The sequence below is a fragment of the Bdellovibrio bacteriovorus genome, from assembly GCF_001592755.1.
GTDB lineage: Bacteria > Bdellovibrionota > Bdellovibrionia > Bdellovibrionales > Bdellovibrionaceae > Bdellovibrio > Bdellovibrio bacteriovorus_E.
Window position 1 is genome coordinate 1 of record NZ_LUKF01000006.1, and the last position, 57671, is coordinate 57671.

A 57671-nucleotide genomic window follows, 5' to 3' on the forward strand; every position below is an offset into this window, starting at 1 on the left:
ACAGTTGCGTGAAGAGAACCGTATTTGGCTGAAGCTAAAATAAAGACAAGGGCTCAAACTAAAAAACCGCCTGACGGGCGGTTTTAATTTGGAGCGGGAGACGGGGCTCAAACCCGCGACCTATGCCTTGGCAAGGCATCGCTCTATCAACTGAGCTACTCCCGCGCTCGAAGAGAAACCAAAATTACAGTTGCCAGGCTTAGTTGTCAACGGGTAAAAATCAAAAAAATGAAGGCTTTACTGTACAGTCGCATCAAAAAATGGATGATTTTTGCTCTTATCGGATGTGTTGCTTATTTTGTGGGCTATATTTGGGGCCACAAGAACCATAAGCCGCAAGAAAACTCACAACCGCCGGCTCTCACGGCTCCAAAATAGGCCTCATACTATTTTCCCGCCGCTTTCGGGATTCTTACTACTCTGAAGCCGATGTCACCGTAACCTTTGTTTGGGGGAGCGTATCCGCGCCATGTGGCAGAGATTAGATTCGTATCATCAAGGAAGCTTCCACCGCGAGTGGTGTGAACTGCGTTGGGTTCACCTTTCACTGGTTCGTTTCCGTTCGTGGGAGCGCTATCATATCCTCTTACGAAAACATCTTCGGTTAATTCCCAGACATTTCCCAGCATATGGAAAAGTCCGTATTGATTAGCGCAGTAGCCGGGCATTCTGTTGTTCAGATAAGGAACGGGACAGGAGTCAACGGCATGGGCATAGCTCTCGCTGCCGATGTTGCCTGCGAAGAAAGGAAAGTTTGAGTCCATCTCGTCACCCCAGTAATACGTCGTCTTTGTGCCACCGCGAGCTGCGTATTCAAATTCAGCTTCAGTCGGAAGACGATAAGTGGCTGTCGGATCAATTAAATTCAAAGTGCGCGTGAATTGTTTGGCCTGTTCATACGAAATCCAGACAGCGGGATTGCTGTCCCCTTCTTGCACGTACGTCAAAGGTGAGCCATTTGCCATCCACGGTTCTGACTGCATAATTGTTTTATACTGAAGTTGCGTCACCGTGAATTGGCCAATTTGAAATTTTTGAAAGTTGCGAGGCTTTGCAGGCGCGGCTTCGAAATCATCGTTATTTCCAATCATGACTCCGTCGGCCGCCGGTATTTCACAAAAAGTCATCGTGACATAACCGTCAAGAACGACAGTTTTTTGATTTTTACAGGCACTCTCTTTCGCGAATGCGGATTCAACGCTCGCTAAAGTAGTTAAAGTGAATGCGGCAAGAAGGAAGGATTTAAGGTTTTTCATTTTTAGTCTCCAGGATTGTTTGTTTTCAGAGAATTGATATTGCAGTGTCGATGCCAGCCTCTGCCCACCTGCTTTCAACAACTTATGTGGGTATTTCAAAAACGCTGCCGGGCCTCCGTCAGGTCTTTTCGCCGAGATCCTGGCTGCTGCCGAAGTTTCGGCAACCTCTTGCTTTATGAGCCTTGACAGATTCGCCTAACGACTCACCTTGTTACTATGAGTTTGAAGAAGATTCTCTTCTATTCTTTACTTCCCCTCTTCTTCCTTTTGGCTATGGTGGGAGTTCCTCCTCCTGCGCTCTTTGTGGAAAGAAAAAAAGGACCTACTGAACAGGCACAAGTCCTCGATGAAGAAGAGGTGGGTAAGAAGAACTAAGTCCGTTTCTAACAAATCGTTTATGTAGGTTAACGGAAAGAAACATGACTCCTGCAATGAATCCGCTAAAAGATTCTTAAAAGGAGTCTTTATGAAATTTAACATCATTCTGTCGGCCCTGGTATTTTTCGGCCTCAACGCTCAGGCTTCTACTTTTGAAAATGTTCGTGGGACTTATAAAATCCTTAATTGCAAAAATGAATCGGCGAATCCGTCTGTGGGAGATGCCAAGCTTTGCAACAACAAACAAGTCACCATTCATCCTGAAACTTACGGAACTTCTATTTACTTTTCTCAATGGGTGAATGGCGAAGAAGCAGTCCGCTCTTTTGGTCTTCCTAAAAACATGAGTCAACTGCCTCACGGAAAGTATTCTGAAAAAGGCGATTACTATGCTTCGTTCATCAATGATCAGTATGGGTATGGCGAAGTGATTATTATGCGCAAAGTTTCCGGTGACCTGTATCACCTTTCCATGCATCGTCGCTCTGATACTTTGAAAACTTTAGATATCTTTGAGATGGATCTGGAAAGAACGTCCCGAACATCAGAGCCTCTTCCCGCGATTCCGGAAATTGAAGATGGTGGTGACCCTTGTGGCCTACCCGAGTACGACCTTAAAGCGTCGCCAGCTAGCTGTGATGACCAAGACCGCCATGGCGGTAAGTATAAGAACATTAAATAAGATCAGGCGTGCATCCCCGCCCTTCAGCATAATATTGCGAAGAAGCTCGATGAAATAAGTCAGCGGATTGATGTACGAGAAAATTCTTAAGACCCAGGGCATGTTTTCAATGGGAAAAACAAGCCCTGATAGCAGTACTGACGGAAAAAGATAAAGAAATCCCCCCATCATCGACTGCTGCTGGTTCTTAGCGACAGTAGAAATAAATAAACCAATTCCCACCGTACAACACACAAATACAAACGAAGAAAGAAGCAGAATGAAAAGACTGCCTCTTAAAGGCATTCCAAAAAGAGCGACGGCCACACCGACAATCAGAGGAATATTGCTCATTCCTAAAAGAACAAAGGGCACGGTCTTCCCAAAAATCACTTCTTCTGGTTTTACCGGAGCGGAAATCAAAGTCTCGAATGTGCCTATTTCTTTTTCTTTGGTGATGGACATACTGGTCAGAAGAATCGTGATTAAACAAACCAACAAACTCATCACGCCAGGCACAAGGAACAACGCCGTTCTTAGAGCCGGATTATAAAGCACGCGCACATCAAACTGAAACGGCGCTAACTGAGGATACAAGGACTGCACGATGTTTAGAAAATATCTTTCGATACTTTGCGCGCGCGTGACGTTAGTGGCATTAACAAGAAGCTGGACCTTTCCTTCACTTCTTCCCAAGCTTTTATCTAAACCACCCATCGGTGCCACGAGGACAGCATCAGCTTCACCTTTATTAATTTGATCAAAAGGATCTAATGAAGAAGTTTTTGCCGGGATAAACCACCCCGAGGCTAAAGCTTTGCGGTAAATCTCTTGAAGACTTGTATCGTTAGGGGCCCCGAAAACGCTCAGTCGAATATTCTTTGCTTCCGTAGATAGAGCCACACCAAAGATCGTGAGTTGCACACACGGCGCCACAAACAAAAGCATGCGCATGCGTGGGTCACGCAAGGTTTGTAAAAATTCTTTCCTGATAAATCCTAAGAGCGTCTTCATGGTTCGACATCCTTTTTAAATTTTTTCGTCGCCAGAAGAATCATCAAACAAAAGAGCGCGCACAACGCCAGAAATGAAGGCAAGATATCGAAAAAGCTCGAACCTTGTAAAAAAAGCTGACGACTGATTTTAATGAACCAACGTGCCGGTAAAATCATCGTCAAGTAGTAAAAAAAAGAGGGCATGTGTTCGTTAGGAAAAATAAAACCTGATAGTAAAATCGTCGGCAGAAGACCCGACAGCATCGCAATCTGCATACTGAGTTGCTGCTTGCGGGTCACAACAGAGATCAAAAGACCTTGCGCCAAATACGTGCTTAGAAAAATCATGCAAGCAACCAAGTACACAAAAAAGTTTCCCTTAAACGGCACAGAGAACACCAATTGCGACATGATAAATACGAAAAACACGGCCACCATCCCCATCACCGAGTACGGCAGAAGTTTTCCCAGAATGATTTCTATGGGTCTTACAGGTGTCGCCAGCAATAACTCCATCGAGCCGTTTTCCCACTCACGCGCCACAGTTAAAGCCGTCAATAAAATAGAAAGAATGGCAATGATCGCCGCCGCCAACCCCGGTACGACAAACCAGCGGCTGTTCAACTCGGGGTTAAATAGAAACCGCGTTTTTACTTCAAGCGGTGCTTTGATTTTTCCAAACTCGTTTTCCAGTATGCGACGATGGATGCCTCCTAGATAACCAACGATCGAACCCGCCGAAGAGTTGTCCGAGCCATCAATTAACACCTGCACTGACGCGCTTGAAAAAGGCTTTAGATCCTGAGTCAATGTCGGTGGAATAACCAAAGCAGCATGCACCCGGCCCTCATCCAATGCCTGCACCGCTTCTGCAGGGCTGTGCACTGGGCTAGAAATAAAATATCCTGAACTGGTGAAGGTCTTTTCGATATTCCACGAGGTCTGCGTTTTATTCCCATCAAAAACAGCAAGGCCGATCCGGTCCATATTAAATTCGATCGCATATCCGAAAAACAAAACCATAACGACCGGCATTCCCAACGCCAGAGCCATCGTGAAAGGATCACGAACGATATGAAAAACTTCTTTTTTTGCTATCGCCAAGATGGAGCGAAATTTCATTTTCCCTCCACCTGATGAATGAAAACATCTTCAAGAGTGACTGAGTGAGGATCCTTATCGGGAAAACTATTATGTTTCAGACCTGACGGAGAATCTAAGGCGATCAATTCCCCGGAGCGCATTAAGACAATGCGCTCACATTGCTCGGCTTCGTCCATGTAATGAGTGGTGACGAAAACAGTTTTTCCGTCTTTGGCAAGCTCACGAATCAAAGCCCAGAAGCGCTGGCGATACGCGGGGCTAACGCCGGCGGTAGGCTCATCTAAGAAGACCAATTCAGGATCATGAAGCAGGGAAGCGACAAGACTCACCTGCTGCTTCACGCCGCCGGGAATATCACGCACTAAGACTGTTTCGGATTCTTTGAATTTAATAAAACCAAGAAGCTTTTCCTTCTGCGCTTTAAAATTCGCATCGGGAATTTTTCGAAGTGCCGCGGTGAACGCCAGATTTTCTGCCACACTCAAATCATCGTACAGTGTGAACTTCTGAGACATGTATCCGACTTTTTGCTTCACTTGAAATGAATCTTTTAAAACGTCGATACCACAGACGAAAGTTTTTCCGTGGGTGGGCAACAGCAAGCCACAAAGAACGCGAATGGTTGTGGTTTTGCCGGCGCCATTTGCGCCAAGAAATCCAAAGATCTCCCCTTTTGAAACTTGAAATGAAATGTCCTTCACGGCAAAGTAATCACCGAACTTAACAGAAAGTCCTTCGACTTCGACCGCGTTCATAACGCCTCCAAAGAGGAGTCGTACTGCAAAAACACCTCATCAAAACTTTTACAGTCCTTCTGTTTCAATATTTCCTGTGGAGGACCCTCTAACAACGTCTTTCCATCAAAAAGCAGATGCACCTGCTGGCACTTCAACGCTTCGTCCATGTACGACGTGGTGACCAGAATAAGAATATCTTCTTGCTCTTTCAAATCATAAAGAAGTTCCCAGAAATCCCGACGACTTAAGGGATCGACGCCATTGGTAGGTTCATCCAACAACAAAACCTTCGGAGACGACAACAACGCGCAAATCAATCCCAGCTTCTTATACATGCCTCCCGATAACTGCGAAGCCAGACGGTCGGTGACACCTTCCAAACGAGCCATGTGCAAGAGTTTCTGACGACGGTTTTTATAGTCCTCTTCAGGAAGCTGATACAGAGTTTTAAAAAATTCCAGATGTTCATGAATGCTGAGCTCGGGATACAGACTTTGTGTTTGCGGCATATAGGCAACGAGCTCGCGAATTTTTGAAAATGTCACTGGTGAGTCTTGATCAAGGAAAATAATTTCACCTTGATCCGGCTTTAAAAGACCCATGATATGGCGAAGGAAAGTGGTTTTACCTGCGCCCTCCGGGCCAATGATTCCGTGAATCTGATGAGGAGTAAACTGCATAGAAAGACCTTTGAGAGCTTGCGTCTGTCTTAACTTCTTCCAGACATTCAGAGCCTTCAAAGAAATGTCTTTCATGGCTCTTCTGCCGCCCACTCAAGGGTCATTCCCGGCTTTAAAATGCCTTCCGGATTATTAAAGTAGATTTTAACAGCATATACCAGCCGTGTTCTTTCATCACGAGTCTGAACATTTTTGGGCGTGAACTCAGCTTCGGGATTGATATAAGAAATAACACCTTCAAAACTCTTATCATCGAGCTCAGGAACTTGCGCACGAACTTTTTGTTCAAGCTTCAACTTTGAAATCTCGTCGTGAGGCAAATAGAAATAAGCATAAACTTCTTCAAGATTCCCCACGGTGAGCAGCTTGGCTCCTGGAGACACCATCTCTCCGGGTTCAAAGTAAGTCGTTAAAACTGTGCCTTTTAACGGTGACGCAATATCACACCAGCCCTGGCGCAATGAAACATCATCCATTTTATTTTTCACGTGATCGTAAGCTTCTCGCGAAATGCCGCCACTGCGAAACAAACTATTGGAGCGATCATAACTGCTTTTGATCAGGCGATAAGAAATACGGATGTCTTCGCAAGCCAGCTTTACAACCTGCTGTCCTTTGTCGACAATCTGACCTTCACGCACCTGAAACTCTTCAATCACAGAAGACACCCGAGCAGGAATATCCACTTTCGTCACTTCGACGGTGCCCGCATAAGCAAATTCAGTTTTAAATAAGAAAACTTTCGCCACATAGGCAAGAACGAGAATCAAAACGATGAGAACAACCGGGATGATTTTCTTTTTTGACATAACTAACGCTAACGTGAGTTTGCCACCAGAGTAAATATGTAAAAAAAGCCGATGCTGTCGAGACATCGGCTTTCTTTCATTTTCTATTTTAAGAAAATATTAACGACCTGGGAAGAACCAGCAGCGAGGGCGCACACCCGCGACATCGCGAGGAGCATAGCAAGAACCTTGCTTGTAATCAGAGTTGCTGACCGCTTCGCTTTCTTTAGCAACGCACAACATACCTTGGAAGTATGTATCCAAACGACATTGAGTGTCTGGATGTTGATCGTTCATACGGCTCACTTCGCGTTTATCGGGAGTGCCGAAGTTAGGCGCTGTTGTTTCTTTACGCAAAGATTGGAAAAGATTTGCAACAGATTGACCCGCTAAAGACGTTCTTAGGCAGATCAAACGCTCTTTCTCGTCAGAGAATTGCGCTTCACAACCGGCAACTGCGTACGGATCTAAATCAAGATCTTTCAAGATCGCTGCGTTGTCGTCTTCAGCAAAGAAACGGCGAAGACATTTCAAAGTGGCAAAATAGTCCGAGCCACCTTCATTTGTCGCCCATGACCCCATCCAACCAGAAATTTTTGGTGCCCCACCATTGTGATGACCGAACTCATGACAAGCTACTAATGCAAACCCCTCTACATTTGTTGCTTGGTGACGAGCCAATCCGCCATACATATTGAGGATCTGAGTCTTGCCTGATCTTTGCGCAGAAGCGTTCACTGTCGCATCTTTCCAAAGACGGTTGATCTTCAAAGTATCGCCCATTCTTTCGACGTCAGTTTTGTAGATTCTTTCCAAACGATCCAAGACGTCATTGAATTGCTGCTCTGTGATACCGCCAGCAGTGAATACTCCCACTGGAATTCTCATATCATTTTCTGGAACGAAACCGTGGCAAAGAGAAACTGTGTCCGTAGTTTTATGCGTGAAGCCGAGTGTTGCGATCAATGCAACAGCCGCCGTCACACGCGTAAGCGTTGATTTTGTCATGACTTTCCCCTCCTTGAGTCTAGACGTACTAAAAATCGTAACAACCTACTGAGGCCACATTCAATTAAATAACTTTAACGTTTCGCACCGCACCTAGGTCCATACAACGGGCTCACATTTTACAAAAGACTTAAAGTTCCGCAATTTTCCAGTCGAGAAGACTTTAGAAGTACTCATTAATTTTCTTACCGGGAGCATTGGAATGAATTCAGGAAAATTGGGATCATGGTTTAAAGGTTTGCGTGGCAAGCTCTTCTTGTCAGCAATGCTGCCCGTGCTAGCTTTCGCTGTACTCACAGGAATTTCGCTGACTTCGATGAGTCACCTCGGCGATATGCTTACTGATGCTTATACAGATGTTATTCCAAATATGGATGGCTTAGGCCGCATCGGGATGCAACGCGCCCGTATTGGTTATTTTATCTGGGCTTCTCTTGCGAACAATCATGATAAGAAATCTCGCGACAACTTTATCAAGAAGGCCAAAGAGGCTTTTGCTGACTTTAAAGAAGGTCAGGCTTACTACGAATCCACCCGCCTCGATGAAGAAGAACAGAAAAATTACGCCAAAGCTCGTGAGGTCAAAGAACAGTTTTACACTCTGACTGAAAATATGATTGCGGGATTAGAGAAAAATACTCCCGAAGACGATGCAAAAGTACATACCGCAATGAACGGCGGAGAGTGGCATATTTTGGCTCTTCACACACAAGCCGCTATTGCAACTAACATGGAATTGTACAACAAGCGCTCATTTGAAAATAATAAGCTGCAAAAAGAAAGAAGAGCTTTTGAAACTCAGCTTCTTCTTTTGATCGCGGGTTTCTGTGCGACAGCCATGTTCGGTCTTTTAATGTGGATTGCTTACCGCGTATCAAATACCGTCAGTGGTATTGCGGCGGGATTGGATGAATCGGGTTCACAAGTAGCTTCTGCCATCACTCAACTTTCCGCTGCCGGACAGACACTGTCTGAAGCTTCGACTGAAGCCGCCGCTTCCCTAGAAGAAACCGTGGCGTCACTTGAAGAAATGTCTTCGATGGTAAAGATGAATTCCGACAACGCAAAACAGGCCGCTGCACTTTCTCAGTCATCGAAAGACGCCGCCGAGCACGGCCAGCAAGAGATTCATCATTTGATTGAGTCTATGCGTGACATCTCGTCGTCTTCTAAAAAGATCGAAGAAATTATCAGCGTGATCGACGATATCGCTTTCCAAACGAACTTGTTGGCCTTGAATGCTTCGGTCGAAGCTGCTCGTGCCGGTGAGCACGGAAAAGGTTTTGCCGTGGTTGCTGAAGCCGTTCGTACGCTAGCGCAACGCTCCGCAGTGGCAGCTAAAGACATCAACGGCCTTATCAAAGAGAGCGTTGAAAAGGTCGAGAAAGGATCCACTATCGCCGACCGTTCTGGCGAAGTTCTTTCTAATATCGTGAACTCGGTAAAAAAGGTGGCTGATCTAAACAATGAAATTTCAGCAGCCAGCGGCGAACAAACAACCGGCATTCAACAGATCAGCCGTGCGATGAACCAACTGGATCAAAGCTCACAGTCTAACGCCGCGTCTTCCGAAGAAGTGGCCGCTTCCGCAGAGGAAATCAACGCCCAGGCTCTCAATATGAAGAAGATGGTCGAGAACTTAAATGCTGTTATTTTAGGCTCTTCAGACGGTCCTTCGGTGAAGCCTACTCACCACAAAACTGTGGCAAAAAAAGATGCCAAAGTCCTCTCTTTCCAAGAGAAAAAATCCTCTGATAAAGCCGTTCGCCCCGTGGGGAAAAAGTCACAGGCCGCGTCGAGCGTCATTCCATTTGATGATGACGGTCCCACTCGTAAAGTCGGCACTACAGACGGCTTTTAATCCATTGCTCCCTCATGGTGCTTAGGCTACGATGAGGGGGTATGAAAATCCCTTTTAATATTCCACCGAAAAGCTCTAATGAAGAGAAATATATTTCTCAGGCCATCGCCAATAAAAAACTAAGCGGCGAAGGTTCATTCAATAAAAAATGTGCTGAATGGTTTAACAAAAATCTTCCGACCTTGATGACGGTTATCACTCCTTCTTGCACATCGGCTCTTGAAATGGCGATGGTGCTTGCAGATATCGGACCGGGAGATGAAGTTATTCTTCCCTCTTTCACTTTCACATCGACAGCCAATGTCGTGGCCCTTTATGGTTCTGTCCCCGTCTTTGTCGATGTTGATCCGTTGACAATGAATATCGATCCTGCCGCGATTCAACAAGCCATCACTCCTCGCACGAAGGTGATTATGCCTGTGCACTACGCCGGTGTGGGATGTAAGATGGATGAGATCATGGCTCTGGCCAACCAGCACGGTATTTGGGTGGTGGAAGATGCCGCGCAAGGGATCTTTGCTTCCTACAAAGGAAAAGCCTTGGGAACTTGGGGTCACATGGCCGCTTTCAGTTTTCACGAAACTAAGAATATTGTGTGCGGTGAAGGTGGCGCTTTAACAATCAACGATCCACGTTTGGTGGCGCGCGCAGAAATCGTGCGCGACAAAGGAACCAATCGTCAGCAATTTCTCAACGGCCAAGTGGATAAGTACACTTGGCAGGATAAAGGCTCGTCTTATCTTCTTTCTGAACTTTCTGCAGCCTTTCTTCTTTCTCAGTTGGAAGAAGGCAAAGAAATTACGGCGAAACGTTTGGCCTTGTGGAACCAGTATCACCAAGGCTTGGCGGACCTTGAAAAAAACGGTCACTTGCAACGCATGACGGTTCCTAGTGACTGCCAGGCGAATGCTCATATCTATTATCTGCTTTTAAACTCAGTGGAAGTGCGCACCGCTTTGTGGAGTTACTTGAAAGAGGCCGGCATTCAGTCGACCACGCACTACGTGGCACTTCACTCGGCGCCTGCGGGTGTTAAATACGGTCGCGTTTCGGGATCGATGAAAGTCACTGATGATCTTTCCAATCGCCTGTTGCGCCTTCCGATGTGGGCCGATCTTTCCAGTAACGAAGCGGCCTTGGTTCTTGAAAAAATTCATTCCTTCTTTAAGGGGCAAGCATGAAGGGAATCATTCTAGCGGGCGGCGCGGGATCGCGTCTTTATCCAATGACCCGGGTTATGACCAAGCAGCTTCAGTCTGTTTACGATAAACCCATGATTTATTATCCGCTCAGCATTCTTATGCTCGGTGGTATTAAAGACATTCTTTTAATCACCACACCGGACGATCAACCTTTGTTTAAAAAACTATTGGGTGATGGTTCTCAGTTTGGCGTGAAGCTCAGCTACAAAATTCAGGAAAAGCCGAACGGACTCCCAGAAGCTTTTGTCCTGGGCGAAGATTTTATTGGCAATGATCACGTGTGCCTGATCTTGGGGGACAATCTTTTCTATGGAGATTTGGATTTCTTCCGTCGCGCCATTGAAGAACAAAAGGCGAAAAAATCAGATCTTCACGGACGGGTTTTTGCTTACTACGTAGCGGATCCTACCGCTTATGGCGTTGTTGAATTTGATAAGACCACTAAAAAAGTGAAGTCGATCGAAGAAAAACCAAAGCAACCGAAATCCAATTACGCTATTCCGGGTCTTTATCTTTTCGACAACACGGTTTCCAAACGCGCTAAAGAATTAAAACCTTCTCCGCGTGGGGAAACGGAAATTGTGGATTTGATTCTTTCTTACCACAACGAAGGAAAGCTTGGTGTGGAGATGATGTATCGTGGTCTTGCTTGGCTGGACACGGGCACTCCCCGCTCTCTTCTGGATGCGGCGGCCTTTATCGGTGCCATCGAAGAACGCCAAGGCATGAAAGTCGCCTGCCTTGAAGAAATCGCTTACCGCATGAAGTTTATTAATCTGGAGCAACTACAAAAAATCACTTCGGAACTTCCCAAGTGTTCTTATCGCTCGTATTTAGAAAAAATCATTTCTGAGGAACTATGAAACAAACGGTTTTATTGACCGGCTGTGCTGGCTTTATTGGATCTAACTTTGTAAGAACGGTGGCTTGCCGTGATGACATCAAAGCGCACTATGATTTTGTGATCGTGGATGCTCTGACTTATGCAGGCAATCTTGCGAATATCCAAAAAGAATTGGATACACATCCGCATTTGAAGTTTTATCACTTGGACATCCGCGACTCTCACAAGATGGACGAGCTTTTTAAGAAATATCAATTCAGTGGCGTGATCAACTTCGCGGCCGAGTCTCACGTCGATCGCTCTATTGAAAGTCCCAACATCTTTGTAGAAACAAATGTTTTGGGCACGTTGAATCTTTTAAAAGAAAGCCTGGCTCTTTTTGAAAAGAATCCGAACTTCCGCTATCTGCAAATCAGTACGGATGAGGTCTACGGCACCTTACAGATGTCAGACCCTGCTTTCACGGAAGACACTCCGATTTCTCCGAACAGCCCTTACAGCGCTTCTAAAGCCAGTGCGGATCTTTTGTGCCGCTCTTTCTTTGAAACTTACAAACTTCCGGTGATGATCACACGTTGCTCAAACAACTATGGTCCTTTGCAGGTAGAAGAAAAATTTATTCCCTTGATGATCAAACGGGCTTTAGCAAATCAACCGCTTCCTATCTACGGAACAGGCATGAATATCCGCGATTGGATTTACGTGGATGATCATAACGAAGGTGTTTGGAAAGTCTTCACTTCCGGTCGCGCCGGTGAGGTTTACAATCTGGGCGGCAACTCCGAAAGACAGAATCTGGATGTGGCAAAACTGATCTTAAAACACTTGGGAAAACCCGAATCTCTTTTAAGCTTCGTACAGGATCGCAAAGGCCATGATTTCCGCTATGCGATCAATTTCTCGAAAGCGCAAAAAGAATTAAACTGGAGCCCGACAGTGAAGTTTGAAGAGGAAGGCCTTCTTCGCACCATCAATCACTACAAAGCTTTATGGGCGAAGTAAAAGTTCTTCACTGTATTCATTCACTTTCATGGGGAGGCCTTGAAATCTACACTGTCGAGCTGATCCAAAAGCTCGCAGAAAAAGGCCTTTCCCAAAAAGTATTATGTTCCGCGCACTCGCGCGTGACGGAAGAACTAAAAAAATCCGGCGTCGAAGTTTTACCTTTTCCAGAAAAAAACTTTCGAAATTAAAAACGGCACGCTTGATTAGAAATATCATCAAAGAGCATGGCATCACTCACCTGCACTCTCACACGCGTCTGGATATGTGGGCCTGCGCTTTGGCGAAATGGAATCTTCCAAAGATCAAACACATCTACAATCTTTACATGAACGCGACTCCGAAAAGAGATTTTGTTCATAAATGGCTATTTTCTAAAGTGGATGCCTTGTGCAGTTCTTCAGAAAATATCCTGGACGATGTTAAAAAGAATTTTCCCATTGCCCCAGAAAAACTCCACTTGATCCGCTACGGGCGCAAGACTGAAAACTTTAAGCACGATGGATTAAAACGCCAAGAGCTGCGCGATAAATATGGTGCTCGCATTGAACAAATTGTTTTTGGAACTCTTTGCCGTATTGATCCAGGCAAAGGGGTTCGAGAACTGGTTCAAGCCCTGGAATACCTGAACGATCATGAATTAGAGAAAACTCAGCTCTGGATTGTCGGCGATCCCACTATCATCGGAAAAAATTCGGATGGCACCCCTATTTTTGAAGGCCCTTCTGAAGAATTAAGTCGCTGGATTGCCGAGCGCATGGAAAACCCACGTTACAAGGATCATATCGTTCGCATTCCTTTTCAAAAAGACTATGTGTCCTACATCGATGCGTTAGACGTATTTGCACTCGCCTCTTACAACGAGACTTATTCTTTAAGTGTATTAGATGCGATGATGATGGCTAAACCCGTGATTGGCACTAATGCCGGCGGAACACCTGAGCAAGTGGGCTTGCACCATGAGCGGGGTCTTTTAGCTGAGCCTAAAGATGCCGAGTCGCTTTCTCAAGCCTTCCGTCACTATTTACAGCGACCGGAAGACATTCAGATTCAAGGTCATAAGGCGCAGGAGTGGTCTTTAAGCAAACACAATTGGCCCGTGACTCAAGAGGCTTTTTTAAGCCTCTATAAATCGATTTAACCTTCGGGATTTAAAATCAGATCTGCCAGTTGAGCTTGGTGGGTCTGAACATAGCGCGGGAACTCAGAGTCGACAGCGACAAATTCAGATTCAATCTCTTGACCATAAAGACTTCCACCTTTGCGGATGATCTCTTCCACTTTTTTGGGGTCTTTGAACGTGTCTTTATTGTGTTCCTTATGGGCGTAAGCTTCGATTTTTTCGATCACTTTTTTGGCTCCGCCTAAATAGCTGAAATGCCAGCCTCCATTGGGAATCACAGTAATATCTTTCGTGCTTTGGCGCGTCTCGCGATACAAACGAGTCTTTTTGATTGTCTGAATGTCTTGGTAATTCAACATCACCGTTCCATACCAAGGCATGTAGCCGTTCACTAAAGGAATAGGTTCTGGATACTTTTTCACAAAGCAGTTCAGGTAATAGTAATAAAGCTTTTGTTGAAACACTTTGATTCCAGGTTGGTGCGCATACTGTTTCACCAACTCGGGGCGAGGGATTTCATCAACATCCGACACGATGATGACGTCATCGGGCTTTGCGTTCTTCAAACCTTTTAAGATCTGCTCTTTTTGATGATCGTCATAGTCCCAGGTTTTTGGAACGCGCCATTTAGAAAAGAAGGTCGGATATTGATCAACAACGACGTGTTCAATCTTGTGCAAGAAAGGCTTAAATCTTTCTTTATTCTGCTCAAAGAAAAGCGGCTTGTCTTTCTTTTGGAATGTGCGAGTTGCTTCGACTAAAACAAAACGATCCACAACGTCGTTTAAAGTATTCAAACGAATTTCTAAAAGATCCATTTCGTTAAAGAATGCAAAACAATCGTAAATCATGATCTCCCCAATACTTTCTTATACACTGCGACCGTGTCTTGCGCACACTTTTCCCAAGTGAAACGCGGAGCTTGTTTCAGCCCTTTTTGAGTCAAAGCTTCACGGTAAGCTTGATCCGTTAAAACTCTGCTTAATGCGGCCGCCATCTCCGTAGGACTTCCCGGGTCTACAAGACTTGCGGCATCTCCGCTGATTTCTTCAAGAACTCCGCCAGCGCTGGTCACGACCGGAGTTCCTAAAGACATAGCTTCTAAAACAGGAATTCCAAAACCCTCATACCAAGACGGAAAAAAGAAAACACTTGCTCGCTGATAAAGCTCGGAAAGTTTTTCTGTGGGAACATAGTTTAAGTGAATAATGTCATTTTTAAACGGAGAACTTTCTAATGCCCGTTGAATTTCTTCAGCCCCAAATCCCCATGCCCCGGCCAGCACCAGTTTTTCTTCGAAACCTTGAGCCTTTAAGGCCTCAAAGGCACGAATGACTCCCAAGACGTTTTTGCGTTTTTCTAAGGTCGCCAGAAATAAAATATACTTTTCAGGCAGGCCCAACGAAGGACCTTGTCCGGCCATGCGCGAACGATTGCAACCAAGATAAGTCAGGTGCAGACGGTCTTCCAACTGCGGGAAATATTTTAAAACCTGATTTTTTGTAAACTGCGAATTCACGATCACGGCGTCCACGGAGGAATTTAAAACATTCGTCATATCGCGAATGCCTTTTAGAAAAAACTCCGGGCGGTTGTATTTTTCTTCAAAGACAATCATATCGTGAATGGTCACGATACGCGGTAAAAAACCTTTTAAGTTCAGTTTAAAATCAGGGCCATGATAAAGGCTGTCAGAAGCCCACTTTAGCAGCAGAAAGCTTTCTGCATGGTGACTGGGAAGAATGCTTTCGATGTTTTTTTTATTTTTATAGCGCGAGATTTTAACGGCGGGGCGAACCTCTAAATCCTTTTCTTTTGAAAAGTGTTCAAGGAGCTGAAGCATATAAACTCCAACTCCGGTCACTTTCTGCGGATTCAAGGTGCTGACATCAAAATATATTCTCATGGAACGCCTATGAATCTTAAGCCTTGAACTATCAAGACTACAAGAACATAGGCGAAGAGATTAAAGGCAACAAGTTGCGTTACCGCAAACTTCCAAGAACCACTTTCACGGATCTGAACACCGACCGTGGACATACACTGCAAAGCGATAAGGAAGAAGACCATAAGACCGATGACGGAACTGACGGTAAAGATTTTTTCACCTTGTGCATTGGTCGCCGCACTCATCTGAGTCAGAAGAGCCTCTTGCTGAGAGTCTTCATCACCGTCGGTGATATTAAAAGTCACCGCCAATGAGGAAACAAAGACCTCACGGGCCGCAAAGGCAGAAATCAAGCCGACGCCGACGCGCCAGTCAACTCCCATAGGGGCCACAACAGGTTCGATCACTTTACCCAACTGCCCCACATAACTTTCTTCAAGTTTTTGATGAGCATCTTCTGTTTGGTAATTCGGGAAAGTAGACCCCACCCAAACAATCACCGCGAAAGTAAAGATGATAGGTCCGGCACGCTTCACGTAAGACAAAGTTCTTGTCCACGCATGACGAAGAAGAACACGGAATTTGGGACGACGGTAAATCGGAAGCTCCATCATGAACAAAGAAGGCTCCTGACGAGGAATGAACTTACTTACAATCCCCGCAGCCAAAGCCCCTAAGAACATGGATCCGATATAAAGAGCTGCCAGCGCAAGACCCGCTTTTAATGGCGATTCTCCATGGAAAAGAAAGGCGATACACAGCGCATACACCGGCAATCGCGCCGAACAACTCATCAAGGGAATCACGAAGTTCGTGATCATACGATCTTTCGTGGATGGAATATTACGAGTGGCGATAATGGCCGGCACCGCGCACGCAAAACCCGAAAGAAGAGGGACGAAGGAACGACCGCTCATACCTAAAGCTGAAAACGGACGGTCAATCAAAGTTGCCGCACGAGCTAGGTAGCCTGTACTTTCTAAGATTCCAATACCCAAGAACAAGATGAAGATTTGGGGCACAAACACCATGAACGCCGCAAAACTTGTGATCACACCGTTTGCCAAAAAGTCCGCCCACAAAGTTCCAGGACCAAGTCCAGCCACCCACTCGTTCGCTACTGAGAACCAACCATCGATCATATCCATGAAGGGTGTCGCCAACCAGTAAACGCTTGAAAACAAAGCACTCATGATCACGATAAATAAAGCAAATCCTAGGAAAGGATGAAGAAGGACGCGGTCCAACTTTTCCGTTGTTGCCACAATGCGATTCAAGCGCTCTTGGGCGTGATCTGTTTTATGCGACAAAGCTTCTTTCGCGATTTGTTCACACTGATTAAGTTTTGTCTCTTGAATTTCAAAAGTCCATGGCACTGGACGCGCAGGCTCTTTCGTCCAATGAAGTTTTTTTGCTTCAGCTACAATCTCTTTCAGGCCGCCCGCCAACAAGCCATCAAACTGCAGAACCGGACAGCCCAAAGTTTTTTGCAAATACGGAATGTCGATCTCAATACCTTCTTTACGAAGAAGATCTGACATGGTGATAACCACCATTAAGGGGAACCCAGTTTCACGAAGTTGCATCACCAATTGCAGATGACGAGAGATTTGAGTTCCGTCGACCACAACGATAATGCCATCGATTTTTTTAACTTTGGGATTTTCGTAAATAGATTTTAAAGTCACCCACTCGTCAGCACTTTTCGGATGCAGACTGTAAGTGCCCGGAGTGTCCATCACCATCATATGGGACTCCCCCAGGTGGGAAGCCAAATGGCCTAAAGAAAACTCCACAGTGGCCCCTGGATAATTCACGGTCTTAAAGCGTGAACCCGTCAGCCAGTTATACAGAGTGGTTTTTCCAGAGTTCGGTGCGCCGACAAGCGCGATAGAAAGTTGCTCAACAGCTAGTTCAGTTTCACTCGTGCGCATGCCGCTTCCTCATTTCGCAAAGCTAGAAAACTCGTGTTAAAACGGATCAAAAGAGGACCGCCAAATGGAGCACGACCTAAAATCGTGATCAACATGCCGACTCTTAAGCCCATTTCGTGCAAACGCTCACGGAACACATTGTCTGACGTGAATCCGGTGATTTCGACCTTCTGGCCTGGCTTTAATGATTTATCCAGTAAGTTCATAGAGTTTCCCTTGGGATCAGTAAGCCTCTAGTTAAAAGCATGACCCCACAAAAGGAAGTTCTTTAACCCCCTGCGTACCAATTGAAAACAAAATGAGAACCAACATCAATTTCCCCTCGTAAAACAGACGAAAATATGAGCCCAACCATAGTCTTGTTTTTAAGACCAAAGGTTAAGTTCCACAGACCAAGACCGATCTGAAGTCTATATGGATTTTAGTATTAAGACTTCCTTGAGTATTAGCGCCGCGATCCTTACTTTCAGCCTTTCTGCACAAGCTTCAGAAGTAGTGTATCTTCCGGCTTACTGCGCTCCCGAACACTTAACGGTTTTTGTAAATAATAAGTCCGCAGAACCTGAGCGCATCTGGACTCAAACGCGCTTTGATCAAGATATCCAAGAGCTTCACTATGATGTTGAAGCAAAATCTCAGATTAAAATTCGTGGAACTGAATTTCTGCCAACGAAGATGGCCGCCTCCCTCAAGTACTTCTCGAAGAGTTTGCAAGTCAGTGCCACCTGCGAAGAAAGTGCAAGCACTCCTTTAACTTCAAACGTAGGTCCTTCGGCATCCCACTATCTTCCTGCGAATACCAATTCCGTGAAGATGCATTTGTTAAACCTATTCTTGAAGTCAAATTCGATTCAGTTGAAAGCCTTCAACAAACTGGGGTCTTTGATCGCAGAAAAATCCCTCTCACTTCAGAACTATTATGATACGGAAACTTTGAAATGGAGCTTTCAACAAAACGTCGCACGCATCGAAGTGCAAGGTGCGGAACGTGTTCACTCACTTCTGTTCTTTGATTCCAATGGGACCGAAAAACCAAGTCCGGCTGTGTCCCTCAAGCCTGTCCCACTAGACCCTCCTTTTAAGAAGACTTACTTTCTGGTGTCTACAAAAGATCCCCGTGCCGACGAAGCTTTTGTTGTTGGTTTTGAAGACGAAATCCAGATCCGAACGGCGCGAGAACAAATTCAAAATCCTTCTTTAGAAAAGATCTTAGTTGCCGGTATTGAATTGGGATCTGGTGGATTTAACCGCGCTTTTTACAGTAAAGACAAAGCGCCTTATTCGTGGTCGGTGAATCGCGTGGACGCCTTTGCGGATTTTGCCCACATTGATTGCGATGGCAGTCCGGATCTTACCGAAGAAAGATTGATGCTAAAGCTGAACGAAGGCGGTCGCATCTGCTTCTGGCGCTACCGCATCGTGCGCGAACTGACAGCGGACGAAGTTCGTAGCGGCAAGCTTAAGCCTTAGAGGGCTCGACGGTCGAGGCTCCCTGTCCTTGCGTTTCAGCGACGTAGACTCGCACCTGTCTGACTCCATATTGTTTAAATTCGTTATAGAATTCTTCGGCCAACAATCTTGAAAGCTGTTCGACGCTGGTGTTTGTGACTGGCAGTAACACGACTTCGCTCACAGGAAAAATATAGAAACGATCACGGAATGTGACCTCCAACCCCTTCGAAGTTTCCTTAAATTTCATGTCGGGATGCTGCTTCGGCAAAAGAACGATCTCGTCCCATTGATCCAGGCGCGTCTTGATGTATTTTTTAAAAACGTTGAAATCTAGGAAATAGCCATCGGCATGAAGCTCTGCCTCTGCCGGAGTTTTAATGTCCACACGCACTTGATAGTTGTGTCCATGCAGGCGCTCGGCATGAGTTTCATCAAAGATCAGAAAATGGGCGGCGGAAAATTTGAAATTCTGCTTCGCCAAATGCAATGTGGTCGTGGACATAGTCACCTCAAAGTGCTTATATCAATAACATGAAATTCGAACTGAAGCAGCATTTTCAAATTGAATCCGCCCGTTTCTTACCGCACTTACCGAAAGAGCACCCTTGCTCTCGGATGCATGGGCATAGCTTTAAAATCATTCTGACTTTGGTGGGAAATCTAGATCCCAAAATTGGCTGGGTGATTGACTATAACGACATTCAAGCCAAAATGAAGCCGCTGCTAGAAAAAATAGATCATCGCGTTTTAAATGAAGTCGAAGGCTTGGAAAATCCCACGTCGGAGCTTTTAGCAAAATGGGTCTATGACCGCGCGCTCCCTGCCCTGCCGATGTTAACGCGTGTTTCTATTCTAGAGACTCCGTTCACGGAGTGCTCTTACCCTGCTTAAAAGCCTGCAACCTGCGCCTGATCTTTAACAGAACGACTGGCGCCCTCTGACGCTCTCAAGAATACTCGGCCCATGCGGGGATTTTTAAAGGGCGTTTTTCTTGTCACAACTTTGCTGCTGACGTTTCCAGCTTTTGGAAATGAGCTGGAGCTGATTTTTTACCGCGCGCCCTCCCCTTTAAACTGGTCCACTCCGGGAAGCTTAGTCCGAAGTACTTTTAAGAATTTAAAATTCAAAGTGGGAAATCATCCCTATCCTCACGGAATCTCTCACGTGAACGTGCGCTTGCAGTGCGGAAAGAATTCTTCGGTTTATCGAGGCATGACTTCAAAGAAGTCCAACTTTTCTTATGCTTGGGATTTTCTGATTGAAGGAAAAGCGCTGGATACATTTTTGATTAACGTCAAAGGACGTTTTTACACTGAACAAGAAATACGTTCGTGGCTTCCGATTTTAAAATCGAAAGGTTATGTTCGCACTTTGAAAGTTCTTTTGAATGACTCTCAGTGCGCTCGGGCTGAGCGGTATCTTTCGATGTATGAAGATCTGGGTTTACAACACATTTACGGTGGATTGCGATCACTCCCCTTGCAAGGTGAAGGTGCCGGTTGCGCCGCCTTTGCCGTGAGCTTTCTGCAAATTTTAGATTTATTTCCTGTCGAAATTGACGAGTACTGGAAAAGACGCCTTTACGTTCCATTAGAAATTCTTTCGACTCAAGAACGAAAAGCCCGCATCGGCGCCATCGGCTATATGCGTGGCATAGATCGCTCGTGGGCACTTCCTTCAGAAAAACACATCGTGCTGGATTTCTGGGATCCAGAAAAGATGTTTCAGTGGCAGGCCCACATGCTTTCGCGAAAAAGACAGCTCCCTGCTTATATGTCTTGGGAAAAAGATCCGGGAAATATCTTTGAACGACTGGTCTGGGATGCACGGAACTATCTGACTCCGACAACATACTTCTTTCAGTATCGTCGTGGCGTCTTAGAAAAAACCGTGAATTATCATATTAAGAATCGCGAAAGGCTTTTGACTCGGGAAGAGGTTTTAGATCGCTCTTCCCAAGAATGTCGCAACTTTTCAGTGTGTCGCTAAACGATCAACGGAGCGTTGACCTTCACTGCAGGTCCCGTATCCAGATGTTTTTCAAACTTCTGACGGAAACTTGGTGGATACAACATCACCACTGTAGAGCCCATGCGGAACATGCCCAACTCAGAACCTTTATGAACCGGGATTTCAGGACTGTAGTTTTTGTGAGTAAAGATATGCGGGCCCTTTTGGTTTCCGCGCACTTTATCATCAAAACTCAATACAATGTGGCCGACGTTCGTAGCGCCGACAAAGACAACTCCCACAGGTCCCATATCTGTTTCGATCTCAACCAGCACACGCTCATTCACCGAGAAAAGATTGGGAATATTTGTCGTACTCCATTCATTCACGGGCCACAATTCGCCGGGCATGTAACGCACGTTCGTGATCACACCATCAACCGGAGAATGCACGCGGTGGTAATCCGTAGGGCAAAGATAGTAAGTCAGGAAAAAGCCTCCCGCCCATTTTTTCTGGCATTCAGGATCTTGGGTGAATTCATCCAACTTATAAGAAAGGCCTTTTGCCTGAATCAGTGTTCCGCCATCAATGGGATAGGCTTGAGTGATACGGCTGTCAGCCGGATGAACCGCCCAAGACGAGCCGACCGGGCGCAGGCTCGGCTTTAAGCGGCGAACAAAGAAGTCCCCGATGGATTTGTAAGAGGTGTATGGCATCTCCGCCTCTTCCAAATTAATGTTATAAAAACGGGCAAAGGTTCTGATACTCAGGTGCATAAGCCACGCAGGGCCTTCCCAGTGCATAAGATGACCGACCCAGCGGCTTAAAACTCGTTTTGGCAGAACTCTTGTAATTGCAGACATAAAATATTTATATCTGACTCACAGCCATTTGTCACCTGAAGAGCTATCAGCTAGGATGCTTGAAACCTTTTTGATGCTTAACAAGCATCCCCAGGAGCCAAGAACCGTGTCTAAGATATTCCAGAATATCGAAATCCCTATTGATGCTGATTTAGATGAAAAGTTGCAATGGTTGATGCCCGACCACGGTCCTTATCGCATTCTTCGCCAAAGTGTTGATGCGAGACGCTCTCACTCTCCGCATTTTGTCTATTCGATCGAAGTCGCGGAAAAAGGTGAAACTCTTCAGATTCCTCAATTCGAGTTAGAGAAAATCTCAAACGCCAAAGAAAAACCACTGATTGTCGGTACGGGGCCTGCGGGTCTTTTTGCCGCTTTACGCTTTGTCGAAAGAGGCGTTCCTTGCGTGCTTTTTGAGCGCGGGTCTGACAGTGGCGAGCGCATTAAAGGTATCAACCAATACTGGCGTTACGGAAAATTAGATCCACGCAACAACGTTTGCTTTGGTGAAGGCGGTGCGGGTCTTTATTCCGATGGTAAATTGATCACGCGTATTAAGTCTCCGCACATTCCTTACGTGATGAATCGTTTGGTGAAGTTTGGGGCTCCGGAAGAAATTCAGTGGCTTTCAAATCCTCACGTAGGTTCGGATCGCATTCGTCGTGTGATTCCTAAAATGCGTGAATTCTTAAAAGCCAATGGCTGCGAAATTCATTTCAATACCCAAGTGACGGAGATCCTTCTGGAAGGTTCGCAAGTCGTGGGTGTTCGCACCGAGCATGGAACTGAATTTAAATCTCCTCACGTGGTTTTAGCTACGGGTCACTCTGCAGAAGACATGATCAATCACTTGCGTGATATTGGTGTGCACTTGGATGGAAAGTCCTTTGCGATGGGCCTTCGTGTAGAGCATTCTCAAGCTTCTATTAACAAGATTCAGTATCGTCAGTTTTCTGAGCATCCTAAATTAGGTGCCGCGAACTATAAACTGGCTCATCACAATGATAAAACTGGAATCGGCGTGTATTCATTCTGCATGTGCCCGGGTGGCTATGTGCTTTCGTCAGGCACCGAAGCGGACGGTATTGTCTGTAACGGGATGAGTAACTACAACCGCAATTCTCCGTTTGCGAATGCGGCGATTGTGGTCAGCATTGATCATGAAAAGAATTTTGGGAAAGACGTTTTTGGCGGTATGAAGATGCGTCGCGATTTAGAAACACGCGCTTATCAGTCCGTATTAGATGCGGGTGGCAGTCGTGAACTTCCGGCGCAGAATCTTATGGACTTCTTGTATGGAACGAATTCTAAAACAGGTCCTCGCGCTTTGCGTGCGGGCTCTTCACCCTCGGGCGCCATTAATATTCGTTTGGATGAACTTCTTCCGAAAAACATGCGGGATCGTTTGCGCGAAGGTTTTGAAAAATTCCAAGGCAGCATGAAGGGCTTCTTAACTGAAGACGCGCAAGTTTATGGTATTGAATCGCGTACGAGTTGCCCTGTTCGTGTAACCCGTGACAATGACAGCTTAGAGAGTATTTCGCACAAAGGTTTGTATCCTGCCGGTGAAGGTGCGGGCTATGCGGGCGGAATCACTTCGGCCGCATGTGATGGTATACGCATCGCAGAAAAAATTATTGAACAACTTTAGGTGGTCTCATTTTCCCACCGACAATTTTTGGCCTAGACCTTGCAATTTCTCCCCGATGTATCTTTTGGAGGAGAAAACATGTCTACAAAACCACTTATCGGAGTCATTCTGACTCTTTTCTTGGGTGCGCAATCGTTTGCGACGACTCCCCAAGAGAAAAAACAAGATGTCGTAACAAGAACTGCGACTAGCGGACAAACTGTTCGCTCAGAGCTTTCTTTGAATGTCACCCGCTCGGAACCTTATCAAGACACTTATACTGAACAAGTTCCCTATCAAGCGGAAGAAACTTACTACGTCGACATCCCTTACGAGACGACCGAAACCTATTACGAAGATGTTCCTTATTATGAGCAAGAAACCTATTGGGAAAACGTTCCTTACACAGAACGTGTCGCTTACACGGACTATGAAGAATATTACGACAATGATTATGTTTGTCGTAACGTAACAAAATACCGTGAAGAGTGTTCTAATGAACGCGTCTGCGAACCAGGTCGCAATGTCTGCCGTCAAGTTGAAGAGTGCGGTACGAATGCCCATGGACAACGGATCTGTAAGACACGCAAAGTGTGTGAAGATGGTCCTCGCGAATGCCGTGACCTGCGTCAGTGCCGTCAGGTCCCTTATTCTGACCGTGAATGCGGCTACGAACGTGTTCGTAAAACTCGACCTGTAACACGTTACCGCGAAGAAACTCGTTATCGTCAAGAACAGCGTACACGCACAGTCACTAAGTACCGCAAGGAACTTCGCACACGCAAAGTGACTAAATATCGCCAGGAAGAGCGCACTCGCACAGTTACAAAATACCGTGAAGAAACACGTTGCTGCGTGACTCGTTATAGAGATGTCTTTGACCACCAGTTCACGCAGCCGGCTTCGGTGATCTTCCCTGCTGGGTCTGAGCTTTTGGCGAACGAAACGGAGTCTGTGAAGTTTGTTCTTTCAGGAACAGAGACCGCACCGGTGGTTACTGTCAGTGTGAAATCAGATTTCTTTACTTACACCGTCGCAGAAACTCGTCAGGATGGACGCGAAAAAGTATTCGTTCTTGCGGTTGCACCGAAGTGGTCTGTTGAGAATGCGGGTACGACTTCAGTCAAAGGATTGAAACTTGCGTTTACGAAAGGTCAAGGAAAGATCTCTTTCCAAGAAACAGTGGCGGGTTCGCGTTTGACTTCAACTTACGCAGTTGAAGTGCGTGATTCACAAAGCCAGTCTTTGGTTTTTGAAAATCGTTTTGAAAATTCCGAGGCGAAAACCGTTGAGATCGCAACTCCGGGTCTAGCTCGTGAAGGTAAGTACACGATCACCCTTCGCGTGGAACGCCAAGGCCAGAATGTCGCTGGTGGTTTGATTCAGTTTGAACAAACAGCGGAATACGAAAAGAAAGGTCTTGCTGACGAAGAGATCGGTCTTTTGAGCGACTCTAAACAAGTGGCGATCGTCGGTATCGAAGGCACGGGTGCAGATCGCGTGGTTGCGATTCGCGATAACACTCCTCATATCGAAGAAGTTCAATCGACTTATAAACTTGTGGTTTGGAAAAAACTTTCCAGCGGCAAGATTGAATGGCTGGGCGAAAAGAATTTCGCGCGCGATGCGATCCAACGTGCCGATGGCAGCTTGGGTATTGCTCTGAAAGAGATCGGGCTAAATCCATCTTCGAGCACGAAGCTTTACATGGATCTTGTGGTTCGTCGCGAGAGTGCGCAGTACTTGAAAAATCGCGTGCAGTTTATTGTGAATAAAACATTTTAAATAAAAATCGGCGACCTCCTGGGTTTGTTGGTTTCGGCTCTGCTCCCCAAGGCAGGGCCGTTTTTTTTCCTTCCCCTCTCTGTTGATTCGTGGGCTTTGAGCTTCGAGCGGGGGTTTGGGTTGGAGGGAGGTTTAGGGTGTGAAACGCTTCGGTCGGCACGCCGTCCGGGCTCAGTTGCCGCCGAGCCTGCGGCTCGGTTCGCGCCATCGTGGCGCCGGCAAAGGCCTCTCTTCGGTTTCACACCCTAAACCTTCCTCCAACCCAAACTTTGCTCGAGAACAAGATCACGGATTTTGAGAGGGGAATTTCAAAGTTTTTGGCTGGCTGCCGCTGGTTGTTTTATTTGTTAGGTGGGTTAGTTGATTGTTTGTTTGGTTTTTTAGTTGGGCTGTTTTTTGGTTTTTTCGTGGCTATTAATCTACTTATCTTGATTTTTTGTCTTGGTATTGGAGTTTCAGTCTTTAAGATTTAGATATTTAATTCTTTAGAGCTTTAATCGTTGCTCGTTCTTTTTAATTCATAATTTAAGCCATTAAACATAAGTACCCTTCCCTTCACAGGAGGTACTCTATGATCATCCTTGATTGCCTACATTCCTGACGCATGCGCTTACCGCCACGGTGGCGGTAGAATTTTGGACTTTCGCTTTCGACACCTTCAATGTTTGTTTAACTTCTTATATGAAGAGCAGACTTCCTGCTCAGCTTGTTGTCTTAACGCAAGTGCTTACTGCCACCGTGGCAGTGAAATTTTGAATTTAATTTTTAGCCTTTTGAAGTGGTGTTTTACTTCCACGGTGGAAGTAAGTCTGTGGTGAAATCCTATCGGGTGTTTTGGACTACGGGAATATTTCTTTTGAAGAATAGACTCTATAACTTCGTCGCAAATTAACCATATTCAACTTTTGATTCAGATTTTCTGTGGCCTTATTTAAAAGCAGATTCTGTTTTATTTTCTTGTCCTTCTTTTGCATTTTTACACTTGGTTTTGATCTTTGGTGATTCGCTGGGCTTTGTTTTTGAAAATGAAGTTTGTGCAGGCCATTTACTAAGGAGCTTTTGATATGGGTATTATTGGCACTATTGTTATCGGATTTATTGTGGGTTTGATCGCGCGGTTTTTGATGCCTGGTAAGGATAAGATGGGGTTCATCTTAACTACTATTCTGGGGATCATTGGGGCGGTTGTTGGAACCTATATTGGAAGTGCACTGGGTTGGTATGAGGTTGGCGAGGAAGCAGGATTTCTTGCTTCGGTTGTCGGTGCGATGATTGTTTTGTTGATAGCGCGGCTTTTGGTCAAAAGATAACTCTGAAGTCTTATGTTACGGCAAGCTTAGAGGAATTGGAGACTTCCTAAACGCCTCATCTACAAAAAAAGGCACCCTTTTGAGGTGCCTTTTTCAATTAAAATGAATGCGTAATCCCCTACAGATTTCTTCTGTATTGGCCGCCCACTTCGTAAAGGGCTTGAGTCATTTGATACAAACTGCAGTGTCTTGCTGCAGTCATCAACGCTGCGAAGATGTTGCCGCCGTTCAGAACTGTGTCTTTCAAGTTCTGCAATTGGCGTTCGCCTTCGGTTTGATGGTCTTTTTGGTATTTCTGCACATTGTTTAGCTGCGCGTTTTTCTCTTCGTACGAAGCACGAGCTAGTTCGATCTTTGGTGGCACGTAGTCAGCCGCCATTGTTTTTGGATCGATGAATGTGTTCACACCAATGATTGGCAAAGTGCCGTCGTGTTTAAGTCTTTCATAGTATAGCGACTCTTCTTGGATTTTCGAGCGTTGGTATTGAGTTTCCATCGCGCCCAAAACGCCGCCGCGTTCGTTGATCTTTTTGAATTCGTTTAAGACCGCTTCTTCAACTAAGTCTGTGAGTTCTTCAATGAAGTACGAACCCTGCATTGGATTTTCGTTCTTCGTCATACCGAACTCACGGTTGATGATCAGCTGAATCGCCATCGCACGACGAACAGATTCTTCTGTTGGTGTCGTAATAGCTTCGTCATACGCATTCGTGTGCAAGCTGTTGCAGTTGTCGTAAAGAGCAATCAAGGCCTGCAACGTCGTACGAATATCGTTGAAGTCGATTTCTTGCGCATGCAATGAGCGACCTGACGTTTGAATGTGGTACTTCAATTTTTGTGAACGATCGTTTCCTTTGTAAAGGTCACGCATCGCCACCGCCCAGATACGGCGGGCGACACGTCCCAAGACTGAATACTCAGGATCTAGACCGTTACTGAAGAAGAAACTTAAGTTCGGAGCAAAGTCGTCCACTTTCAGACCACGAGCCAAATAGTATTCAACGAAAGTGAAACCGTTTGAAAGTGTGAACGCCAACTGAGAAATTGGATTCGCACCCGCTTCGGCAATGTGGTAACCCGAAATACTGACGGAATAGAAATTTCTGACTTTGCTATTTACAAAGTACTCTTGAATATCGCCCATCATCTTCAAAGCGAAGTTGATAGAGAAGATACAAGTATTCTGACCCTGGTCTTCTTTTAAGATGTCGGCTTGAACTGTGCCGCGCACTTGTTGCAAAGTCCAGTTTGCGACGTCACTCCACTCTTCTGGAGTCAGCTTACGACCTAGCTCGCTTTCTTTCTTTTCAACCTGTTGATCAATCGCCGTATTGAAATAGAAAGCCAGAATCATAGGAGCTGGACCGTTGATGGTCATACTCACGGAGGTATTTGGATTGATAAGATCAAAGCCTGCATAAAGCTTTTTCATATCCGCCAACGTACAGATGCTAACACCTGACTCACCGACTTTACCGAAGATATCAGGACGCTGATCGGGATCTTGTCCGTACAAGGTCACAGAGTCAAAAGCCGTCGAAAGACGATGAGCCGTCTCCCCTTTAGTAAGGTAATGGAAACGACGGTTTGTTCTTTCCGGAGTTCCTTCGCCCGCGAACATACGCTTTGGATCTTCATCCGCGCGTTTTAATTGGAACACACCTGCTGTGTAAGGGAATTCTCCCGGAACGTTTTCAAGTTTTAAATATCTGAAGCGATCGCCCCAGTCTTTAAACTTAGGAACAACCACGCGACGGATTTTCGTGCCCGACAATGACTCCCGCACCAAAGGTTGGCGGATTTCTTTATCACGAACCTTAAAGACCAACTCGTCGCCAGAGTAAGTTTCAATCAACTTTTCGTAACCTTGCAGTTGATCAATCTCTTCTTGAGTGAAGTCGGAAGAAAGCTCCGCTTCGACTTTTTTTACAGTTTCAGGACTTGTTCCCAAAAGCGGAGCGACTTTCTTAAGCCCCCCCAACTGAGAAGCTTTTTCAGCCAATGTTTCCGTACGCTTTTTATACTTGTGAACCGTTCCAACGATCTCAGCCAAATAGTTTTGGCGATCGGCTGGAATGATTACGTGTTCTTCCGCGGAAAGAATATTGGCTTTGAATTTAGGATCCACCTGCCATTTAGCTCCCTGACGAGCTTCAAGAAGATCAGCAAGTTGGAAGAATAATTTATTCACGCCGCCGTCGTTAAATTGTGAAGCCTGAGTTAAAAACACAGGAACTTGCACTTTTTCATCAAAGATCTTGCGAGAGCGTTTGTATTGTTTCGTCACATCACGAAGAGCATCTAAAGCCCCGCGACGGTCGGCCTTATTTACGGCGATCAAATCCGCAAAATCGATCATGTCGATCTTTTCAAGTTGCGACTGCGCTCCGAAATCAGAGGTCATCACGTACATGGACATATCACTGACTTCCGTGATCGCCATATTTCCCTGACCGATCCCTGAAGTTTCAGCAATAACGAAATCAAAGTCTAATTGACGGATGAATTTCAGAATCTCGGGCAAAGAAGACGCAATCTCACGACCTGACCCACGTGAAGCGACAGAACGCATGAACACGTGGTTGCGAGACAAAGAGTTCATACGAATACGGTCACCCAACAACGAGCCACCCGTTTTACGTTTCGAAGGGTCTACGCAGACCACACCGATTTTTTTATTGGGATAGGCATTCAAGAATCTTTGCACAAGTTCGTCGATCAAAGAAGACTTACCTGCGCCACCTGTCCCGGTGATACCTAAAACTAAAGGCTCGCCATTTTTCGCTTTGAAATTCTGCAAGCCAAAGTTTTCCAATGAATAATCTTTGTGACCGTTTTCAATCGCCGTTAAAGCCACGCCCAATTCCACAGAAGGAATGGTGTCGCCCGCAAAGATATTCTTTTTCGTTTTAAATTCTTTTTGTTTTTCTAAGACATCAAAGTCACAGCCACGAATGACTTGTTCAATCATTCCCTCAAGACCCAGTTTGCGACCGTCTTCCGGGTGGAAGATTTGCGCGATTCCGTAAGCTTCAAGTTCACGTTTTTCTTCGTGAACGATCACTCCGCCGCCACCGCCGTAAATACGCACGTAACCTGCGCCCGCTTCGTCTAGAAGATCCTTCATGTACTTGAAGTACTCCATGTGACCGCCCTGATAAGAGCTGATGCAGACCCCTTGAGCACCTTCTTGCAAAACGGCTTTCACTACATCACTGACCGAGCGGTTGTGACCTAAGTGAATAACCTCAGCGCCCATATCTTGAAGAATACGGCGCATGATATTGATGCTGGCGTCATGGCCGTCGAAAAGTGCGGCGGCCGTTACGATACGAATAGGATTCTTAAGTGTATATGCCATTTGGACTATTGACCTTTAAAGTTCGCCTTACGTTTTTCAATGAAAGCGGAAGTGCCCTCTTTCACGTCTTCAGAGTCGAAAAGATCCGCAAAGATCTTCGCTTCATTTCTTTGCGCCTCTTCCACATCCATGTCCCAAGCTTGGTTGATGGATTTTTTCGCAGAACCCACCGCAATCGGAGCTTTTGCTAAAATAGCTTCTACTGTTTTCATCACAGTGTTCATAAGCTCTGCTTGCGGAACGACTTTATTCACAAGACCCATTGTATGCGCTTCAGCGGCCGTGATCATGCCCCCCGTGTAAGTCAATTCACGTGCGCGACGTTGACCGATAGCGCGAGCCATACGAACCGTCCCGCCAAATCCTGGGATCAATCCCAAGCTCACTTCGGGAAGACCGAATTTTGCATTTTCAGAAGCATAGATGAAATCACAGCCCAAAGCCAATTCACAACCGCCACCCAAAGCAAAACCGTTCACCGCTGCGATGACTGGAATTTTCAAAAGAGTCAGCTCATGGAAAATGCTTTGCCCACGTTGAGCAAAACTTAAAGCTTTTTCTTCGTCGAGTTCGTGGATCTCTTTGATATCCGCGCCAGCAACGAAAGCTTTTTCGCCACTGCCTGTGATGATAAGAGCGCGCGCATCTTCGTAGTGCATTTCACCGATTTGACGAAGAGCTTCGCCCATCTCGTTCAGCACCATCGAGTTCAAAGCGTTGAGAGCTTCAGGACGGTTCACCGTCATCACCCAAACGCCGTTTGGTTTTTGTTCAACTAAAATTGTCTTGTAAGTAAAACTGCCCATTTTTAAAACCTATTTCGCTGAATAGTCGTAGAAACCACGACCTGTTTTACGTCCCAACCATCCTGCTTCAACATACTTCACAAGCAATGGACATGGACGGTATTTAGAATCTCCCAAACCATCATGAAGCACGTTCATGATCGCAAGGCATGTATCAAGACCGATAAAGTCTGCCAAAGTCAAAGGACCCATCGGTTGGTTTGTTCCCAACTTCATCGCGGAATCGATAGATTCAACAGAAGCAATGCCTTCATGAAGAGTGTAAACCGCTTCGTTAATCATCGGCATCAAGATGCGGTTCACGATAAAACCTGGCATGTCTTTGACCGACTCAACAAAAACCTTATCCATTTTTTCTGCCAAAGCTTTTACGGTTGCGAAAGTCTCGTCGGAAGTTTGCAGACCACGAATACCTTCTACAAGCTTCATCAAAGGAACCGGATTCATAAAGTGCATGCCCGCGACTTGAGTTGGACGCTTCGTCACGGCCGCGATCTTTGTAATAGAGATTGAAGATGTATTAGAAACAAGCAAAGCCTCTGGCTTCACGGCTGCGCCTAGGTCTTTAAAGATTTTCAATTTCAAATCGATGTTCTCTGTCGCCGCTTCAATCACGATGTCGCAGTCTTTAAGAGCCGAAGCTTCTTGAGCAGTTTTAATACGACCCAACAATGTCGCTTTGTCCGCCTCGCTCATGCCGCCTTTTTTGATAATGCGGTCACAAGAACCAGAGATCGTGGCGATCCCTTTTTCCAAAGCAGCGCCGTTGACGTCCATCATGATGACGTTGAAGCCAAAGTTTGCCGCTACTTGTGCGATGCCGTTACCCATTTGCCCAGCGCCGACGACGCCGATCGATTTGATATTCATTTACCACTCCGCGTTAAAATACTGTTGAAAATCGAACTGTTTACCAGTACTTCACTTTAGTCTGGAGGTCAAAAGTTCTGGTCTTGAGCGCAGAGCCTAAAGCCTCAAAATAGAGAGATGCGGTCCGTAGTATCAAAGACATTGGCGTTTCTCTTTCTTTCCTCGAATTCGTGGGCCGCTCTGGCGACAGATGCAAGTGCTGCTGTCTCTTTTTTTCGCAGCAAAAACAGCCTTTTTCCCTCTGGCCAGGTGAGTCGAAACGCCCTAGATAATAAACTTTTACGAACCGAGACCGAAATCGCTTACCGCACCTCCTGGGACAAAAAAGAATATGTTCTGCAGGCAGCGCAAATTCTTCGCGACATTCATGTGTCTCGTTATGCCGATACGAAGACGGTCGCGGTTCTTTTGAGCGTGGATCGCAGCGATGCGCCGGCGGTGAAAACTCTTCCCGCAAAAGCCGCTTTAGAGATTTTATCGACGGACGATTATTGGGCGCGCGTGAAAGAAAGATCCACCGGCACTCAAGGGTATCTGCCACTGCATCTTTTGCAGGCTCGGCATGACGATGTCGGCGTTTATGTGAACATCATCGACACCTATCTGCGCAAAGAGGCGACCTCTCAAGGCCGCGTGATTACGACTCTTCCCCGTCTGCAAAGAATTATTCCTTTAGAGATCACAAAGAACTTTTTAAAAATTCAATATGCTGAAAACATCGGTTACGTGGACGTGACTCATTTTGTGTCTCGCGCGGATTACGCGAATCTAGCTTATCATCCAAAGAAAAACTGGATGGCGGCCCTTTATCGTAACAATGATGTTCTGATCACACAAAAACGCGAAACCGTTCCCTTGAAAGAAATTTTGGGATACGTAACCAACAGTCATCGCGGCGTTGTGATTCGCCCTGAATCTTCTTCTTACGGTCCTCCCCTTCGCGCGCGCGTAGAAATTCTTAAGCCAGAAGCCCACATCTGGGGCGTCAGCAAGCTTGATGGCCATGGTGAAGTTTGGTGGAAAAGAAAAAACCTTCTGGTCGAAGAAAAAGAAAGCGTTTCAGAGACCACGGTTTCCACCGACACTTTGATGAAAAGAGAAATTTATTCTATCGCGTTTGAAAATAAGAACTCTGTGCGTGGTTTAGTATCATCAGAGGGCGTTTATAGAACTGAAGACGGCCTTACCTGGACACTGATTCCGCAATTTGGAAAACAAACTTATCCCGTCAGTATTCACCCTGATGGGACCTGGTTTGTGGGTGCCTTCAAAAGCACGAATCAAGGAAAAAGCTTTGAGCCTTTCATTCGCTGGGACAATATTGCCGAAGCCATCGAAGCCGCTTATCACCGCAATCCAAAAATCTTGCGCCTGACGCAGATCGAAGCTTTACCTAACTCAAAAGTTCAAATCTATGTCGATACGGGAAGCAGCAAAGTAAAACTTCGCAGCTCTATCGGAAATCTTCATTGGGATGTTGTTAAGAACTAATTTACTTCCAGAGTTTTCCAGCGCACATCAAATAAAACATTTTAAAATCGCCCCGCAAGGACCACAGGGGATGCGTGAAGGTCGCAGGTCGATTCTTTTCGACGATAAAGTGACCTATCCAGGCAAAGCCATAGCCGATCACGGGTAAAAGCCACAGAATCATCCAGGCCTTTGTGACGAAGGCATAAATCAAGATGGCGTGAACCAAAAGTGTGCCTACAAAATGTAAACGACGATTGCGCGGATCGGAATGTTCGCGCAAATAAAACGGCCAAAATTCTTCGAAGCTTTTCATGGAAACCTCGCGAATACGTTACGCTTGAGCCTCTGGGAAATAAGGCTGCATCATATGACGAACCTTTTCTTGCAACTGAGGACGTGACTCTAAAGCATATTGAGTCGCATCCACTGGAGGCAACACATACAATGTCACCGTGCGCTTCCACACACCCCAATTCGGCACAATATGGCCTTTAGGAAGAATGGCGGCAGCCCCTTTAACCACAACAGGCACAATCGGAGATTTTGCATTGATCGCAAAGATAAAAGGACCGGACTTGAAAGAGCCCAGTCTTTCTGTCACCTGTCTTGTTCCTTCGGGAGCTAAGGCGAAACGCTCGCCCGCTTTGATACGAGTTTCAGCTTCTTTATAAACCTTGAAAACTTCCTCGCGGCGGTCGCGGGCAATCGGCAGAATCCCTGCTCGGCGCATGGCTGGACCAAAAACAGGAATGCGGAAAAGTTCAATCTTCGCGCCGAAACGGAAACTTCCCAAGTATCCATTCATAGCGAAAATATCAAAGAAGCTGGTGTGATTGAAAACGTAAATAAATCCGCCCGGAGGTTGATTCTCTCGACCTTTTACGATGACTTCGACACCAAACATACGGCAAGCGCCGCGAGTCCAAATTTCGACAATACGATCTTCTAAGGGACGATTTTTCATCGTCAGATTCACAATAATCAACGAAATGGAACACAACATCGTGTGAATCGGAAAATAAATAAGGGCTAAAATGGAGCGAGGATATGAAAGTAATTTCCAAAACATATTAACTCATCTCAGGGAATAAGCGCTTGCGTGCCGCCGTTCTCTGTCTTTCTTTGTACGCTTGATGCTCTGAAGGTCCCGACAAGATTCTTTCGTGAGCGGATTGATCCATGATCTGCACTTCGAAAGGATAAAAGAAACTAAATGCTTCTTGGCTTCCTTGAGGTTTGATTTGAATCAATTTACGAGAAATAAACTTAATAAATTTATAATCAGCGCCAGAAAAGAAATTTTCTTTGCGCAGGTACTGCACATTTTCACCCATCTCAGAAAGCTTTTGATCAAACGCCGCCTGAATACTTTGTTCATCTAAAGTATCCAAACGATGCGAAAGATCGTCACACACTTCCATGAAAATATTCACTGGGTAAAGGTTGTTAGAACTTTGATCTGGCATGATGTGCGGAAAACTAATCACGTTTTCTTTCACCAAAAAACGCACCACTTGGAAAGTATCAAAAAGATTGCGCGTGATAAAACGTACACCCAGCTTATCAAAGATCTTCATCGCCAAAGCATCTGGTTTTGCCAGAAGCTTGATCACCGTGCTCGAAGACGTTTTAAAAGGCTTCACTTCAAAACCTAGAAGTTCAATAGGATCTAAGATGTGCTCACCAGCCGTAGAACTTTGCAAAAAAGTCCGGTGAGTCGTGCCGTCATAGCGGATGCATTCTTGAAATGGTGAAAGTATTTGCGATTGGATCTCTTCAGAAAAAGAACTGAATAAATCGTTTTCTGCGTGAACAAAAACGTGCATGCAGCGAAGAATCGCACAGGCCCAGCGCTGCAGTTGAACCTGATCGGGGTCTTGCGAGCTTGCGTAAATTAATAGCTGACGGATGTCCCCAAGGTGACGACGGTCTCTAAAAATCTCGGGAAGTTCTTTATCTTCAAACCCCAGCTTTTCTAGCATCAGAACCAGGGCACGACGATGGTAGTACCAAAGTTTTTCTAAATCATTTTCTTTTGTGACATCAAAACCATAGCTTAAAAGAAAAGACGTCGCGGCCTCGAGCGAATGAATATTGAGTCTAGGAATTTCGATGGCAGAATGACCACCGACAACCGAGTTTAGAATGGAAGAATCAAAGATGAAACGTTGAGGCATTCCCCTATCTTCAAACTCGATAGGGGGTGAAGCAAGACGCAGCGCTTATTATTGGATCAAAGCACAAGTGTAGGCTTTGAACTGACCAAGAGTACCAGAAGCCGGAGAATATCCATTTACAGCCGTACGGTTTTGGTAAGTCACATTTCCTTGAGCAAGAGTGCCGTCGTATTGACCTTGGAACACGATATCGCCGTAAGAGTCGCTAAACTTGACTGTGAATTGACGCGTATTGCGATTGATTGTTCCCGAAGCCGCCGCAGAAAACTCTACTTGGTAAGGTTGGATCACTTGGCCGTTGTAAGATTGACCTGCATAAGAGTCGAAGATCTTAATAAGAACAGTCGAAGAACCCGCTACTAAATTTCCAGAAGAATCAAATTTGAAGGCTCCAAAGAAATCAATACCCGTCTTATCGTTGATATTGCCGCTGATCGTACCCAGTGTCTGAGGATCTAAAGTGGCAGAAATAAAGCTCTTCACTTGAGATTCAAAAGCGCCCGAATTCGTGTAGTCGTAGATCTTACCCACATTCATGGAGGTATTACCGCAGCTATTCACCGCATTGGGCTGAGTGACTGCTGGTGTGTTGGAGCGACCGGCAACGCGTGTGGCGCTGGATTCCTTCTTCGCACAAGCTGATAAGGACAAAGCCGCTAGGACCAAGATTCCCATCACTGATTTGTTAAAGAAAGATGTTTTCATAAAAGCCTCCATGCCAATCATAGAGGCAAGAGGCGGACCATCAAAAATGCAATATATTAGATTTGAGAGCGAAAACCCGTCTCATCCTGAAACATCCCTCCTTCGAGGGACGTTTTAAGTGCTCGGGTGTTTAATATTTGAACAATGAAAATTAGCGCAATTTATCGAAGGCCAAGAGCACGTTGATTTCCGCTGTCAGCCATAAGGAACCCGCAGAATCCACCAGGCCTTGATTCAGAAGCTGCGCCGGTAGCTCCGCCGGCTTTTTAATAGAAGCCAAATCAAAGCTTGGATCTACTTCTTTTAAAACGGCATTCACTTTGTTGTACTGCTCGCTACGGATTAGAGCCTTTTTCATTTCAACTTCAAAGCGCAAACCACGAGACGAAAGCAAGTTCATCCATTTCGTACGTTCTTCCGCCGTCAGGTAGCTGCGCGCGACTTTCACTTCTTTAGTAAGCCCGTGTCCTAGTCTTAAAGTCGTCTCACCGTTTTCTACAGCCGTAAGATCCAAGTAAAGTGCTGCCAGAATATCCGCATCTTGCGCTGTAATGATATTACGTGGAAGAACCTGACTGACAATCGTAAGAGCTCCTTTGGCGTCGGTTTCGCTTTCATCGACTTTAGGCAGAAGAGCGGAAAGGCCCGAAGCCAGTGTCTTTTTATTCACCAAAGAAAGCTGGTGGAAGAACGAAAGAATGCGATTTTGCTGCAAACTCGTCAGCGTGTACTCCCGTCCACCCAATGTTTTACCTTGAGCGAAGTAAGGACTGTTCGCAAGCTCGGTGATTTGTCTTTCAATAAAGTCTTTAGCAATGCTGCCGTCAGAGTTTCTCCAAAGATCATTCAGCATCGCCGCGTATCCACCGGCTTCGGCCAAAGAGCGTGTGCGCTCGCGACCTAAGGCATCGTCCATTCCCGCTTTGGAATAATGGATCTGACCTGACTTTACGTTTTCAATTGAAGCAAACTGAGGCGATGGGACAGAGTTGACTGTTTTATCTAAAAGAACCTGATTAATAAACTTCAATGTATCAAGATTGACCTTCCCCCACTTCACGGTGTCTTGAAGAACCACGTCGATGTCGTTAACAACCGTCGGCTGATCTGCAGGGTACAAACGGCCAATGATGGATGCAAAAAGAACCTTAATGAAACGTTCTTTTTCATATTTCGTATCCAAGTATTTGCGAAGAAGCGGATTGTTTCCAGCATCGAAGCGCTCACAACCATAAATCTGCAAAGCTTGGCTTGAGGCTAAAGCGATATCATCATCCGTGCAGTAGCGAGAGATCTTTTCGTCTAAAGCTGTGTGGTCCGCCGAGTAAGCCCAATCCATCGCCATCTTATCATAGGAAAGAGGCGCATATTTGATTCTGGCTGCCATCAAGACGTCATCAATACCGCTGACATAGTCCATGATACTTGTCGACGTTTCTAGGCCTTGGTGGTTGGGATCTTGAAGATAGTTTTTCGCCGCAGCTTCAATGTCTTTTGTAGACACCTTCGCAGAGAAAGATCCCGCAAAGTTATGACGAAGTCCCAAAGCATGTCCTAGTTCGTGAGCCACAGTGGCGCGCACGCTGTCTTGAGCTAGGCGAAGTCGTTGAGAATCGTTGGCCTCTTTCGCAATCGCATCTAAAGCCACTAGATTTTGAGTAAGATCACAAGACACCGCACCGGGGGCGACCGGAGTGTCATTATTAAGATGAACTAGATCACCAGAACCGACTTTCGTGAATACGGATGGCATAAATACTTGAGCTCTTAAGACTTCACCCGTCAGAGGATCTGATTGGCCAATGGCGTAAGCGGCCCCTGAATCTTCCCAAGGAATCCAGCGCACCATGATGCTGCGATCTTCAGGACCGGCTTGAGGATCCACATTTGTTTTCACGCTGATCACATCACGGCCAAAAACTTTATTCCAGTAAAGAGCGCCCTCTTTCACAGCATCCAGATATTGCGCCGGAACGGCATCAGAAATACGGATCACGATGGGACCTTTTTTAGGAGACAAATCCCACTTCGTGATTAGATTGATGATGTCTTTACTATGTTCTTTTTTACCCAGCTTCGTAACGAAGAATCCGACGCGACGACTTTTATCGTATTCTTTAGGACGGAAATCCGGAGTGAGATTGTAAGCGCGGATTTGCACGTTCATCGCGACTGTCTCTTCACGATTTTCTACGGTCGATGTATTGCGATCAGGACCGGATTTAACAAGATCAGAGCGGATCTTGATGATTTGCTCTAGCTCGATGTTTTTTTCATCAAACTTAATACCGCGAACAAAAGAGTCTTCAACAACCAAAGAAGGAAGAGAACTCTCCGTTAAGTCATCGCTATTGCCGCGAGGAATATCCGTGTCATAGGAACGCTGTTGAACAAAGGTTTTTAAGCCTTGCCCCCAATCAAAAGTAATGGAGTCAGTCTCTTCAGAAACGACTTCGAAAGTTTGAATCAGGTTCACCGTTTGAATTTCTTTGTAAATGCTATTGTAGTTCTGAGCTAACAAGGCAATGCGTCCGCCGGACTTATCGAATGTGACCACCTGAGGCTTCAAGTCGTACCATTGCGGTGTGGATCCTGATGTCTTCCCCGAAGAGATCAAAAGAAAGACTTTTCCTAAAGAGGATTTTTGAATCGTGATGCAGGATTTATTCGCACAGACATCCGTGGTATTGCTCGTAAACGACTCGAGCATATTGTTTGGAGCCTGCTTTTCGATGATAGTTTCTTTCGTACATGCTGACAGTAACAAAGAAGAAAGAGCAATGCTGAGAAGCCCGATGCGCTGATTCGAATTCATGTAAGAACCCCCAAAAACCATATTCAAGAGACACTTATGCCAAAGAAACCCCCAGGGCAAAAGGTGTCTGAAAAAAAGTATGAAATGTTGATAAGGTAGACAGATCTTAAGCTCGTCAGAACGCTTATAGACCAGCTGAGGTCAACTCCCCGAGGGAGACCTGTATTTCTGCATGGGACCTTGAGGGCCTTCCCACCCCTTTAGACAATAAGAGCGTAACTTAAGAGGTCCTTATGGAATGCAAAGTACAGTGCCCATATTGCCGGGAAAAGTTCTCTATTCAAGTCTTTCGCGAGGACGGCGAAGACCAGGAATTTATTTGGGATTGCGAGATTTGCTGCCGCCCTATTGATATTCATGCGCATTGGGACGAAGACCACCGTCGGTTTAGGCTGATGGTAGGACAAGGCGGCGATTTCGATGAAATGCGAATTGACCCGATTTTTTGATTATGTATTTATGTGCTTATGCACATTCGTCCTTTAGAACTTCGTGATCTTCCGGCGGTTAAGACTTTCACCGATGCTAGCATCGGCCTGAATTACTTTACTTTGAAAGAACTTGAAGAGTGCTTTCAAAAATCTTTTTCAGGCGAAGTGATGTGCTCTTTTGTTTTAGCCAATTCTCAAGATGAAATTTTTGGTTTGCGCTTGGCTTATCCGCCGGGCTCTTGGAGTAAAGGCAAAGGAAAGAAACTGCGCCCTGATCTTTGGAAAGTTCCACTAGAAAAAGTCGGCTATTTTCAAAGCTTGTTTTTATCAGACGCGGTTCAGGGACAAGGCTGGGGTCCCAAACTTTCCGACTCCTCGATCGAGAGTTTTAAGCTTGTGGGAACGGAAGCTATTGTCACCCATGCGTGGAAGGAATCTCCGAACAATTCTTCGATTCGCTATTTGACTAAGTTTGGTTTTGAAAGTGTTGCGACCCATCCTGAATATTGGATTGATGTGGACTATGAATGTGTTCGCGACGGAAAACCCTGCCGATGCACGGCAGAGGAAATGATAAAATATCTGTAGGTCTCTATGAGTATTTCTTATTGGCTCGATTCTGCAACTTCCTCATCCACATCCGCAAAAACCTATGACTTCCTCATAGTCGGCGCAGGCATTGCGGGGCTTTCAACGGCCTACTGGTTGCAAAAAGAAAATCCCACCGCTCGCATTGGGATCATTGAAAAACACCGCTTGGGATTTGGCGCTTCAGGAAGAAACGCAGGCTTTGTGACTTGCGGATCCACCGAGCACTTTATCAAACTCAATGAACAATTTGGTTTACAAAAAGCCACAGAGATTTGGAAGTTTTCCGAAGACAATCGCAAACTTCTTTTAGAGCACATTATTGAAGACAAAGCCGATGAACTGGATTTCCGTCACACGGGCTCTTGCACGGTCGCTCCAAGTTCAGAACATTGGCTGAAATACAGAATGACGGCAAAACTGATGCAGTCCGCTGGCATTGATGTTCATGAAATCGGACCTACTGACTTAGAAAAAGATTTCGGAGTCACCGGTTTTGAAGGCGGCATTCAATACACGGGTGACGGTTACATTCATCCGGTAAAACTTCTGCAGCGTCTTCGCGGTAAAATCAAAGCCGATATTCACGAAGGCACGGAAGTGTTTTCGGTAAAAGACAAAGGCACAACCCAAGTCTTACGCACGGATCACGGAGATTTTGAAGCGCCTCAAGTGATCTTCACCTTGAACGCTTATTTGCCATTAGTTTTAAAGAATTTTGAATCTTTGATTAAGCCTGGTCGCGGGCAAATCCTTGTTACAGAACCCTTACCGGCGTTTGTGCGAGGGCCTTGTTATCTGACGAAGCATCTTTGCTACTTCCGTCAACTGCCAACGGGACACTTGCTGATTGGTGGCTTCCGAAATTTAGCGATTGATGTCGAGAATACTTATTCTGATGAAACCACTTCTTTAATCCAAACCGCCCTTTTTGATTTCGTAAAGAGCCACTTTAAGTACGGAAAAGAAGCAAAGATCGCCTACCAGTGGTCCGGCATCATGGGCTTTTCCCCAGACGGACAAATGATTCTGGGAGCCCTTCCTGAAAACAAAAACATCCACATCATGGCCGGCTGCTCAGGTCACGGCATGGGCCTAAGCTTCAACGCCGCCAAAACCCTTGTCGCAGGCATGCACGGAACCGAGATCCCAAAACACCTCTCCATCTCCCGCTTCTAGAGGTGCCTGCTTCTTTTTTGCACTTCGCTGCAGCAAATGCTGCGCTGAAGTGCAAAAAAGAAGCAGGCACTCCAAAAAAAAGCCCAGCGTTTTTTAGCTGGGCTTTCTTTTTTTACGCGGGCCAGTTGGAAATACTCCCCTGGCACCTTTTCTTAGTTGTAGAACTTGCGGTTTGATTTTGCCATGTTCGTTAGAGGAACAGATGGTTTCAAACGGCCGGCTTTACGAGTGGAAGCGTACATCGCTAATTGATCAGCGACGTATTGAGTTCCTACGGTGTCTGTGTACTTCAGAAGACCGCCGCGGAATGGTGGGAAGCCTGTTCCCATGATCATCGCAAGGTCAACTTCGTGCGGAGTTTCAACGATGCGGTCTTCAACCAAAGCCAAAGAACACTCGTTCACCATCGCAAACACGCCGCGCTCGATGCACTCTTTAGAGTCGTAGGGATTTGTGGGTTGACCCAATCCCAAAGCCGCATAGATGCTTTGATCGACGTCACCACGTTTTCCATCTTCAGAGTAGTGATAGAAGCCTTTGCCATTCTTACGGCCCAAGCGGCCGGATTTTTCAAGAGCTTCCATGCAAGGAGCCATCTCGATGCGCTCACCAAAAGCTTTTTTGAAAATCTTAAGAACCTTGATACAAACATCAAGACCGACTTCATCCATCAACTCAAATGGTCCCATCGGCATACCGAATTCTTTAACGTAAGCCTTGTCGACCACTTCAATGCTCATACCTTCTTGCATTAAGAAAGCCGCTTCAGCCATGTACGGAAGAAGAAGACGATTCACTAAGAAACCAGGACCGTCTTTAACCACGACAGGCATTTTTCCCATCTTCTTAGTCAATTCAAAGATTGTCGCAATAGTTTCATCTGAAGTTTTTTCACCACGAATCACTTCAACCAAAGGCATTTTGTTCACCGGATTAAAGAAGTGCATACCTGCAAAGTACTCTGGACGAGGATGGCCTTTAGACATCTCTGTCACTGACAACGAACTTGTATTCGTCGCGATGATAGCGTCAGGGCGCATATGGCCGGCGCACTCACCGATCACTTTTTGTTTAATGCCCATGTCTTCAACAATGGCTTCTACAACGACATCAAGATTTTTAAATCCCGAGTAATCTGTCGTCACAGACACCATGTCCATTTTTTGTTGGTACTGATATTTATCGATAGATTTACGTTTAAGAAGCTTCATCCAAAGATCGGAAGCATGCTTAAGACCTTTACCCAAAGCATCGGTATTTAAGTCCTTCATACGAACCTGAACACCTTTATCCGCAGCGACGTAAGCGATACCACCACCCATTGTGCCGGCACCAAGAATACCCATGCCTTTCACTTCGCGTGGTTTGACATCAACGCCCGGAACGCCGTTTTGTTTTTTAACCATTTCGGTCAAATAGAAAACGTGGATCAAGTTTTTAGAAATATCCGTGATGCCCAACTCACAGAAGCCTTCACGCTCAATGCGCATACCTGCTTCACGATCGCTCATGCCGTAAGTTTTTTGAATCACTTCCAAAGCTTTCAAAGGAGCGGGATAGTGACCTTTCGTCGCCTTTAAAACACCCTCACGAGCTTTTTTGAAAACGATACCGCGACCCAAAGCTCCCTCAAGAACTTTATTCACGGCCCCTTGAGGTTGGAATTTCTTACGACGCTTTTTCGCACCGCTAGAGATAATCTCTTTCGCCCATTTAACAGCTTGTTCATCCAAAAGATTGGGATGCACGACTTTATCAACAAGACCTGACTTCAAAGCCTTTTTCGAGTTCACAGATTTACCAGCCAAGATAATATCCAAAGCCGCCTGCAAACCAATCACGCGAGGCATACGTTGCGTACCACCGAAGCCCGGCAAGATACCCAACTGAATTTCTGGAAGACCAATTTTCGTAGAGGAATCATCAGAAGCGATACGATAATCACAAGAAAGAATGAACTCACAACCTCCACCCATACAAGCACCATGGATAGCCGCCATCGTCGGCATCGGCAGATCTTCCACCATATTCATGATGTCCTGACCACCCTTCACCGCCGCCTCAAACTGATCTTTCGTCGTCATGCTTTTGATTTCTTCAATATCAGCACCCGCAATAAAAATCTTAGGCTTCGCCGACTTAAAGATCACCGCTTTGTAAGAAGACTTCTTAAGCTCTTCAAGAACTTCCTTAAGTCTCATCATAACCGGAGTAGAAAACTTATTAACCTTCTCCCCAACCAAATCAAAAACAACAACCGCAATCTCACCCTGAGGAACGATCTTAATACTCTCTTGAACAGACATTCTGAAAACTCCTAAGTTGCAAAAACAAAAAAAAGAAAATTAAAAAATCAAACCTAAAACGCCCCAAAAACCCAAACCGCCGAAGGCCAAAAAAAACAAAAACCAATACCGTCCTTGAAACGAAGAACGAACACGTTCTTTGCCGCGAACTCTGTGCTGGCCTCTGTACTCAGTGGCGAGTTCCGCAGCAGTAGCCCCAAAGGGGCACGTCCGCGAGGACTGTCCGAGCCAATGAGAACAGAGGCCAGCACAGAGCTCGCGGCAAAGCACCGAGATCGACCTACCCTTCGTTCTCAAGAACCATTGATCCGCCTTGGCCTCCGCCAATACAAAGTGTCGCCAAACCGAATTGAACATTTCTGCGCTTCATCTCTTTAGCCAAAGTAAGAACGATACGAGTTCCTGTTGCCCCCACAGGGTGACCGAAAGCGATCGCTCCGCCGTTCACATTCAAGATGTCATCACGGATTTCGCCCACTTTGGAAGTTAAGCCTAATTTTTCTTGAGCAAATTTGTCAGAATCCATAGCTTTTTGGCAGGCCATGACTTGGGCTGCGAATGCTTCGTTCAACTCGACAAGTCCCATGTCTTTCATTGAAAGACCCGCACGCTTTAATGCCAACGGCGAAGAGTACGCAGGACCTAATCCCATGCGCTCGGGCTCTAGCCCCGCAAAACCATAAGAACGGATTGTTGCAAGTGGCTTGTAACCTAAAGAGTCCGCTTTTTCACGCGACATCATCAGCACCATCGCTGCACCATCTGTGATCGGGCAAGAGTTCCCTGCAGTGATAGAACCTGTGGCTTTATCGAAGAATGGTTTCAACTTCGCCAAAGCTTCCATCGTTTGTGATTCACGAGGACCGATGTCGTCAGAAACGACTTCTTTGTATTCAGGAGACAGATACACCGGAGTGATCTCTTCCTTCATACGTCCTTCTTTCATCGCTTGCGCCGCCCTTAAGTGTGAGCGCAAAGCAAACTGATCTTGCATATCGCGAGACAAGCCCCACTCTTTTGCTAAGATCTCTGCCGTTTGTCCCATGTTGATGCCGACGAAAGGATCTGTCAGACCTAGCATCACAGAGATTTGCGGGAAGTGCTCGTCACGCATATTTCCTTGCAACAAAGCTTTGATCTGATTCATGTCTGCTTTGAAAAGCTTCCACAACAAAGGCAAAGCCTGCTTCGGACCTTTCGCAGCGAAAAGACCGTCATAGATGTCTTGGAATTTTTTTGGAAGAAGCGTCGGCATTTGCGACATGCTTTCTGTACCACCCGCAAGAACGACATCCATTGTTCCTGATTTGATTTTTTCGTAACCGTTAGAAATAGATTCCAAAGCGGAAGCACAGTTTCTATGCACAGTGTACGCTGATGTTTTCAAAGGAATGCCTGAGTTCAAAGCAACAACGCGAGAAATATTAACGGCATCAGGAGGATTTCCGGTGTTGCCGATAATCACTTCGTCAACACTGTTCACATCAAGATTTGTTTTTGCGATGAGTTGTTTTAAGGCAGTTTTTCCAAGTTCTGCCGGATGAACTTTTTTAAGTTTTGTCCCTGCTTTTGCGAATGGTGTACGAACCCCTTCAACAAGAACCACATCACGTGGTGATTTCATGCAATTCTCCTTAATTGATATAAGCCATTAAAATCATATGTCTTTTCGGTTGTTCCACCAAATATAAATAGCAAGAAAATGAGGCAGATCTGGACCTGACGCACTGCACTCTTTGGTGGCAAGAACCCGAAAGCCTTATCCAGCTTGAAGAAGAGCTAAGAAAATAGAAGCCGAACTCTAGAAGTGAGGAAGGGTCAACTAGACCCTAAAGAAAAAAGGCTCACTTTAATCGCGAGCCTTTCTATAGCTTGAACGACAGACTGGTGTACTAGTCTCTAATGACCGGATTTAAGAAGAACACACTTTGCCAGAAAAGACGCGTGTGTGCATAGTTCATCGCAGGGAAGTCTTCCTTAGAAAAAATAGACGAGACGAAAAAACGTGTAAGATCACTTCGGAATTCCGTCGATAAAGGGTCAATCGCTGAATAGACGATTTCGTGAATCACCAGCGCGACTTTATTCACATCATCCAAACGCTGCCACATCGCTCGATCAATGCGTATGACATTCACGCGACGCTCAGCCAGTTGCACAAGCTGATATCCTTGCCAACGGCCATCAAGAAACGTGTCATCGGCCGTCAGTGCCAACGGTCCTTCCACCAACTGCCACTGCAAACGACGAGCGGTATTATACAAACGCATCATCACTTCGGGAGAGAACTGATTTAACTCCAGCAGCTTAAGATAGATTTTCTCTCGCGGGAACGAAGCGGGAAACGCACGAAACACCACTTCTTTTTTCAATCCAAAAACAAAAGGTTTCTTCGCGGGAAGATAAGCGTCGTAAGGAGTCCGTTCCAATAAATCTAAAAGATAAGCTTTGTTACCAACAACAATACCCTTGCCACCATTGCTTTCACGATTTTCTAGCGGCCCCGCCATCGCAGCTAGTGAAAACATCATTATGAAAAAAAGGACGAAAGTTTTCATGGCTGTCTCCTAAGTTTTATCAATTAAGGGGTAAAGAGAAATACTGAGTTGATAAATCTGATCTTTTTCATCACAGTCGTCTAAGAATTGCCCGAGTTTACGACGGAACTGCTTGATCATTCTTTTGGCTTCCAGAAGTTTTTTTGCACTGGTGGCCATCATCATCGACGACTGATCTCGCTCTTCAAGAGTGAACTTTTCCAACGCTTGATGGGCACGCACTAATATTTCCGATTGCATTTTTCGATGCGCTTCCGAGGCGCGAGTTTCACTTAAAATATCCGTGCTAAATCCTTCAGAGGAGTCCGTCCAACGCCCCTTCTCATCGATTTGCAGAAGCCCCACGCGCATCAATCGATCCCGACACTCTGTCGCTTGTTTCTCTGAGATTCCGATGGCTTTAGCCACCCATTTGAGATTGGGTTCAAAGCTCTTTAGCTTCATCAACTCAAGAACCTGATAATGAGTGATATCGGAAATAATTCTAAAAGAGTCTTCTGAAATTTGTTTGTAAGGAACGATTTTCTTGGGAGTTACGGGAAGGGCTTTGCGACGGTATTTATTAGCTTCTAGAACCTTATAGCGATCAATTTCCTCGCTGCTCAGGCGTAGTTTCTTACCAATACGCTCAACCAATTCTGGATGGACCGGGCGTTCATTGCGCAGAATCTTAGACAGTCGCGAGTTGTCGACATCAATAAACAAAGCAAATGATCGCAATGAATAACGAGGATTCACCTTTTTTTTGGCGTCAAATGTGAATCGCAGAAAGTCTACGAAATCTTGGTTTTTCTTGCCGTCATTCATGGGGCCATATGAACCGTGCGTACAGACTCTTGTCAATAAGCGGGTACGTTTAACGTACGCAAGTTCTGGAACCACAAAGAAATTTCAGGGACAAATGTACTCGAAATCCGCTACAGATCTGCAATCTAGGAAAGACTCCCTCGAATTCTCGTTGCTAAAATGAAGCTTCAACGCTCACAAGGATAGGCATCGTGAATTCAAATACTGTTGCAGTCAGACGCAACTCTTCCCTGACCCGCGAAGAGGTTCGCACTCTTCTAGAAAGTCTTGTTCAAGCTTTAGTTCCTCACCCCGGAAGCATCCGTGTCAATTACACCCAAGCAGAAAGAACGACGATCTATCACATCGATTGCCCTAAAGAATGCATTGGGCACCTCATTGGAGCTAAAGGCCGTACGGTCTCAAGTTTACGAACACTTCTCACAGCCATCACCGCAGGACATGGCTTTCGGTCCATTATCGAGATCCCCTTCTACGAAATATAGACGATTCGAGGGGTTTACCCCATGCGCCAAAGGCTCGATACGTTGACCCTTTCTGCCCCTCTCTGTAGAGTAATGGCACTTGTCGCAGGACTTTCCTAACCCCTTGAAATGGGTTGATAAATTCTCCAAAAGAAAGTCCTGCTTAACAGCTAAGCATTGGCAGGAAAGGGAGTATCCTTGGATACAAAAACAGAAACAAAAGCCGGCATCAGCAATCTAGATCAAGAGGCCCTTCATTATCACCAAATGGGCAAACCAGGAAAAATCGAAGTTATTTCTTCGAAACCCTGCATGACAGAAAAAGATCTGTCGCTGGCGTACTCTCCGGGTGTGGCGGCGCCTTGTAAAGTGATCGCCAAAGATCCTGCTAAAGTTTACGACTACACAGCCAAGGGAAATCTTGTCGCGGTGATCTCTAACGGCACGGCAGTTTTAGGTTTGGGAGACATCGGACCCCTGGCAGGAAAACCTGTCATGGAAGGTAAAGGGATTCTTTTCAAACAATTTGCCGGCATCGACGTCTTCGACATCGAAGTCTCTACGAAAGATGTTAACGAGTTCTGTAACGCCATTCGCGTTCTGGAGCCTACTTTCGGTGGTATTAACTTAGAAGACATCAAAGCTCCAGAGTGTTTCGAAATCGAAGAGCGTTTGAAAAAAGAAATGAAAATTCCGGTTTTCCATGATGACCAACATGGAACAGCCATCGTTTCAGGCGCCGCTCTTTTGAATGCCTGTGAAATCACGGGTCGTAAAATGCAAGACATCCGCATCGTAGTAAACGGCGCGGGAGCTTCTGCGAATTCTTGTGCGAAGATCTTTATTGCATTGGGTGCTCGTCGTGAAAACATCATCATGTGCGACTCTCAAGGCGTGATTTACAAAGGCCGCACCAACGGCATGAATAAATACAAAGAGTTCTTTGCTTCTGAAACCGAAGCGCGCACATTGAGTGAAGCTTTAAGAGGCGCTGACGTTTTCGTGGGCCTTTCTGTCGCGGGCGCTTTGACTCCGGAAATGCTCAAAGATATGGCCAAAGATCCTATTATCTTTGCAATGGCAAACCCAGAGCCTGAAATCACTCCTGACAAAGCGCGCGCCGCTCGTCCGGATGCGATCATCGCAACAGGCCGTTCTGACTATCCAAACCAAGTGAACAACGTTCTGGGCTTCCCGTCTATTTTCCGTGGCGCCTTGGATACACGTTCCACACAAATCAACGAAGAGATGAAGCTCGCAGCGGTGCACGCTCTAGCTAAGTTGGCACGTGAAGATGTTCCCGACAACGTTTCTGCAACTTACGGCGGTAAGAGCTTTAAGTTTGGTCGCGAATACTTGATCCCAAAACCTTTCGATACGCGGGTGTTGTTGTGGGTGGCTCCGCAAGTGGCGAAAGCCGCAATGGATACCGGCGTCGCAACAAAAAACATTGAAGACTGGGATGCGTACCGCAATTCCCTAGAGGCTTTGCAAGGTCCTTCTAAAGTCTTTATCCGTTCGGCGATCAATCGTGTTCATCAAAACTCAGCAGCGGCTGGTGGCGAGCTTCCAAAAATCGTTTTCCCTGAAGGCACAAGCTCTAAAGTTCTTAAAGCCTTGGCGGTATTGGTTGAAGAAAAAATCTGTCAACCCATCCTTCTTGGCTATCCAGAACGCGTGAAAGAAAAAATCAATGCTTTGGATATTCCTGCATTGAAAAACGTGCCGGTGATTCATCCGTCGAATTATCCGAAATATTACGCGTACGTTGAAAAGCTTTACTCTTTAAGACAGCGCAAAGGCATCAACTTGCGTGAGGCAGAGCGCCTCATGGCGGAACCAAATTACTTTGCTGCGATGATGGTTCACATGGGTGATGCTGACGGTATGGTCAGTGGTGCATCTATCAACTATGCAGATGCCGTTCGTCCGATCTTACAAACTATTGGTGTTTACCAAAATGGCGTGCCTGCAGGTTTGAACTTTATTCTTCTTGAAGACAAGTTCTTGGTTCTTGCCGATACGACGGTGAACTTTAATCCGACAGCAGAACAGTGCGCCCAGATCGCCATTCAAGCGGCGAAAATCGTTGAATACTTCGGCATTGAACCGCGCGTAGCAATGTTGAGTTACTCAAACTTTAGTGGTTCAGGCAGCACTCCAAGTAAAATGGCGCAAGCTGCAGACATCGTGAAGAAACTTCGTCCTGGCATCATGGTTGACGGCGATATGCAGGCGGATACGGCGGTCAATCCTGAAATCATGGAAAGACTTTTCCCATTCTCAGATCTTAAAGGCGGCGCCAATGTTCTGGTGTTCCCGAATTTAGAGTCTGCGAATATCGCTTACAAATTGATCCAACAAGTGGGCAAGGTGGAAGTGATTGGACCATTCTTGACGGGTGTCAGACGTTCAGCGAACGTCCTGCAAAGAACAACGACGGTGGATGGCATCGTGAACTCTGTCGTATTCACGGCTCTTGAAGCTCAATTCATCAAAGAAGTTCTCAAGTCGCGTGGTAAGTAATCTGATTTGGCTCTTCCTCAGGCTGGGCGCCACCTCTTTTGGTGGCCCTGCCGCGCACATCGCGATGATGGAGGAAGAGTTCGTTCATCGTCGTCAATGGCTGACACGAGAAAAATTCCTTCATCTTCTTGGCCTGACTCAACTCATTCCCGGACCTAACTCGACAGAAATGGCCATTCATATCGGCTATACTCGCGCAGGTTGGAAAGGCTTTTTTATAGCCGGCCTTTGCTTTATCCTGCCTGCTTTCCTTTTGGTTTTAGGCTTGGCTGTGCTTTATCAGAAATACGCCAGCCTGCCCGACTTCCAAAGTTTTCTTCTGGGAGCAAAGTCCGTTGTTATCTCGGTGATCGCTCTCGCTCTGTGGCGTTTTTTAAAAAGCAGTTTTGAAGTTCAAAATGCACAGGATTTTTTTAAGGGCTCGTTCTGGAAAGAAAAACAAAACATCCTTCTTACTTTCATCTTTTTAGCCGCGCTTTACATGAAGTCAAAAGACATTTCTGAAATCGTCATCCTTTTAAACTGTGGCTTGATTTCACTTTTTATTTCTCGCAGTCCTTCATTTCACACGCGAGAACTCGGAAGTTTATTTTGGGTGTTCGTTAAAATTGGCTCGCTTCTTTTTGGCAGCGGGTACGTCTTATTAAGCTTTCTGAAAACAGAGTTGATTGAAAAAAGAAACTGGATCACCGAAACGCAGCTCTTAGATGGAATTTTGGTAGGACAGTTTACTCCGGGCCCTGTCTTTACGACGGCGACTTTCTTAGGATATCTGACGGATGGATTGAGTGGATCCGTCGTCGCCACAGTGGGCATCTTTTTACCTGCTTTCGTCTTTGTGGCGCTGACAATTCCTTTCTATTCAAGACTGGAATCCTCTTTGACCGTGCGAATGATTTTAAATGGCGTGGTGGTGGGATCATTGGGCCTTCTCACCTTCACTCTTATAGCCTTAGGTCGGGATGTCTTTGCGAGCGGATTTTTGAGCGTTCTTGCTGTGGTTGCATTTTTAGCGATGATAAAAACGAAAACTCCCAGCTCTGTTTTGATTTTGTTAGGCGGATCTTTATCCTATTTTTTCAGCAAAATTTAACTTTGTCGGCACTGTCACATATGCTATCTTAAGTCTAGGAGCTCCAAGAATCGGAGTGACATACTTCAGGGAGGATTGTTTTAATTGACTAATCAAGCCCATGTATCTGCCCAAGATAGAGTCATCGTCATCGGCGTCGGCTTAAAGACCGAACCACTCACCGAAATTAAAGAAAATCTGTTGGAACTTGAAGAACTCGTCTCTGCCGCTGGTGGCGAAGTCGTGGGTTCTATTATTCAAGTTTTACCTCAATGGAATCCCGCCACCTTGATCGGTACGGGAAAGGTTGAGGAAGTGGCCGAGATGGTCCGCGACAGTCGCGCGAACATCGTGGTCATGGACCACCAGCTTTCAGGTGTTCAACAGCGGAACTTAGCCCAAGTGGTGAAAGCTCGCGTGATTGACCGCAATCAATTAATTCTAGATATTTTCGCTCAGCGCGCGCAGACCTTTGAGGGAAAACTTCAAGTGGAGCTTGCACAGTTGCTGGATCAGATGCCTCGTATGGTCGGCGCTTGGTTAGAATCCTTATCCCGCCAAGGTGGTGGTATCGGAACTCGTGGTCCGGGTGAAACGGCCTTAGAGAATGACCGTCGTCGCATCCGCGAGCGCGTTGCGATCATTAAGAAAAAGCTTGAAGGTGTCCGTAAAAACCGCGCACAACACAGACAATCCCGTCGCCGTCACGAGATCCCCTCTTTCGCTTTGATCGGTTACACGAACTCAGGCAAGAGCTCATTACTCAATCGTCTTACGGGCGCGCAGGTGATGGCAAAGAATCAGGTGTTTGCGACCTTGGATCCGACGACACGCAAGATTTTCTTACCTGACGGTCCTCCTGGTGTTGTCACTGACACGGTCGGATTTATTCGCAAGCTCCCCACACAGTTGATTGAAGCCTTTAAAGCAACGCTTGAAGAGTCTTCAGATGCTGACGTGCTTTTGCATGTGATTGATCTTTCTTCACCTAATATGGAACGCCAGGTGGAAGTCGTTGAAGCTTTAATTAAAGAATTCAACTGGCAGGATAAAAAGATCATCCACGTGTACAATAAGTGTGATGTCGCGCCTTTAGAAAGACAGTTTAGAGTGAAACACTATCCACGTGTCTTTGTCAGCGCTCTGACCGGACAGGGAATGGAGCAGTTGAAGAAACTCATGGCGCAAACTGTGAGCGAAATGCAGACGGATGTGCAACTTTACTTCCCACGATCTGAAGAATACAAAATCTTTGATTTGGGACGAGAAGCACAGATCACTCGTAAAGAAACAGCGACCGAAGGAACGGTTTGTTATACTCAGCTGACTCCTTCGCTCTTGAATCGCTGGAAAGATTATATCGTAAAATAAGAAACGTCTGCTCCTGGAACACTCTTGGAGCAGATTCTTTTCATCAACTCGACCTAGGTCGCTAGATGTGCCCACTTTTTCCTTAATGTTCAGAGACACTCACCGATAAGGCCAAGGTGAGGCTATTCTTATTTTCATTCTTTTTCGTATTTCTAATGATCGGCGCTGCGAACGCACAGCATGCTTGTATTAATGATAAAGGTGGCCTTAAGGGCGTCCAGAGTCAGTCTATCAATAAGTCTTTTGAAAACTCTCGAGATGCGCTCACGCTGGATTATCAGCTTAGCACCAATGGCATTCCTCGGGCACCTGGATACTGTGCTCGCTGTGCCACCGCAAAACCTCAGCAAGTCCAAGCTTTAACCGATCAACTTCAACAGGTGGTCGCAGAAGCAACGAAGACAAAGAAAATCAAACGCTCTTGCATTGAGGCTTCTTTACAGCGCGAAGTTGGAAACACCGGCTACACTTGCACTGGCGGCACCAAGAAGGCCTTCGATAATGCCGGCGCTTCCGCTCCTTGCTTAAACCAGAATGTGGTTAACTTTATTCAATTTGCACTGAATAAAGCCATCAACTGCATGTCGACCGGAAGAGATCCTATCGACAGTCGTTTCATTCTTAAAAAAATCAACAATGAAACCGCTTTCAATTTTTTCTTAGCTTATAACGGGGGCGTCGGAATCGGACAATTGACTTCAAATCCCGTGAAAGAAATCGCGGGCTGGAAAGAAGGAAAAACCCTACATGAAGGAAACGCCAAACACGTTCTCGAAGGTGTCTTGAACAGCCCGAATCCAGCGTGCACTCCCTTTGCTGAGCTGCTAAAAAATGAAGATGAAAAAGCCCCGCCCCTTCCCGGTTCACCGAAGAACTATTGCAAATGGGTCAGTCCGGGCGAAGGCATTGGTCGAAATTTAATTTATGCGCTAGGATACTATGTGTACATGCGTGACGATGTGATTCGTCCGGCTATTGAAAAACGCGCTCCAAATATGGCAAAGAACAACGACCTAGTGAACTACTTCACATTGGTGGCATACGGCCCGGGCGGTCCAGCCCAATCACTAGCGATGATTAAAAACTTCCGCTTATCTAACAAATCCAACCCTGCGGATATCCGAACGAAAATTCTGAAAAACAGCGGCTACGTCAACCAAACAGAGCAGAAGATGTTAGAGCTTTTAGGACACTTAAAAGAGGAACCATATTCTGCTGACGACAAGAAAGGAAACACATGTATCGAGTAATCCTTCTTGTCTGCCTTCTGTACAGTCCGACTTTTGCTAAAAACAAAAGTGTTCAGGATTTTTACAGTGAGTCTCAAGCACTGCTTAAAAAGGCCGAATCAGCGAAAACACTTTCTGAAAAACAGAGTTATCTAAAGACCTTAGAAAAATCCCTGAAAGCTTCTTTGCAGGAATACGAAAAAGAAACCCCCGAGGAAGCTAAAGGCGAAGAAAAAGAAGTGTCGTTATTTGAAAGCACGCTTGAGCCCGTCTTTGAATTAAAAGACAAAAAATCATTAGCACCTAAAGACTGCGACTCAAAAAAGCAGTTCATCATCACCGGCGACAGCATGGGACGCCCTGAAGAAGCGCCACGAACAAAAACAGCGCAAGAAGCCTTGCGCTGGATGGATGTTCTTTGCAAATAATTTAAATATCAGCCGGGCTTCTGTTTAAGACGATGTTCACGACGGGTTTTCGCCTCCACAAAGCGGCGACGATCGTCATCTGTCTCTAAAGTTAAAACGGGAACTTCTGTGGGCTTCCCATTAGAACCAAGGGCCACGAATGTACAATAAGCCGAAGCGGTATGAAATGTTTCGCCTGTCTTTGGATTTTCTGCATCGACACGAACGCCGACTTCCATAGAGGTTCTTGAAGTGTAATTCACACTCGCCTTCAGATTCACCACCCAGCCTTTATAGACGGGAGCTACGAAATCCAGACGATCAATACTCGCTGTTACAACTTCTTTATTAGAATGTCTTTGGGCTGCAATTGCGGCAGCGATGTCGATCCAGGACATGATCGTTCCACCAAAGATAGTCCCTAAAGAATTCGTATGAGAGGGTAAAACCAATTGAGTCATGATGACTTGAGATGCGGAAACAGGTTTGCCGTATTTCAAAGTTGAGTCCCCTTCAGAAAAAAACAAAGCGCAGGATAGCTTAGACCAAAGTCACCGCCGCCTGCGCTCTTAGAAATCCTAATCAATTATGATTAGATTCCACCCATACCGATGTCAGAATTACCACCACGGTTCAATCCGCCACCTGGAAGAGTTGTAGTACCACCCGCAACTGTCGCAGATCCTGCTGGGATCGTTTGAGTCGCGTTGTTATTGAATGCAGTCGCTGCAGCTGCACTTTGGTTGTTGTTTTCAGCGCGAACTTCGCTCTCAACAAAACCAAGGTGAGGTAAGCACCATACGATCAACTGTGCACGAGACTTAACATTCATTTTTTTATAAATGTTTGTGAGGTGAAATTTTACTGTTTTTTCAGTAACAAAAAGCTGATTCGCAACTTCCTTGTTGGACAAGCCCTTTGAAACAAGTTCAGCAACTTCTGCCTCTCTGTTTGAAAGACCTTTTTGAATGAGGACATCTCTGAGCATCCTTGCTCCCTCCCGCTAAATTGTTTTTAAATCCGTCTAAACCTTGTACGCCACCCAGGACTCATGTCCAAAAAGTAGCACGACCACCTGTAATAAAGTCTGACAACAATTTTTAGAATTCGCAATAGGTTTGGACTCTAGTTTTAAAAAACTAGACCGATATGTATGGTGATTTTACAGGGTTTCACCTTTTCAGGAGATATTATGTTTCCCACAAATACGAAGTTTTTGGTCGTCGATGACTTCGCAACTATGCGAAAAATCATTAAAAAAGTGCTAAACGAGCTAGGTTACACAAACGTCGAGGAAGCTGACGACGGTAAAACGGCCCTACCAATGATCCAGGCTGCAAATGATGCAGGCCAGCCTTACGGCTTCATTATTTCTGACTGGAATATGCCAGGAATGCAAGGTATCGACCTTTTGAAGGCTTGCAAAGCAGACCCTCGCTTTAAGTCTACTCCTTTCATGCTTGTAACAGCAGAGTCTGAACAAAAACACATCCTGGAAGCGGCAAAAGCCGGCGTATCTGATTACGTTGTGAAGCCTTTCAATTCGGCGACGCTTAAAGGAAAAATGGAACGCGTTTGGGCGAAACACAATCCTACTTCACAAGCAAAAGCTTCTTAAGAGCTGGAGTTATAAATGTCGGCTGCACCTAAAGTGGAAACACTGAATCCCCTTTTCGACAAACGTCTTATCAATGCGTTCGTCGACGGGGTTATTAAAACTTTAAAAACAATGGCGCAAACAGATGCATCTCCAGGCAAGCCCTTCATCGAACCTCAGTTCGTTTTGAAAGGTGAAATTGCGGGCATGGTGGGCATGGTCGCTCCTCCTCTTAAAGGAACTCTTCTGATCTCTTACGGTAAAGACAGCATCTTCCATATTTTGGAAAACATGCTGGGCGAAAAACACACGGCTATTAACGGCGAAGTGTCTGATGCTGTGGGCGAAATGACGAACATGATCTATGGATCTGCGAAAACGACGTTGAACCAATTGGGTTACAACTTCGAAATGGCAATTCCGACTGTGATCTCAGGCGACTTTAAAATCAGCCATGCTGATAAAGGTGCTACACTTGTTATTCCTTTTAATCTTACCAACGGCTCTACATTCTACGTGGAGATAACGGTTCAATAATGAAACCCACTTCAGGTCCTACTGTTGACGTTCTCATCGGGAGTCCCCGGGACTCCTTCTGGGAAACAGTCAAAGTGGTCCTGAAAGGTTACTACCCTTATCAGCTCAAGCACTTTCACAGTGTTGATGAAGCTCTAGAAAATACCTCTGACAACTTCACTCCGGTCTTAGCTCTTATCGACGGACAAGATGGCACTGCAAAAACCAATGAATGGGTGCAGTCCACGAAAATGAATTATCCCGACAGTCATGTGATCGTTCTGCACTCCTCAGCTGCGCCTCTTGATTTTAACGTCGTTAAAAAAAATGGTGCGGATGAAATCATGCATATCAACTTTGACCGAGAGTTTATTTCCGACGTGATCCTGCAGCTAGCTCCTATCGAGATGGAAGGCGATAATATTCCCATCACCTCGTTAATGCCGGTGGATCTGCGCGACATGGAAGCCCAGGTCAACATCAACTTCGATGTTTACGTTCACCTCCCCGCCAATCACCGTTCCGTGTGCATGCGTAAAGCGGGGGACGTCGTCGATGATAGGCATCTTGAAAAATTCAAAGCCTTAAAACAGCAGATGTACATCAAGAAGACGCAGATGAACGCCTTCTTTGAATATGCGCGCACAGTGATGAGCTTGCGCAATATTGCTTTACCCGTTTCAATGACGGAAAAGTTTCATCGTTCTAAAAAGTCCATCTATGAAATCATGGCGCAATTTCTAAACGGAGCGGCCACGGACTATTCAGAAGGCAAAATGATCCTAGAAAGATGCCGCAATATCATCGCGGACTTTGAGCTTACTAAAGACATGGAAGCCTCAGCTATTTTCGATGAGATCTTCCGCTTCACTGGCAACACTCGCACACTTTATCATGATTGCATTTGTCTTTCGGCTTACGCCGCCTACTTTGCACAACTTTTAGGTTGGAGCACAGAAAAGCGTGAGAACGCGGCGATCGCGGGGCTCTTACACAATATCGGCCTTTCGCAAATGCCTCCTACCGCGGGAGACAAGACAATTAAAGAATTCTCTGCCGAAGAACTTCAAGCCTATAATTTTTATCCCGAACGTTCGGTCAATATGGTGAAAGCCAAGAAGGTTCCCTTACCTCAAGAGATTGCTGATGCCATTGGACAACACCGCGAAAATAACGCCGGCACAGGATTCCCCAAGAAACTAAAAGCGGAAGACATTTCTGAGTTCGGTAAATTGATGGCTTTAGCGTATCGTTTCCATGAAATGACGGCTCTTCAAGACAACCGCCAAGCCACAGCCCCAGTTCAAGCCATCACTCTTCTTAAAGAGGGCGCTTTAAGCGGCAATGGGGAGTTGGATCTTTTAATGACCACCCAGGTTTTCAAAAAATTTAAAGCTTAAAGACTCTTCAGGTTCTGGCATATATTCAGACATGTCATCCATATAGTCCGTAGCTACGATGTCGCGAAGGTCGACTTTTTTATTCTGCCAATCCATCACTCTTAAGATAGCCGCTGAAGATACCAAACCCTCATAGACATAAAGAAAAATTAAAAGACTGCCTGTCACCCAGCGAACTTTGGCGCGACTGGCTCGGGGCTTGAATTGCACAACACGTGTTTCAGCAACCCAGTCTGCCAAATGGGTGCGATCGTATCTGAAAAAAGCCAATGCATAAACGGCCCAAGAAAAAAAGAACGTCAATCTTTCGGTCAACGGGCGCAAGATACACTGACGCCAATCCAGGGATTCTGTCGGGTGTGAAAACGGCACAACCTTTAATCCCATAAACCATTTGCCCGGGGTCGCCTGCATCATCACTAAGAAAATGAATTCGTAAATGGCCGGGATCAAAAACATCAAACCTAAAGTGTAAAAAGAAACCGGCACTTGATCGTCGGTGAAAATCAAAAGAAAAAACGGCTTCAAAAAAGGAATATAAAATATCAAGCGAACGGCCTGA

Annotated in this window: 54 protein-coding genes and 1 tRNA gene (1 of these 55 running past the window's edge); 26 read left to right on the top strand and 29 right to left on the bottom strand. The window is 45.7% G+C overall.

Going from position 1 to position 57671, the window contains the following annotated elements; translation table 11 throughout:
• Positions 1-89: 89 nt before the first annotated feature.
• Both AZI85_RS05370 and AZI85_RS05375 read right to left on the bottom strand, forming a co-directional pair.
• A tRNA-Gly gene (locus tag AZI85_RS05370) sits at positions 90-165 on the bottom strand.
• A gap of 221 nt (positions 166-386) precedes the next feature.
• Positions 387-1256 (bottom strand): formylglycine-generating enzyme family protein, encoded by an 870-nt coding sequence (locus AZI85_RS05375; RefSeq protein ID WP_063243132.1) that lies wholly within the window; start codon positions 1254-1256, stop codon positions 387-389.
• 466 nt (positions 1257-1722) lie between these two features.
• On the opposite strand from AZI85_RS05375, the gene AZI85_RS05380 reads away from it, so the two are divergent.
• Positions 1723-2316 carry a hypothetical protein gene (locus AZI85_RS05380; RefSeq protein ID WP_063243133.1) on the top strand — a complete coding sequence of 198 codons (594 nt, stop codon included), beginning with the start codon at positions 1723-1725 and terminating at the stop codon, positions 2314-2316.
• On the opposite strand, the gene AZI85_RS05385 is transcribed toward AZI85_RS05380, so the two are convergent.
• The 6 genes from AZI85_RS05385 to AZI85_RS05410 form a co-directional block, all read right to left on the bottom strand.
• Positions 2233-3309 (bottom strand): ABC transporter permease, encoded by a 1077-nt coding sequence (locus AZI85_RS05385; protein WP_063243134.1) that lies wholly within the window; start codon positions 3307-3309, stop codon positions 2233-2235. The genes AZI85_RS05380 and AZI85_RS05385 overlap by 84 nt on opposite strands.
• Complete coding sequence (locus tag AZI85_RS05390; RefSeq protein WP_063243135.1) at positions 3306-4412, bottom strand: ABC transporter permease; 1107 nt, start codon at positions 4410-4412, stop codon at positions 3306-3308. Before AZI85_RS05390 ends, AZI85_RS05385 begins: the two co-directional genes overlap by 4 nt.
• Positions 4409-5149 carry an ABC transporter ATP-binding protein gene (locus AZI85_RS05395; protein WP_063243136.1) on the bottom strand — a complete coding sequence of 247 codons (741 nt, stop codon included), beginning with the start codon at positions 5147-5149 and terminating at the stop codon, positions 4409-4411. The genes AZI85_RS05390 and AZI85_RS05395 overlap by 4 nt, the downstream gene beginning before the upstream one ends.
• Positions 5146-5886 (bottom strand): ABC transporter ATP-binding protein, encoded by a 741-nt coding sequence (locus AZI85_RS05400; protein WP_081110921.1) that lies wholly within the window; start codon positions 5884-5886, stop codon positions 5146-5148. The genes AZI85_RS05395 and AZI85_RS05400 overlap by 4 nt, the downstream gene beginning before the upstream one ends.
• On the bottom strand, positions 5883-6620 hold the full coding sequence (locus AZI85_RS05405) for an efflux RND transporter periplasmic adaptor subunit (RefSeq protein WP_063243218.1): 738 nt from the start codon (positions 6618-6620) through the stop codon (positions 5883-5885). The genes AZI85_RS05400 and AZI85_RS05405 overlap by 4 nt, the downstream gene beginning before the upstream one ends.
• Positions 6621-6719: 99 nt before the next feature.
• On the bottom strand, positions 6720-7607 hold the full coding sequence (locus tag AZI85_RS05410) for a hypothetical protein (RefSeq protein WP_253720854.1): 888 nt from the start codon (positions 7605-7607) through the stop codon (positions 6720-6722).
• Between the two features lie 202 nt (positions 7608-7809).
• Between AZI85_RS05410 and AZI85_RS05415 the strand changes: the two genes are divergently transcribed.
• Genes AZI85_RS05415 through AZI85_RS05435 form a run of 6 tightly spaced genes read left to right on the top strand, consistent with a single transcriptional unit; the run spans position 7810 to position 13657 of the window.
• A complete protein-coding gene (locus AZI85_RS05415; RefSeq protein ID WP_063243138.1) occupies positions 7810-9468 on the top strand; it encodes a HAMP domain-containing methyl-accepting chemotaxis protein in 1659 nt (552 codons plus the stop codon).
• A 41-nt stretch (positions 9469-9509) separates the two neighbouring features.
• Positions 9510-10649 carry a dTDP-4-amino-4,6-dideoxygalactose transaminase gene (gene rffA, locus AZI85_RS05420; protein ID WP_063243139.1) on the top strand — a complete coding sequence of 380 codons (1140 nt, stop codon included), beginning with the start codon at positions 9510-9512 and terminating at the stop codon, positions 10647-10649.
• On the top strand, positions 10646-11533 hold the full coding sequence (gene rfbA / locus AZI85_RS05425) for a glucose-1-phosphate thymidylyltransferase RfbA (RefSeq protein WP_063243140.1): 888 nt from the start codon (positions 10646-10648) through the stop codon (positions 11531-11533). Before rffA ends, rfbA begins: the two co-directional genes overlap by 4 nt.
• Positions 11530-12516 carry a dTDP-glucose 4,6-dehydratase gene (gene rfbB, locus AZI85_RS05430; protein WP_063243141.1) on the top strand — a complete coding sequence of 329 codons (987 nt, stop codon included), beginning with the start codon at positions 11530-11532 and terminating at the stop codon, positions 12514-12516. The genes rfbA and rfbB overlap by 4 nt, the downstream gene beginning before the upstream one ends.
• Positions 12504-12707 (top strand): hypothetical protein, encoded by a 204-nt coding sequence (locus tag AZI85_RS17845; protein ID WP_253720868.1) that lies wholly within the window; start codon positions 12504-12506, stop codon positions 12705-12707. Before rfbB ends, AZI85_RS17845 begins: the two co-directional genes overlap by 13 nt.
• A complete protein-coding gene (locus AZI85_RS05435) occupies positions 12620-13657 on the top strand; it encodes a glycosyltransferase family 4 protein (protein ID WP_253720855.1) in 1038 nt (345 codons plus the stop codon). The genes AZI85_RS17845 and AZI85_RS05435 overlap by 88 nt, the downstream gene beginning before the upstream one ends.
• On the opposite strand, the gene AZI85_RS05440 is transcribed toward AZI85_RS05435, so the two are convergent.
• From AZI85_RS05440 to AZI85_RS05455, 4 genes are read right to left on the bottom strand one after another with little or no spacing between them, the layout of a single operon-like run.
• Positions 13654-14490: a hypothetical protein gene (locus AZI85_RS05440; RefSeq protein ID WP_063243142.1), complete on the bottom strand. Its 837-nt coding sequence runs from the start codon at positions 14488-14490 to the stop codon at positions 13654-13656. The genes AZI85_RS05435 and AZI85_RS05440 overlap by 4 nt on opposite strands.
• Entirely contained in the window at positions 14487-15482 is a 996-nt protein-coding gene (locus AZI85_RS05445) for a glycosyltransferase family 4 protein (RefSeq protein ID WP_172795304.1), read from the bottom strand. Before AZI85_RS05445 ends, AZI85_RS05440 begins: the two co-directional genes overlap by 4 nt.
• Positions 15483-15541: 59 nt before the next feature.
• The gene (gene feoB / locus AZI85_RS05450) at positions 15542-17461 is read right to left on the bottom strand and encodes a ferrous iron transporter B (RefSeq protein WP_063243144.1); all 1920 of its coding nucleotides are present in this window, start codon (positions 17459-17461) and stop codon (positions 15542-15544) included.
• The gene (locus AZI85_RS05455; RefSeq protein ID WP_063243145.1) at positions 17437-17667 is read right to left on the bottom strand and encodes a FeoA family protein; all 231 of its coding nucleotides are present in this window, start codon (positions 17665-17667) and stop codon (positions 17437-17439) included. The genes feoB and AZI85_RS05455 overlap by 25 nt, the downstream gene beginning before the upstream one ends.
• 208 nt (positions 17668-17875) lie before the next feature.
• Here AZI85_RS05455 and AZI85_RS05460 point away from each other — a divergent pair, with 208 nt between their 5' ends.
• On the top strand, positions 17876-18931 hold the full coding sequence (locus tag AZI85_RS05460; protein ID WP_063243146.1) for a BP74-related protein: 1056 nt from the start codon (positions 17876-17878) through the stop codon (positions 18929-18931).
• Here AZI85_RS05460 and AZI85_RS05465 read toward each other — a convergent pair.
• Positions 18921-19415, bottom strand: coding sequence for a 6-pyruvoyl trahydropterin synthase family protein (locus AZI85_RS05465; RefSeq protein WP_063243147.1), 495 nt, complete (start codon positions 19413-19415; stop codon positions 18921-18923). The genes AZI85_RS05460 and AZI85_RS05465 overlap by 11 nt on opposite strands.
• 29 nt (positions 19416-19444) lie before the next feature.
• On the opposite strand from AZI85_RS05465, the gene AZI85_RS05470 reads away from it, so the two are divergent.
• Together AZI85_RS05470 and AZI85_RS05475 are read left to right on the top strand one after the other, a co-directional pair.
• Complete coding sequence (locus tag AZI85_RS05470) at positions 19445-19804, top strand: 6-pyruvoyl trahydropterin synthase family protein (RefSeq protein WP_063243148.1); 360 nt, start codon at positions 19445-19447, stop codon at positions 19802-19804.
• Between the two features lie 72 nt (positions 19805-19876).
• Positions 19877-20902 (top strand): hypothetical protein, encoded by a 1026-nt coding sequence (locus tag AZI85_RS05475; protein WP_063243149.1) that lies wholly within the window; start codon positions 19877-19879, stop codon positions 20900-20902.
• Here the strand turns inward: AZI85_RS05475 and asd are convergent.
• Positions 20899-21579, bottom strand: coding sequence for an archaetidylserine decarboxylase (gene asd / locus AZI85_RS05480; protein ID WP_253720856.1), 681 nt, complete (start codon positions 21577-21579; stop codon positions 20899-20901). The genes AZI85_RS05475 and asd overlap by 4 nt on opposite strands.
• Positions 21580-21832: 253 nt before the next feature.
• On the opposite strand from asd, the gene AZI85_RS05485 reads away from it, so the two are divergent.
• From AZI85_RS05485 to AZI85_RS05500, 3 genes are all read left to right on the top strand, one after another.
• Positions 21833-23377, top strand: coding sequence for an NAD(P)/FAD-dependent oxidoreductase (locus AZI85_RS05485; RefSeq protein ID WP_063243220.1), 1545 nt, complete (start codon positions 21833-21835; stop codon positions 23375-23377).
• A 78-nt stretch (positions 23378-23455) separates the two neighbouring features.
• Positions 23456-25141, top strand: a complete 1686-nt coding sequence (locus tag AZI85_RS05490; protein WP_063243151.1) for a hypothetical protein — start codon at positions 23456-23458, stop codon at positions 25139-25141.
• 1064 nt (positions 25142-26205) lie between these two features.
• Entirely contained in the window at positions 26206-26451 is a 246-nt protein-coding gene (locus AZI85_RS05500; RefSeq protein ID WP_063243153.1) for a GlsB/YeaQ/YmgE family stress response membrane protein, read from the top strand.
• Positions 26452-26569: 118 nt separating this feature from the next.
• Here the strand turns inward: AZI85_RS05500 and icmF are convergent, their stop codons facing one another.
• From icmF to AZI85_RS05515, 3 genes are read right to left on the bottom strand one after another with little or no spacing between them, the layout of a single operon-like run.
• Positions 26570-29812 (bottom strand): fused isobutyryl-CoA mutase/GTPase IcmF, encoded by a 3243-nt coding sequence (icmF, locus tag AZI85_RS05505; RefSeq protein WP_063243154.1) that lies wholly within the window; start codon positions 29810-29812, stop codon positions 26570-26572.
• A 5-nt stretch (positions 29813-29817) separates the two neighbouring features.
• Positions 29818-30618, bottom strand: coding sequence for an enoyl-CoA hydratase/isomerase family protein (locus tag AZI85_RS05510; protein ID WP_063207642.1), 801 nt, complete (start codon positions 30616-30618; stop codon positions 29818-29820).
• Positions 30619-30627: 9 nt separating this feature from the next.
• Positions 30628-31488 (bottom strand): 3-hydroxybutyryl-CoA dehydrogenase, encoded by an 861-nt coding sequence (locus AZI85_RS05515; protein WP_063243155.1) that lies wholly within the window; start codon positions 31486-31488, stop codon positions 30628-30630.
• A gap of 117 nt (positions 31489-31605) precedes the next feature.
• On the opposite strand from AZI85_RS05515, the gene AZI85_RS05520 reads away from it, so the two are divergent.
• The gene (locus tag AZI85_RS05520; protein ID WP_253720857.1) at positions 31606-32979 is read left to right on the top strand and encodes a hypothetical protein; all 1374 of its coding nucleotides are present in this window, start codon (positions 31606-31608) and stop codon (positions 32977-32979) included.
• A 1-nt stretch (position 32980) separates the two neighbouring features.
• Here the strand turns inward: AZI85_RS05520 and AZI85_RS05525 are convergent, their stop codons facing one another.
• From AZI85_RS05525 to AZI85_RS05545, 5 genes are all read right to left on the bottom strand, one after another.
• Complete coding sequence (locus AZI85_RS05525; protein ID WP_063243156.1) at positions 32981-33274, bottom strand: DUF962 domain-containing protein; 294 nt, start codon at positions 33272-33274, stop codon at positions 32981-32983.
• Between the two features lie 18 nt (positions 33275-33292).
• Positions 33293-34030: a lysophospholipid acyltransferase family protein gene (locus AZI85_RS05530; RefSeq protein WP_063243157.1), complete on the bottom strand. Its 738-nt coding sequence runs from the start codon at positions 34028-34030 to the stop codon at positions 33293-33295.
• Position 34031: 1 nt separating this feature from the next.
• Entirely contained in the window at positions 34032-35138 is a 1107-nt protein-coding gene (locus tag AZI85_RS05535; RefSeq protein WP_063243158.1) for a TIGR04552 family protein, read from the bottom strand.
• A gap of 48 nt (positions 35139-35186) precedes the next feature.
• Complete coding sequence (locus tag AZI85_RS05540) at positions 35187-35843, bottom strand: hypothetical protein (RefSeq protein ID WP_063243159.1); 657 nt, start codon at positions 35841-35843, stop codon at positions 35187-35189.
• Between the two features lie 151 nt (positions 35844-35994).
• The gene (locus AZI85_RS05545; RefSeq protein WP_063243222.1) at positions 35995-38658 is read right to left on the bottom strand and encodes a zinc-dependent metalloprotease; all 2664 of its coding nucleotides are present in this window, start codon (positions 38656-38658) and stop codon (positions 35995-35997) included.
• Between the two features lie 233 nt (positions 38659-38891).
• On the opposite strand from AZI85_RS05545, the gene AZI85_RS05550 reads away from it, so the two are divergent.
• Genes AZI85_RS05550 through AZI85_RS05560 form a run of 3 tightly spaced genes read left to right on the top strand, consistent with a single transcriptional unit; the run spans position 38892 to position 40856 of the window.
• On the top strand, positions 38892-39107 hold the full coding sequence (locus AZI85_RS05550) for a CPXCG motif-containing cysteine-rich protein (protein ID WP_063243160.1): 216 nt from the start codon (positions 38892-38894) through the stop codon (positions 39105-39107).
• Between the two features lie 18 nt (positions 39108-39125).
• Positions 39126-39677: a GNAT family N-acetyltransferase gene (locus tag AZI85_RS05555; RefSeq protein ID WP_063243161.1), complete on the top strand. Its 552-nt coding sequence runs from the start codon at positions 39126-39128 to the stop codon at positions 39675-39677.
• A gap of 6 nt (positions 39678-39683) precedes the next feature.
• Positions 39684-40856 (top strand): NAD(P)/FAD-dependent oxidoreductase, encoded by a 1173-nt coding sequence (locus AZI85_RS05560; RefSeq protein ID WP_063243162.1) that lies wholly within the window; start codon positions 39684-39686, stop codon positions 40854-40856.
• A 152-nt stretch (positions 40857-41008) separates the two neighbouring features.
• Here AZI85_RS05560 and AZI85_RS05565 read toward each other — a convergent pair whose 3' ends face one another.
• From AZI85_RS05565 to AZI85_RS05580, 4 genes are all read right to left on the bottom strand, one after another.
• Positions 41009-43162 (bottom strand): 3-hydroxyacyl-CoA dehydrogenase NAD-binding domain-containing protein, encoded by a 2154-nt coding sequence (locus AZI85_RS05565; protein WP_063243163.1) that lies wholly within the window; start codon positions 43160-43162, stop codon positions 41009-41011.
• Between the two features lie 280 nt (positions 43163-43442).
• On the bottom strand, positions 43443-44786 hold the full coding sequence (locus AZI85_RS05570) for a thiolase family protein (protein ID WP_063243164.1): 1344 nt from the start codon (positions 44784-44786) through the stop codon (positions 43443-43445).
• Between the two features lie 268 nt (positions 44787-45054).
• On the bottom strand, positions 45055-45720 hold the full coding sequence (locus AZI85_RS05575) for a hypothetical protein (RefSeq protein ID WP_063243165.1): 666 nt from the start codon (positions 45718-45720) through the stop codon (positions 45055-45057).
• Between the two features lie 9 nt (positions 45721-45729).
• A complete protein-coding gene (locus tag AZI85_RS05580) occupies positions 45730-46527 on the bottom strand; it encodes a DUF4423 domain-containing protein (RefSeq protein WP_063243166.1) in 798 nt (265 codons plus the stop codon).
• A 191-nt stretch (positions 46528-46718) separates the two neighbouring features.
• On the opposite strand from AZI85_RS05580, the gene AZI85_RS05585 reads away from it, so the two are divergent.
• The 6 genes from AZI85_RS05585 (at position 46719) to AZI85_RS05610 (ending at position 53617) form a co-directional block, all read left to right on the top strand.
• On the top strand, positions 46719-47012 hold the full coding sequence (locus AZI85_RS05585) for a KH domain-containing protein (protein WP_063243167.1): 294 nt from the start codon (positions 46719-46721) through the stop codon (positions 47010-47012).
• Positions 47013-47258: 246 nt separating this feature from the next.
• Entirely contained in the window at positions 47259-49517 is a 2259-nt protein-coding gene (locus tag AZI85_RS17940; protein ID WP_063243223.1) for an NADP-dependent malic enzyme, read from the top strand.
• A complete protein-coding gene (chrA, locus tag AZI85_RS05595) occupies positions 49507-50610 on the top strand; it encodes a chromate efflux transporter (RefSeq protein WP_155723943.1) in 1104 nt (367 codons plus the stop codon). The genes AZI85_RS17940 and chrA overlap by 11 nt, the downstream gene beginning before the upstream one ends.
• An 84-nt stretch (positions 50611-50694) precedes the next feature.
• Entirely contained in the window at positions 50695-51960 is a 1266-nt protein-coding gene (gene hflX / locus AZI85_RS05600) for a GTPase HflX (protein ID WP_063243169.1), read from the top strand.
• Positions 51961-52076: 116 nt separating this feature from the next.
• The gene (locus tag AZI85_RS05605; RefSeq protein WP_253720858.1) at positions 52077-53210 is read left to right on the top strand and encodes a hypothetical protein; all 1134 of its coding nucleotides are present in this window, start codon (positions 52077-52079) and stop codon (positions 53208-53210) included.
• The gene (locus AZI85_RS05610; protein WP_063243170.1) at positions 53198-53617 is read left to right on the top strand and encodes a hypothetical protein; all 420 of its coding nucleotides are present in this window, start codon (positions 53198-53200) and stop codon (positions 53615-53617) included. The genes AZI85_RS05605 and AZI85_RS05610 overlap by 13 nt, the downstream gene beginning before the upstream one ends.
• 8 nt (positions 53618-53625) lie before the next feature.
• Here the strand turns inward: AZI85_RS05610 and AZI85_RS05615 are convergent, their stop codons facing one another.
• Both AZI85_RS05615 and AZI85_RS05620 read right to left on the bottom strand, forming a co-directional pair.
• Positions 53626-54057 carry an acyl-CoA thioesterase gene (locus AZI85_RS05615; RefSeq protein WP_063243225.1) on the bottom strand — a complete coding sequence of 144 codons (432 nt, stop codon included), beginning with the start codon at positions 54055-54057 and terminating at the stop codon, positions 53626-53628.
• A 131-nt stretch (positions 54058-54188) separates the two neighbouring features.
• A complete protein-coding gene (locus tag AZI85_RS05620) occupies positions 54189-54584 on the bottom strand; it encodes a helix-turn-helix domain-containing protein (RefSeq protein WP_063207696.1) in 396 nt (131 codons plus the stop codon).
• Positions 54585-54788: 204 nt separating this feature from the next.
• On the opposite strand from AZI85_RS05620, the gene AZI85_RS05625 reads away from it, so the two are divergent.
• From AZI85_RS05625 to AZI85_RS05635, 3 genes are read left to right on the top strand one after another with little or no spacing between them, the layout of a single operon-like run.
• The gene (locus AZI85_RS05625) at positions 54789-55214 is read left to right on the top strand and encodes a response regulator (RefSeq protein ID WP_063243171.1); all 426 of its coding nucleotides are present in this window, start codon (positions 54789-54791) and stop codon (positions 55212-55214) included.
• Between the two features lie 15 nt (positions 55215-55229).
• Positions 55230-55730, top strand: a complete 501-nt coding sequence (locus AZI85_RS05630) for a chemotaxis protein CheX (protein WP_063243172.1) — start codon at positions 55230-55232, stop codon at positions 55728-55730.
• Positions 55730-57109 carry an HD-GYP domain-containing protein gene (locus AZI85_RS05635; protein ID WP_063243173.1) on the top strand — a complete coding sequence of 460 codons (1380 nt, stop codon included), beginning with the start codon at positions 55730-55732 and terminating at the stop codon, positions 57107-57109. The genes AZI85_RS05630 and AZI85_RS05635 overlap by 1 nt, the downstream gene beginning before the upstream one ends.
• On the opposite strand, the gene AZI85_RS05640 is transcribed toward AZI85_RS05635, so the two are convergent.
• Positions 57071-57671: the 3' portion of an RDD family protein gene (locus AZI85_RS05640; RefSeq protein ID WP_081110923.1), read on the bottom strand. Its footprint extends 56 nt past the window's final position; only the last 601 of its 657 coding nucleotides appear in the window; its start codon lies off the right edge, out of view — the gene reads right to left on this strand; its stop codon occupies positions 57071-57073. The two genes, AZI85_RS05635 and AZI85_RS05640, sit on opposite strands and share 39 nt — an antisense overlap.

Coding starts and splice junctions, on each gene's coding strand:
- AZI85_RS17940 (WP_063243223.1), top strand. CDS start 47,259: ATGGGCAAACCAGGAAAAATCGAAGTTATTTCTTCGAAACCCTGCATG.
- AZI85_RS17845 (WP_253720868.1), top strand. CDS start 12,504: ATGGGCGAAGTAAAAGTTCTTCACTGTATTCATTCACTTTCATGGGGA.
- AZI85_RS05415 (WP_063243138.1), top strand. CDS start 7,810: ATGAATTCAGGAAAATTGGGATCATGGTTTAAAGGTTTGCGTGGCAAG.
- AZI85_RS05530 (WP_063243157.1), bottom strand. CDS start 34,030: ATGTTTTGGAAATTACTTTCATATCCTCGCTCCATTTTAGCCCTTATT.
- AZI85_RS05470 (WP_063243148.1), top strand. CDS start 19,445: ATGAAATTCGAACTGAAGCAGCATTTTCAAATTGAATCCGCCCGTTTC.
- rfbA (WP_063243140.1), top strand. CDS start 10,646: ATGAAGGGAATCATTCTAGCGGGCGGCGCGGGATCGCGTCTTTATCCA.
- AZI85_RS05515 (WP_063243155.1), bottom strand. CDS start 31,488: ATGAATATCAAATCGATCGGCGTCGTCGGCGCTGGGCAAATGGGTAAC.
- AZI85_RS05550 (WP_063243160.1), top strand. CDS start 38,892: ATGGAATGCAAAGTACAGTGCCCATATTGCCGGGAAAAGTTCTCTATT.
- AZI85_RS05625 (WP_063243171.1), top strand. CDS start 54,789: ATGTTTCCCACAAATACGAAGTTTTTGGTCGTCGATGACTTCGCAACT.
- AZI85_RS05565 (WP_063243163.1), bottom strand. CDS start 43,162: ATGTCTGTTCAAGAGAGTATTAAGATCGTTCCTCAGGGTGAGATTGCG.
- AZI85_RS05400 (WP_081110921.1), bottom strand. CDS start 5,886: ATGAAAGACATTTCTTTGAAGGCTCTGAATGTCTGGAAGAAGTTAAGA.
- AZI85_RS05630 (WP_063243172.1), top strand. CDS start 55,230: ATGTCGGCTGCACCTAAAGTGGAAACACTGAATCCCCTTTTCGACAAA.
- AZI85_RS05455 (WP_063243145.1), bottom strand. CDS start 17,667: ATGAACTTACTGGATAAATCATTAAAGCCAGGCCAGAAGGTCGAAATC.
- AZI85_RS05510 (WP_063207642.1), bottom strand. CDS start 30,618: ATGGGCAGTTTTACTTACAAGACAATTTTAGTTGAACAAAAACCAAAC.
- asd (WP_253720856.1), bottom strand. CDS start 21,579: ATGCCATACACCTCTTACAAATCCATCGGGGACTTCTTTGTTCGCCGC.
- AZI85_RS05520 (WP_253720857.1), top strand. CDS start 31,606: ATGCGGTCCGTAGTATCAAAGACATTGGCGTTTCTCTTTCTTTCCTCG.
- AZI85_RS05375 (WP_063243132.1), bottom strand. CDS start 1,256: ATGAAAAACCTTAAATCCTTCCTTCTTGCCGCATTCACTTTAACTACT.
- AZI85_RS05635 (WP_063243173.1), top strand. CDS start 55,730: ATGAAACCCACTTCAGGTCCTACTGTTGACGTTCTCATCGGGAGTCCC.
- AZI85_RS05445 (WP_172795304.1), bottom strand. CDS start 15,482: ATGCTTCAGCTCCTTGAACACTTTTCAAAAGAAAAGGATTTAGAGGTT.
- AZI85_RS05405 (WP_063243218.1), bottom strand. CDS start 6,620: ATGTCAAAAAAGAAAATCATCCCGGTTGTTCTCATCGTTTTGATTCTC.
- rffA (WP_063243139.1), top strand. CDS start 9,510: ATGAAAATCCCTTTTAATATTCCACCGAAAAGCTCTAATGAAGAGAAA.
- AZI85_RS05385 (WP_063243134.1), bottom strand. CDS start 3,309: ATGAAGACGCTCTTAGGATTTATCAGGAAAGAATTTTTACAAACCTTG.
- feoB (WP_063243144.1), bottom strand. CDS start 17,461: ATGCGCACGAGTGAAACTGAACTAGCTGTTGAGCAACTTTCTATCGCG.
- AZI85_RS05395 (WP_063243136.1), bottom strand. CDS start 5,149: ATGAACGCGGTCGAAGTCGAAGGACTTTCTGTTAAGTTCGGTGATTAC.
- AZI85_RS05575 (WP_063243165.1), bottom strand. CDS start 45,720: ATGAAAACTTTCGTCCTTTTTTTCATAATGATGTTTTCACTAGCTGCG.
- AZI85_RS05540 (WP_063243159.1), bottom strand. CDS start 35,843: ATGAAAACATCTTTCTTTAACAAATCAGTGATGGGAATCTTGGTCCTA.
- AZI85_RS05535 (WP_063243158.1), bottom strand. CDS start 35,138: ATGCCTCAACGTTTCATCTTTGATTCTTCCATTCTAAACTCGGTTGTC.
- AZI85_RS05560 (WP_063243162.1), top strand. CDS start 39,684: ATGAGTATTTCTTATTGGCTCGATTCTGCAACTTCCTCATCCACATCC.
- icmF (WP_063243154.1), bottom strand. CDS start 29,812: ATGGCATATACACTTAAGAATCCTATTCGTATCGTAACGGCCGCCGCA.
- AZI85_RS05490 (WP_063243151.1), top strand. CDS start 23,456: ATGTCTACAAAACCACTTATCGGAGTCATTCTGACTCTTTTCTTGGGT.
- AZI85_RS05610 (WP_063243170.1), top strand. CDS start 53,198: ATGTATCGAGTAATCCTTCTTGTCTGCCTTCTGTACAGTCCGACTTTT.
- AZI85_RS05475 (WP_063243149.1), top strand. CDS start 19,877: ATGCGGGGATTTTTAAAGGGCGTTTTTCTTGTCACAACTTTGCTGCTG.
- rfbB (WP_063243141.1), top strand. CDS start 11,530: ATGAAACAAACGGTTTTATTGACCGGCTGTGCTGGCTTTATTGGATCT.
- AZI85_RS05570 (WP_063243164.1), bottom strand. CDS start 44,786: ATGAAATCACCACGTGATGTGGTTCTTGTTGAAGGGGTTCGTACACCA.
- AZI85_RS05380 (WP_063243133.1), top strand. CDS start 1,723: ATGAAATTTAACATCATTCTGTCGGCCCTGGTATTTTTCGGCCTCAAC.
- AZI85_RS05545 (WP_063243222.1), bottom strand. CDS start 38,658: ATGAATTCGAATCAGCGCATCGGGCTTCTCAGCATTGCTCTTTCTTCT.
- AZI85_RS05440 (WP_063243142.1), bottom strand. CDS start 14,490: ATGATTTACGATTGTTTTGCATTCTTTAACGAAATGGATCTTTTAGAA.
- AZI85_RS05555 (WP_063243161.1), top strand. CDS start 39,126: ATGCACATTCGTCCTTTAGAACTTCGTGATCTTCCGGCGGTTAAGACT.
- AZI85_RS05410 (WP_253720854.1), bottom strand. CDS start 7,607: ATGACAAAATCAACGCTTACGCGTGTGACGGCGGCTGTTGCATTGATC.
- AZI85_RS05460 (WP_063243146.1), top strand. CDS start 17,876: ATGGATTTTAGTATTAAGACTTCCTTGAGTATTAGCGCCGCGATCCTT.
- AZI85_RS05580 (WP_063243166.1), bottom strand. CDS start 46,527: ATGAATGACGGCAAGAAAAACCAAGATTTCGTAGACTTTCTGCGATTC.
- AZI85_RS05525 (WP_063243156.1), bottom strand. CDS start 33,274: ATGAAAAGCTTCGAAGAATTTTGGCCGTTTTATTTGCGCGAACATTCC.
- AZI85_RS05435 (WP_253720855.1), top strand. CDS start 12,620: ATGTTCCGCGCACTCGCGCGTGACGGAAGAACTAAAAAAATCCGGCGT.
- AZI85_RS05620 (WP_063207696.1), bottom strand. CDS start 54,584: ATGCTCAGAGATGTCCTCATTCAAAAAGGTCTTTCAAACAGAGAGGCA.
- AZI85_RS05615 (WP_063243225.1), bottom strand. CDS start 54,057: ATGACTCAATTGGTTTTACCCTCTCATACGAATTCTTTAGGGACTATC.
- AZI85_RS05390 (WP_063243135.1), bottom strand. CDS start 4,412: ATGAAATTTCGCTCCATCTTGGCGATAGCAAAAAAAGAAGTTTTTCAT.
- AZI85_RS05500 (WP_063243153.1), top strand. CDS start 26,206: ATGGGTATTATTGGCACTATTGTTATCGGATTTATTGTGGGTTTGATC.
- AZI85_RS05465 (WP_063243147.1), bottom strand. CDS start 19,415: ATGTCCACGACCACATTGCATTTGGCGAAGCAGAATTTCAAATTTTCC.